This is a genomic window from Pseudomonas sp. GW821-FHT09E12, assembly GCF_059416085.1.
This window is the reverse complement of the sequence record NZ_JBWKOM010000006.1, coordinates 1-57,671: the sequence shown is the minus strand read 5'-3', so window position 1 is coordinate 57,671 and position 57,671 is coordinate 1. Positions and strand designations below refer to the sequence as shown.

Here is a 57,671-nt window from a genome sequence, read left to right as displayed (position 1 = left end):
CCACCTGTGGCCCAAGCAGCTGGAAAAGGCGGGTGTGTCCAAGGCCAACCTGAGTATCAGCGACGCGGCCCTGCGCGCGGTGATCGATGGTTACGCCCGCGAGGCCGGCGTGCGCCAGCTGGAGAAACAGCTGGGCAAACTGGTGCGCAAGGCCGTGGTGCGGCTGCTGGAAGAACCGGACGCGGTGATCAAGCTCGGCCCGAAAGATCTGGAGGCGTCCCTGGGCATGCCGGTGTTCCGCAACGAGCAGGTGCTCAGCGGCACCGGGGTGATCACGGGCCTGGCCTGGACCAGCATGGGCGGCGCCACGCTGCCGATCGAAGCCACGCGGATTCATACCCTCAACCGTGGCTTCAAGCTCACCGGGCAGTTGGGCGATGTGATGAAGGAGTCGGCGGAAATCGCCTACAGCTACGTCACCTCGCACCTCAAGCAATTCGGTGGCGATGCCAAATTCTTCGACGAGGCATTCGTCCACCTGCACGTGCCGGAAGGCGCCACGCCGAAGGATGGCCCGAGCGCCGGGGTGACCATGGCCAGCGCCCTGCTGTCCCTGGCACGCAACCAGCCGCCGAAAAAGGGCGTGGCCATGACCGGCGAGCTGACCCTGACCGGGCATGTCCTGCCCATCGGCGGGGTGCGCGAGAAGGTCATCGCGGCGCGCCGGCAGAAGCTCTACGAGCTGATCCTGCCGGAAGCCAACCGCGGCCACTTCGAAGAGCTGCCGGACTACCTCAAGGAAGGCATCACCGTGCACTTTGCCAAGCGTTTCGCCGATGTGGCGAAAGTGCTGTTCTAACCCTGGACCTGTAGGAGCGAGGCTTGCCCGCGATGAAGGTAACGCGTAGTACCTGACGCACCGCGTCATCGTTCATCGCGAGCAAGCTTCGCTCCTACAACAGCCCTGCTCCACCACATATTCCTCAATCTTCGGTTATGCTCGCCCTTTGTCATGACCGGAGCTTTCTGACCCATGTCACCGATTCGCCTGTTGCTGCCCCTCAGCCTCGCCCTGCTCGCCGCCTGCGCCAGCCAACCCAAGCACAACGTCACGGTCGAGAACCAGAGCGAATGCCCAGTGCAACTGAGCAATGGGCAAAACCTGATCCTGACCCTGCCGAGCAACCCGACCACGGGTTATCGCTGGGCGATCCAGGACTCGGCCGGCGGCGTGCTGCGCAAAATCAGCCCCGAGGTCTACAGCAACCCCGAAGACAGTGGCTTGGTGGGCAGCGCCGGCCAGTCCACCTGGCGTTTCCAGGCCTTCGCCGCCGGCACCGGGCGCCTGCTGCTGACCTATCAACAGCCCTGGGCCCCGGAAGTCGCGCCGGTGAAAGCCTTCGACTGCGCCATTTCGGTCAAATGACATGGGCTGGCTGATCCTGGCGCTGATGGGCGCGGTGACCTTCCTCTACGGCCTGAGCATTCACGCCACCCTGCTGTGCCTGCTGGTCAAGCCGCTGCCGGTGCTGGCCCTGCTCGGCTGGCTGCACGATGCGCCCCCCAGCGACTATCGCCGCTGGATCAGCCTCGGCCTGTTGTTCTCCCTGCTCGGCGACGTGCTGCTGGCCTGGCCCGCCGACCTGTTCGTGTTCGGCCTCGGCGCCTTCCTGGTCGCGCACCTGGCCTATCTCAAGGCCTATACCAGCGATTGCCGGCGCCTGGCGCCCTTGCCCCTGCTGCTGGCCCTGGTCGTCGGCGCGGCGTTGCTGGGCATCCTGATCAGCCATGGCCTCGGCCCGTTGCTGGTGCCGGTGATCGTCTATGGCCTGGCCATCAGCGCCATGCTCTGGCGCGCCCTGGCTCGCCTGGGCAGCGACGTGCCCAAGCGCTCGGCGCAACTGGCCGCCGCCGGCGCCGTGGCCTTTGTGTTCTCCGACAGCGTGATCGGCATCAGCCGTTTTGTGGTGGCCTTCGATGCCGCGCCCTACCTGATCATCCTCAGTTACTGGCTGGGGCAATGGGGGATCGCGGCGTCGGCCTTCCGCCAGAAGCCCCGCTGAGCCTGTAGCCGCTGCCGAGCCCGCGAGGCTGCGATCGGTCTGGGCGGCATTCCGACAAAGCGGCCGTAAAACCGGCCACCGCGGTCCTTCAGATAAACTCCATGCGCAGGCTTGGCGAGGACTACGTCCTCGTGCGCAGCCTCGCGGGCTCGGCAGTGGCTACAGGGCCACCGGCGGGGAATCCACCGGGCGGCGCCTTGTGTCGCCCTTGAGGCCCTGAAGGCCCTTCGGGCCTTATCGCAGCCTGCGGCAGCGGCTACAATGCCGCCCCTCTTTCTATCTCCACCGCTGGAACCGCCGTGAGCAAAGAACCCGACCGCCTTTTCGCCCAGCCCCTGGCCCAGGTGCCCGACTTCGCCTTCAACGAGGACGTGGTGCGGGTGTTCCCGGACATGATCAAGCGCTCGGTGCCGGGTTACCCGACCATTGTCGAGAACCTTGGCGTGCTCGCCGCCCAGTTCACCCAGCCCAATAGCGTGCTCTACGACCTGGGCTCGTCCCTCGGCGCCGTGACCCAAGCCCTGCGCCGCCATGTGCGCACCGACGGCTGCCGGGTGATCGCCATAGACAATTCAGCGGCCATGGTCGAGCGCTGCCGCGAGTACCTCAACGGCCAGGACTCGATGTTCCAGGAGCTGTTGCCGGTCGAAGTGATCGAAGGCGACATCCTCGCCCTGGAGTTCCAGCCGGCCTCGGTGGTGGCGCTGAACTTCACCCTGCAATTCATCGCCCCCGAACAGCGCCTGGCCCTGCTCGGGCGCATTCGCCAGGCGCTGCTGCCCGGCGGCGCGCTGATTCTCTCGGAGAAACTGCGCTTCAACGACCCCGAGGAGCATGCGCTGCTCACCGACCTGCACATCGCCTTCAAGCGCGCCAACGGCTACAGCGAACTGGAAATCGCCCAGAAGCGCAGCGCCATCGAAAACGTCATGAAGCCCGACAGCCTCGAAGAACACCGCGAACGCCTGCTGGCCGCCGGGTTCTCGAAAGTCGTGCCGTGGTTCCAGTGTCTTAACTTTGCCTCGTTGATTGCCTTGCCATGATTGATCTGTCCCCCCTCGCCCGCCGTCTGGCCGGTACGCCGCTGGCCGACTGGGCCAACACCCTGCAAGCGCAACTCGACACCAAGATGGAAAAGGGCCACGGCGACCTGGAGCGCTGGCAGAGCGCGCTGGACGCGCTGCCGAAGATCCAGCCGAGCACGGTCGACCTGCTCAACGGCCTGACCCTGGATACCGATTGCGACGACGCCACCCGCGCCCAGATGCGCAGCGCGCTGATGGGCCTGTCGCCCTGGCGCAAGGGCCCGTTCGACCTGTTCGGCGTGCATGTGGACACCGAATGGCGCTCGGACTGGAAATGGTCGCGGCTCGCGAAGCACCTGGACCTGCAAGGCAAACGCATCCTCGATGTCGGCTGCGGCAACGGCTACTATATGTGGCGCATGCTCGGCGCCGGTGCCCACAGCGTGATCGGCGTCGATCCGAACTGGCTGTTCTTCTGCCAGTTCCAGGCGGTGCAGCGTTACCTGTCGGAGCCCGCGGTGTGGCACCTGCCGTTCCCGTTCGAAGATCTGCCACCCAACCTGGAAGGCTTCGACACGGTGTTTTCCATGGGCGTGTTCTACCACCGCCGCTCGCCGATCGAGCATTTGCTGGCGCTCAAGGACTGCCTGGTCAAGGGCGGCGAACTGGTGCTGGAAACCCTGGTGGTGGAAGGCGACCGGCATCAGGTGCTGGTGCCGGAAGACCGCTACGCGCAGATGCGTAACGTGTGGTTCCTGCCGTCGGTGCCGGCCCTGGAACTGTGGCTGCGCCGTGCCGGCTTCAGCGATGTGCGTTGCGTGGATGTGAGCGTGACCAGCATCGAGGAGCAGCGCGGCACCGAGTGGATGAAGTACCAGTCGCTGAGCGATTTCCTCGACCCCAACGACCACAGCAAGACCATCGAAGGCCTGCCGGCGCCGATGCGCGCGGTGATTGTCGCCAGGAAATAAATGCCCCGCGCCGTGTAGGAGCGAGGCTTGCCCGCGATAGCGATTTCAAGCGTCACGCCAGGTTCGAGGTATGCATGGCCCGGGCTGGCGTCATCGCGAGCAAGCTTCGCTCCTACAGAGGCAGGGACTCAGTTGCGACTGGCCCGGCGTGCCTTGAAAAACTCGCTCAACACCGCGCCGCATTCCTCGGCCAGCACCCCGCCCTCGACCAATACCCGGTGGTTGAGAAAGCCCTGGCTGAAGAACTGCCCCTGGCTCTGTACGATGCCCGCCTTGGGCTCCAGCGCGCCGTATACCACTCGGGCGATGCGCGAATGCACGATCAGCCCGGCGCACATGCTGCACGGCTCCAGGGTCACGTAGAGGGTGCTGCCGGGCAGGCGATAGTTGTCGACCGCCTGGGCCGCGGCGCGGATCGCGACCATTTCCGCGTGGGCGCTGGGATCGCTGCCGCTGATCGGGCAGTTGAAACCTCGGCCGATGATTTCCCCGTCCTGCACCAGCACCGCGCCCACCGGCACCTCGCCCAGGGCCGCGCCCTGGGCGGCCAGGGCCAGGGCTTCACGCATGAAGTCCTGGTCGCGGCTGCGATCGATGATCCGGGCGGGGCGAATCTGCCGCATCAGGCCACCTCGATGGCGGCCATCAGGCCGGTTTCCATGTGGTCGATCACATGGCAATGGAACATCCATACCCCCGGGTTATCCGCCACCAGCGCCACCCGGGCACGCTCGTTCTTGCCCAGCAGGTAGGTGTCGGTGAAGTACGGGGTGATCTTCTTGCGGTTCGAGGCAATGACCTTGAAGCTCATGCCGTGCAAGTGGATCGGGTGCTGGTACTGAGTCATGTTCTTCAATTCGAAAATGTAGCTCTGGCCCTTCTTGAGCGTGGCGATCGGGCGGTCGGCGCAGGTCTTGTCGGTGATGTCCCAAGCCTTGCCGTTGATCTGCCAGAGGCTCGGTGGCTTGCCATTGTCCACGTTCACCGAGACCGAGCCAACCCACTCGAAGTTGAAGTTGAGCTTCTCGGCGTTATCCAGGTCCGGCTCGGCGATCGGGTTGGCCGGCAACGCCGGCGGCCACTCGGTCGGCGCATCGCTGTTGGCCACCGAACGCAAGGTGCCCAGGCGCACCGGGCCGTTGCGCAGCGACAATTCTTCACCGGCCGGCGGCGCCTTGATCGCCAGGCAGATGCGCATGCCCGGCCCCAGCCAGTATTCCTTGCCCAGCGGCCGCGGCTCGATGGGGTTGCCGTCCAGGGCGTAGATTTGCGCTTCGACACCCGGAATGTTGATGCGGTAGGTCAGGGTGTTGTCGAGGTTGAGCAGGCGCACGCGGGTGATCTGCCCGGCCGGGATTTCCACCACTGCCTGGGACACGCCATTGATGGTCGACAGGCGCCCCGCCGTACCGCCACGCGCCGCCTCGCGGGGAATGCTGAAAGGCACGAAGGCGCCTGCTTCATCCACATGCCAGCTTTTCAGGCTCAGGGTGCGTTCGTACTTGAAGCCGGTGGGTTCGCGCTCTTCGATGATCAGCGGGCCAACCAGGCCGCGACCCAGTTCTTCGCTGCTGTTGACGTGGGGGTGGTACCAGTAGCTGCCGGCATCCGGTACGCGGAACTTGTAGTCGAAGTATTCGCCCGGCATCACCGGCAATTGCGAGACGTAAGGCACGCCGTCCATTTCCAGCGGCAGGCGGATGCCATGCCAGTGGATGGTGGTGGCCACCGGCAGGTGGTTGATGAAGCGCACCCGCAGCCACTCGCCCTGGCGCACCCTCAGCTCGGTGCCCGGCGCGGACGGGCCGAAGGCCCAGGCTTCGGTCTTGTGGCCCGGCACCAGTTCCACGTCCAGCGGCGCGGCGATCAGTTGATAATCGTGGCCCGCCTCGGCGTCGGCCATCTTGCCCAGCCAGTAACGCGCCGCGCCGCCGGCGCCCACGCCAACCACGGCAAGACCGGCCAGACCACCGAGTATCTGTCGACGGGTAAAGGACATGGACTCAACTACCTCACGTATCCGCGGCGGGCCGGGGCCCGCAAAAGGCGAATACGATACACCCGCAGTTGAGAAACAGTAAGGCCGGCGCGGCGACCGGCCGCAGGCGTAACCGCCCCTGTAGCCGCTGCCGAGCTTGCGAGGCTGCGTACGGGCGCGAAGCGCCCGCCAAGGCATCCAACGTGGTGGCTCAGGTGCAACGCATTGCCTGGGTTGCGGACGCTTCGCATCCGTACGCAGCCTCGCTCGCTCGGCAGCGGCTACGTCGGAGACAAGCCAACGAGCAGATGCACCACGCCGCCGACCAGCGCCATCACCCCGGGCACGCCGGCGCTACGCAAGGCTGTGGCATCGAGCAAAGTCGGGTCATGCAATTCCACCCGCACCCGGGTCAGGGCCACGCGCTGCCGGGTCTTGAGGTTGTTGGCGCCGCCCAGCGCCGCAATCACGGCCTCGTCCAGGGCGGCGTCGTCCTTGACCGGGGCCGGCGCTTTCGGTTGGTCGGGCACCAGGTCCGGGGTCAGGGCCTTCCAGAACGCCCGCTGCAATTTCTCGAACATGTTCAGTTCTCCAGAACCGGTGAAGGGGCCAGCGTCGATTGCCGATGCTGGTGCAAGGCGTCACGCACCTGCTCGGCGCTTTCCAGGCCGAGAATGCGCCCGGCGAGGGCCTGGCACTGGCTCAACTCGACCTCGCGCACGCCGGCCTTGATCGCCGGAATCAGCGGCACGCTGACCGACAGCTCATCCACGCCCAGCCCCAGCAACAGCGGCACCGCCAGGGTTTCCGAAGCCAGCGCCCCGCACACGCCGACCCACTTGCCATGGGCATGGGCGGCCTTGACCGTGGAGGCGATCAGGCGCAGCACCGCCGGGTGGAAACTGTCGGCCTGGCTGGCCAGGCGCGGATGATCGCGGTCCATGGCCAGGGTGTACTGGGTCAGGTCGTTGGTGCCGATGGAGAAGAAGTCCACCTCCGGCGCGAACAGGTCGGCCAGCAGCGCCGCCGACGGCACTTCGATCATGATCCCCAGCTTTGGCAACTCCTTGAACCCCAGGGCCAGGGCTTCGTCCTCCAGCATCTGCCGTGCCTGCCGCAACTCCGCCAGCTGGGTGACCATCGGCAGCATGATGTGCAGGCGGGCCAGCCCGGCGCTGGCGAGGATCGCCCGGAACTGTTCGCGCAACAGCTGCGGGCGCTCCAGGCACAGGCGGATCCCGCGCATGCCGAGGAAGGGGTTGGCTTCAGGCTCCATCGGCACATAGGCCAGCGGTTTGTCGCCGCCGACATCCAGGGTCCGCACCACCAGATTGCGCTCCGGCCCCAGGGCCCGGGCGATGGCGCTGTAGGTCGCGGCCTGCTCCTCGTGGCTCGGGGCGACGCCGCGGTCCTGGTAAAGAAATTCCGAACGCAACAGGCCGACGCCCTCCCCGCCCAGGTCCATGGCCTGCTCGGCCTCGGCCAGCGAGGCGACGTTGGCCGTCACCTCGAAGTGATGGCCGTCGCGGGTCACCGCGGCCTGGGCCGACTGCTCCAGCTCCTGGCGCTGGCGCTGCTGTTGCTGCTGACGTCGTGCCTGCAACTGCGCGATCACCGCCGGCGCAGGCTCCAGGTGCAATTCGCCCTGGTCGGCATCCAGCAGCACCGGTGTGCCGCTGGCCAACGCCAGCACCTGTACCGGCAGGCCGCAGATCGCCGGCAACCCCAGGGCCCGGGCCAGAATCGCCACATGACTGGTGGCCCCGCCGCCGACCGTGGCGAAACCCAGCACCTTGCGGGTATCGAGGCCGGCGGTCTGGGACGGGGTGAGCTGCTCGGCAATCAGGATCGCCTGCTCCGGCAGGGCCCAGGCGCTGTCCTGTACACCCAGCAGCAACTTGAGCACCCGCTGGCCGACATCCATCAGGTCCAGGGCGCGCTCGGCCAGCAACGGACTGCCTGCCCCCTTGAACAGCTCGGCGGTGGCTTCGGTGGCGCGGTTCCAGGCGAATGCCGCGCTTTTGCCGTCGCTGATCAGGGCCTGGGCCTGCTCCAGCAGGCTCGGGTCTTCCAGCAGTTCCTGGTGAGCCTTGAAGATCTCGCCCTGGGCTGCACTAGCGGCCTTGTCCCGCAGGACTTGCAGGGCCGCGTTGGCCTGCGCCAGCGCCCGTTCCAGCTGCCCGCGCTGCGCGGCCTGATCGCTGGCGAACTCGACGACCTCAAGCTTCTGCTCGGCCACCTGCACCACTTGCCCGAAGGCCGAGCCCGTCGAGGCGCAGACGCCCCGCAGCAACTTGCCCGCTGGCGTCGCAACCGCCGCCACAGGTTCGGCGGCGATCACCGCGGTCACCGCCTCGCCACAACCACTCGCCAGCAACTCGGCTAGGGTCTTGATCGCCCTCTCGGCATCCTCACCCGCCGCGCTGACTTGCAGGGCATCGCCCTGCGCGGTCTGCAACGCCATGATCGCCACCAGGGACTTGGCGTTGGCGCTGGCCTGCTGCTTGTGCAGGCAGATGCTCGCCTTGAAGCCCTTGGCCGCCTGGGCGAACACCGCCGCCGGGCGCGCATGCAGGCCATTGGGATTGGGCAGCGTCACCGGTTTGGAAAACCGCGCCTCGCCCTCTTCCTCGGGCTCCGCGCTTGGCGCAGGCGCGCCCAGGCTCAGCTGCAACAACGGCTGGCCGCTGTCCACCAACGCGCGGTCCGCGGTCAGCCAGGTGAACGGCTCGCCGCTGACCACCAGCATCAGCGTCAGCAGGCTGCGGGCATGCACGGCGATGTAGTCGGCATCGAACTCGATCAGCGGTTGCCCAGCCTCGACCCGCTGGCCCTCCTCCACCAGGCGGCTGAAGCCCTTGCCCGCCAGGTTCACCGTGTCCAGGCCGATGTGCATCAGCACCTGCACCCCGTTGTCGTCGGTGATGCTCACCGCATGGCCACTGTCCTGCACATTGCTGACCACACCGGCCAGCGGCGCGCGCAAGGTCTGCGAGGTCGGGTCGATGCACAGGCCGTCACCGATGACCCGGCTGCTGAACACCGGGTCCGGCACTTGCTCCAGGGGCATCAGCAGCCCGGACAGCGGCGCGAGCAGTTGCAATTGTTGGGTTGTAGCCATGACTTCACCTGCTGTTTGTTCTTGTAAGTGCCGATGGAGCGCGAGCCCCGACAGCATCGCTTATTTCCACCAGTACTCGACTTGCAATCCGACGTTCGCGCCATGCCTGGCGGTGCCGAAGGCGCCGGTATCGGACAGTGCCGACCCCGCCGCCAGCTCGTTGGCCGCGCGCTTGGCGGCCTGGTTCCAACTGGCATAGGTGTAGTACAGACGCACCTCGGGGCGCGCCCAGAATTCCGGGCCCTTGGGCGACCAGGTCGGGGCGAAGGTGAACTTGCTGAGCTTGCGCGTACCGCCGGGGGCCTCGACCTGATCGTGGCCCAGCTCGGTGACCAGCTTGAACTGCTCGCTGATCGCATAGGCCGGGCGGATGCCCAGGGAGATCCAGTTCTGGTCGTTGCCGTCGGGGCGGGTGTCTTTCTGATAGATCGCCTCGACCTGCCCGCCAAACCGCGGGGTCAATTGCCAGTCGAAGAACTCCACCAGGCGGTAGCTCTTGTTGCTGTCGTCCAGTTGCACATTGCCGGTGTAACCCAGCCCGGTGCCCGGGCCTTCGCCGTACTGCAACGCCAGCTTGTTCTTGCCGCCGAGGAAGTCCTTTTGCACATGCTGGGCGGTGATCGCCCAGCCCCGATGGGCGTCGCGACTGTCGGGCTTGTCGATGTAGCTCAGGCCCAGTTCCAGCTCGCCGCCGGGGTTGGTCTTGAAACCGGCGACGTTGAAGTCGTGCCGGTTGATGTAGTCCTTCTGGTACAGGTTGTCCTTGCGCGAGAAGGCATAGCTGTATTTCAGGTCGCCGATCAGCACGTCCTCGATACCGCCGCCAGTGGCGCTCTGGTTCCAGTAGTAGAAGTCGGAGATATGGATGTCGTTGCGCTTGTAGTAACGCCGGCCGGCCCACAGCGAGCCGCCATTGAGGCTGGGCATGTTCGACCATTGGGCATACATCTGCGGCATGCGCGCCGAGCCGTTGTCGCCCTGGAAGGTCAGGCTGCGGTCGTACTGGTTATACAGCGACGCCATGGCATCGACACTGAGCACCGAGCCGTCGTCCAGGGTGTACAGGTCCTGGCGCAGCTCCAGCTCGGCGTACTGTTCGCATTCGTTGCCCAGGCGGTATTTGGACTGGGCGCCGGGCAGCTGGAAACAGGATTGCGAGCTGCTGTTGACCGAGGTCCCGAGGCCGCTACGCAAGTAACCGGCGAACTCCAGGGCCTGGGCCGGGAACGGCAAGGCCAGGCAGACGCAAGAGGCTGCGAGACCGCGATTTATTGTTGTTTTCATAAGCCACCCCATTATTTTTATTCTGTGTGTGTGCCCCGCAGGCGCCGCCCTACCGGCGAGCGAAAGCTCGCGGTGTACCGGGCACGCCGCGCTCATGCGGGGAAGGTTGTCAGCGGTCGATCAGGTGCAGGACAAAGGACTCGTAAGGCCGCAGGAACAGCTGGCGACTGCGGGTTTGATGGTCTGCGTAGTTACTGATGACCAGGCGCTGCTCCATGCGCTCGGCCATCACTCCCTCCGGCAACTGCACTTCGCAGGCGCTGCCGTAGAAATTGTTCACCACCAGCAGGCGCTCGCCCTGACCCTCGCGCAGATAGGCCCAGACCTGCGGGTGCTCGGCCAGCAGCTGGCGATATTCGCCGTCCTGGATCAGCGGCTCGCGACGGCGCAGGGCAATCAGCTGGCGATAGTGGTGCAACACCGAATCCGGGTCTTCGAGCTGCTGCTCGACATTGATTTGCGCGGCATTGGCCGGCACGCCGATCCAGGGCTCGACGCTGCTGAAACCGGCATGGGCCTCGGTATTCCATTGCATCGGCGTGCGCCCGTTGTCCCGGGACTTCTGCATGATCGCCGCCATGTTGTCCGCCTCGCTGTCGCCGGCTTCGCGCTTGAGGCGGTAGATGTTCAGGGTCTCGACATCGCGGTATTGGTCGATGTGGGTAAAGCCGGGGTTGGTCATGCCCAGCTCTTCGCCCTGGTACACGAACGGCGTGCCCTGGAGGAAGTGCAGCGCAGTGGCGAGCATCTTCGCCGAGACCACCCGGTACTCGCCGTCGTCGCCGAAACGCGACACCACCCGTGGCTGGTCGTGGTTACACCAGAACAGCGCATTCCAGCCGCCACCGGCCTGCATGCCGCTCTGCCACTCGGAGAGAATGCGCTTGAGCTGGAGGAAGTCGAAATCGGCGCGGATCCACTTCTGCAGGTTCGGGTAGTCGACCTTCAGGTGGTGGAAGTTGAAGGTCATCGACAGCTCTTTCGACTCGGGCTGCGAGTAACGAATGCAGTGCTCGAGGCTGGTGGAAGACATCTCGCCGACGTTGATCAGGTCAAAGCCCTCGAAGACCTCGCGATGCATCTGCTGCAGGTACGGGTGCACGTTCGGGCCGTCGGTATAGAAGCGTCGACCGTCGCTGGCATCTTCCGGGAAATCCGCCGGTTTGGAGATCAGGTTGATCACGTCCAGGCGGAAGCCGCCCACGCCCTTGTCGCGCCAGAAACGCATCATCTTGAACACTTCGGCGCGCACCTGGGGGTTGTCCCAGTTGAGGTCCGCCTGGGTATGGTCGAACAGGTGCAGGTAGTACTGGCCGGTCTGCGCTTCGTATTCCCAGGCGGAACCGCCGAACTTGGACTCCCAGTTGTTCGGCTGGTCACGCCAGATGTAGAAGTCGCGATACGGGTTGTCGAGGCTGCTGCGCGCCTGCTGGAACCACTCATGCTCGATGGAGGTGTGGTTGACCACGATGTCCAGCATCAGCTTGATGCCGCGCTTGCCGGCCTCGGCGATCAGCAACTCGCAATCGGCCATGGTCCCGTAGCTCGGATCGATGGTGTAGTAGTCGCTGATGTCGTAGCCGTTGTCGCGCTGGGGCGAGCGCAGGAACGGGGTGAGCCACAGGCAATCGACACCCAGCCAGTGCAGGTAGTCGAGCTTGTCGACCACCCCCAGCAGGTCGCCGGTGGCCTGACCGCTGTGGCTGTAGAAACTCTTCGGGTAGATCTGGTAGATCACCGAACGCTGCCAGTCTTGCATGGCGGGCTCCTTCAATGGGTTGGGTACAGGCCTTGAGGGCCTCATCGCGAGCAAGCTCGCTCCTACAGAGGAATATGCGGTCATGTAGGAGCGAGCTTGCTCGCGATGCGATTTATCAAGCGACGCGATACCCCGGCCGGATGATCTTCATGCTCAAGCCGCAGGTCAGCACGAATGGCACCACCAGGGCGACGACCATGCCGACCACGAACATCGGGATGTACTGGGGAATGATCGAGATGAATCCCGGCAGCCCACCGACGCCGATGGCCGAGGCCTGGACCTTGTTCAGCGAGAGGAAAATGCAGCCCAGCGCCGAGCCGATCAGCGCGGCGTAGAACGGGAACTTGTAGCGCAGGTTGACCCCGAACATGGCCGGCTCGGTGATGCCAAAATAGGCGGAGATCGCCGAGGTCGAGGCCATGCTGCGGTCCCGCGCGTTGCGGCTCATGCTGAACACCGCCAGCGCCGCACTGCCCTGGGCCAGGTTGGACATGACGATCATCGGCCAGATGAAGGTGCCGCCCTGGGTCGAGATCAGTTGCAGGTCCACGGCGAGGAACATGTGGTGCATGCCGGTGATCACCAGCGGCGCGTAGAGCAGGCCGAAAATCGCCCCGCCGACCATTGGCGCCAGTTCGAACAGGGTGACCACGCCTTCGGTGATCAGGATTCCCAGGTGCCGGGTCACCGGGCCGATCACCGCCAGTGCCAGCACGCCGGTGACCACGATGGTGGTGATGGGCACGACCAGCAAGGTGATCGCATTCGGCACCCGCGCCCGCAGCCATTTCTCGATGACGCTCATGACATAGGCCGCGAGCAGGATCGGCAGGATCTGCCCCTGATAGCCGACCTTCTCGATCTGGAACAGGCCGAAGATGTCGAAGTACGGCAGGCTCTGGCCCTCCAGCCCGGCCACGGCCTTGCCGTAGTTCCAGGCATTGAGCAGGTCGGGGTGCACCAGCATCAGGCCCAGCACGATGCCGAGAATTTCGCTGCCGCCAAAGCGCTTGGCCGCCGACCAGCCCACCAATGCCGGCAGGAATACGAAGGAGGTGTTGGCCATCAGGTTGATCAGGCTCCACACGCCATCCAGGGTCGGATAGGCCTCGAGCAGGGTCCGGCCTTCGATGAACATGCCCTTGGCGCCGATCAGGTTGTTCACCCCCATCAGCAGGCCGGCAATGATCAGCGCCGGCAGGATCGGCATGAAGACATCGGAAAACACTCGCACCAGACGCTGCATGGCGTTGGTCTTGTCGGCACCCTTCTGCTTGACGTCGGCGATGGTGGAAGCGGCCAGCCCGGTGAGTTGGCGCAACGCGGCATAGACCTTTTCGACCTCGCCGGGGCCAATGACCACCTGGAACAGGCCACCGGTGAAAAACGAGCCCTTGACCAGATCGATCTGGTTCAGCGTCGCGCTATCCACCCGGCTCGGGTCCTTGAGCGCCAGGCGCAGGCGGGTGACGCAATGCGCGGCTTGTTCGAGGTTGTCGGCGCCACCGAGGCTGTGCAGCAACTCGCTGGCGATCGTGGAGTAATCGTGGCTCATGCTTGTTCTTCCGCTTTGGTTTTTTGTTATTGGCAGCACGCCGAAGCGAAAAATACTCGTCTGTACGAGTTAAAGCAACAACTCGTACAGACGAGTTTGCCGGCATCGCTCCGAAACCCGGGTCGCAGGGAGTTTCTGCTGCGCAAAAACGGCTCTAGATCCACACTCTCCGGCAGAGCGCGCCATGCGCGACAGAAAATTCTTAAACTGCTGTAAGGTGTTTCATTGCCATTTCGACACCCGCAGTCAGGCGTTCGACCCACTCGCCTCAAATAGACAAATCCGCTCACGGCCCTTAAGGTTCCCGCCTTGAGCGCAGACGGCACAGAGCCATCCCATGAGTAAATACAACCAGATCTACAGCGATCTGCTTGCCAGCATCACCACCGAGCGCTTGGAACGCGGCGCTCGTCTGCCTTCCGAAACCGAGTTGATGGACAGCTACCAGGCCAGCCGCGGCACTGTGCGAAAGGCCATCGAGCAGCTGCAGGAGCGCGGCTTCGCCCAGAAGATCCATGGCAAGGGCACTTTTGTGCTGTCGCCGCACCCGATCGAGTTCCAGCTGGGCGGCATTGTCAGCTTCCAGGAAACCTATCCGCGCCTGGGCAACGACGTCAGTACCGAGGTGGTGGAGTTCACTCAGTTCCCCCTCGAAGGCGCGTTGCGCGAACACCTGCAGGCCGAGGAAGGCAGCCTGATTACCCGCATCAAGCGGGTGCGGCGTATCGATGGCAAACGGGTGATTCTCGACATCAACCACTTCGTCGCCGAGTTGATCCCGGGGCTGGACCGGCAGATTGCCGAGCACTCGATCTACGCCTACATCGAACAGACCCTGCAATTGCAGATCAGCTACGCCCAGCGGACCATCGAGGCCACCCCGCGCACCCGGGATGACCAGCAGCACCTGGACCTGGAGGGCCAGAGCCACGTGATAGTGGTCAGCAACCAGACCTTCCTGCAGGACGGCCGGCAGTTCGAGTACACCGAATCACGCCATACCCTGGACAAGTTCTACTTCTCGGACGTCGCCCGACGCTGACCACCGCGGCAGGCCCGCTCAACCCAGCAGCGCCACCAGTTCGGCGCTCGGGGTGCCGACCCGCCGGGCCTCCTTGGCGACGTTCACGGATTGCGCGACCCGCGCCACCTCTATCACCGGATGCTGCAACTGGTAACCGCCCCGGGCCTCCAGCCAGCTCAGCACTTCCGCCAGATGCCAGAGCGAGGCACTGCCCTCGTGGATCGCCAGGGGGAAACTGCCGGCATGGTTGAGCATCAACTTGCGCATGTTCTGCCGGGAGACCCCGACGATGTCGGCAATCTCGCTCAGGCCGACGAAATCCGGGCTCGCCTCTACCAGCCGCGCATCCGGAATGATCCGCTTGATATCGCCCAGGGCACTGAGCAGCGCCGCCTCACCGCTTTCGGCCTCGCGGCTGAACTCCAGTGCCAGGCGCCCCGCCAGCCCGGTACCGACCAGCGCATCGGTACAGCCCCCCGCGCCAAGGCGCTCCACCAGCACGTCCGGGTCGCAGTCGTGGGCGGGCAGCAGGTAGTTGAGGGTAAACAGGTATTCCATGGTCATGACTCCCGACGAGGTTGCGGGACTTTCCCGCCGCGCAGCTGATTCAGCGTGCAGTTGTCGATTACCCGGCACAGTGCCCGGGCATGCTGGAGGGGATTTTTCGGCGTGCTCCACACACTGGTGATGCAGAACTCGCCGCAACGACACACCTCGCTGTTGTAAGGGCAGTAGATCTTGCCCCAGGCATGACTACCGCCGACTTCGACGCGCCAGCCCTGCCATTCGGCGTAACGCAGCGCCATTTCAATGTCTTTCTTGGGATGAGGTGTGCGAGCCATCCATGGCCTCCAGTCTCGTCAACAATGAATTGGTTGTCAACTGACAACCACAAATATTCTGAACACCTGCGCCGGAGTCGCCAGAGGCCGCCGCTGGGAGAGTTCGATGAATGTCTATCAAGGGTACACAGGCCAGGCGGGCGACGATGGGCCCATGTCTTTCCTGGTATTGCGGGAGGGCTGGAAAACGGGCTTTTTAAAGACCCTGAAACACAAATGGCGATCGACACCCGAAGGTCTCGATCGCCATTGCTGTTGCCTGAACGATCAGCTGCCGATCACTCGGCCGGGATCATTCCCACTCGATGGTGGCTGGCGGCTTGCTCGACACGTCGTAGGTGACGCGGGAGATGCCTTCGATCTCGTTGATGATCCGGCCGCTGACGGTTTCCAGCAGCTCGTAAGGCAGGTGCGCCCAACGCGCGGTCATGAAGTCGATGGTTTCCACGGCACGCAGGGCCACGACCCAGGCGTAACGACGGCCGTCACCGACCACGCCCACCGATTTCACCGGCTGGAACACCACGAACGCCTGGCTGACCTTGTGGTACCAGTCGGCCTTGCGCAGCTCTTCGATGAAGATGTGGTCGGCGCGACGCAGCAGGTCGGCGTATTCCTTCTTCACTTCGCCAAGGATGCGCACGCCCAGGCCCGGGCCCGGGAACGGGTGACGGTAGACCATGTCGTACGGCAGGCCCAGCTCCAGGCCCAGACGACGGACTTCGTCCTTGAACAATTCGCGCAGTGGCTCGACCAGCTTGAGGTTCATTTCTTCCGGCAGGCCGCCCACGTTGTGGTGCGACTTGATCACGTGGGCCTTGCCGCTCTTGGCGCCAGCCGACTCGATCACGTCCGGGTAGATGGTGCCCTGGGCCAGGAACTTGATGTTGTCCAGCTTGCAGGATTCGGCATCGAACACGTCGATGAAGGTACGGCCGATGATCTTGCGCTTCTTCTCCGGGTCGGCTTCGCCGGCCAGGTTGTTGAGGAACTGCTCCTCGGCGTTGGCGCGGATCACCTTGACGCCCATGTTCTCGGCGAACATGGCCATCACTTGCTCGCCTTCGTGCAGGCGCAGCAGGCCGTTGTCGACGAAAACGCAGGTCAGCTGGTCGCCGATGGCCTTGTGCAGCAGGGCCGCGACCACCGAGGAGTCGACGCCGCCGGACAGGCCCAGCAGCACGTTGTCGGTGCCGACCTGGGCACGCACCTGGGCGATGGCGTCTTCAGCGATTTTCGATGGGGTCCACAGGGCTTCGCAGCCGCAGATGTCGAGGATGAAGCGCGACAGGATGCGACCGCCCTGCTTGGTGTGGGTCACCTCCGGGTGGAACTGCACGCCGTAGTAACGCAGGTCGTCGTTGAACATGCCGGCGATCGGGCAGCTCGGGGTGCTGGCCAGGATGTGGAAGTCTTGCGGCATCTTGGTGACCTTGTCACCGTGGCTCATCCATACGTCGAGGCCGAACAGGCCGTCAGCGTCGACGTGGTCTTCGATGCCGTCCAGCAGGCGGCTCTTGCCGACCACATCGACGCGGGCATAACCGAATTCACGCAGTTCGGAACCCTCGACCTTGCCGCCCATTTGCTCGGCCATGGTCTGCATGCCGTAGCAGATACCGAAGACCGGCACGCCCAGGTCGAACACCGCTTGCGGGCAACGCGGGCTGTTGGCTTCGTGCACGGACTCGGGGCCGCCGGCGAGAATGACGCCTTTGGGAGCGAATTCGCGAATCGCTTCGTCATCCATGTCGAACGGATGCAGTTCGCAGTACACGCCGATTTCACGCACGCGACGGGCGATCAATTGGGTGTACTGAGAACCGAAATCGAGGATCAGGATGCGGTGGGCGTGAATGTCGAGGGCCATGATTCAGTCTCGTCTAGGTAATTCGAAAACAGTCGTGATTCAGAAACGACTCGGGGCTGAATAAAACAGCCCCGGTCATTTAACGTTTTGCTTGAAGCATCAACCTACGCGGTAGTTTGGCGCTTCCTTGGTGATCTGCACGTCATGGACGTGGGATTCAGCCATGCCGGCGCCAGTGATGCGTACGAACTCTGGCTTGGTGCGCATTTCTTCGATGTTGGCGCTACCGGTGTAGCCCATGGAAGAACGCAGGCCACCCATCAGCTGATGGATGATGGCGGTCAGGGTGCCCTTGTAGGGAACACGGCCTTCGATGCCTTCCGGAACCAGCTTCTCGGCACCCGCAGAGGAGTCCTGGAAGTAACGGTCGGAAGAGCCCTGGGCCTGGGACATGGCACCCAGCGAACCCATGCCGCGGTAAGCCTTGTAGGAGCGCCCCTGGAACAGTTCGATTTCGCCTGGCGCCTCTTCGGTACCGGCGAACATCGAGCCCATCATCACGCAGGAAGCACCGGCGACGATGGCCTTGGACAGGTCACCGGAGAAGCGGATGCCGCCGTCGGCGATCAATGGAACGCCGGTGCCTTCAAGGGCCGCGGCGACATTGGCGATGGCGCTGATTTGCGGTACGCCGACACCGGCGACGATACGGGTGGTGCAGATCGAGCCAGGGCCGATACCGACCTTGACCGCGTCGGCGCCCGCTGCGGCCAGGGCCTTGGCTGCTGCACCGGTGGCGATGTTGCCGCCGATTACCTGCACTTGCGGGTAGTTTTCCTTGACCCAGCGAACGCGGTCGATCACACCTTTGGAGTGACCGTGGGCAGTGTCGACCACCACCACGTCCACGCCGGCGTTGACCAGGGCGGCAACGCGGTCACCGGTGTCTTTACCGGTACCGACGGCAGCACCTACGCGCAGACGACCTTGATCGTCCTTGCTGGCCAGCGGGTAAGCCTTGGCTTTTTCGATGTCGTTGACGGTCATCATGCCTTTGAGGGCGAACTTGTCGTCGACGATCAGCACGCGCTCGATGCGGTGCTTGTGCAGCAGCTCGCGCACGTCGTTCTTGTCGGCGCCTTCCTTGACCGTGACCAGGCGCTCTTTAGGCGTCATCACTTCACGGACACTGGCGTCCAGGCGGTTTTCGAAACGCACGTCACGGGAAGTGACGATGCCGACCAGGTCGCCATCGTGCAGTACCGGAACGCCGGAAATATTGTGCATGCGGGTCAGTTCGAACAGGTCGCGCACCGTGGCGTCAGCCTCGATGGTGATCGGGTCTTTGACGACGCCGGCTTCGAACTTCTTGACCTTGCGGACTTCGGCAGCTTGCTGCTCGATGGTCATGTTCTTGTGGATGATGCCGATGCCACCTTCCTGAGCCATGGCGATTGCCAGACGGGCTTCAGTGACGGTGTCCATTGCGGCGGAAACCAGTGGAATATTCAGCTCGATGCCACGGGTAAGACGGGTCTTGAGACTGACTTCGTTAGGAAGCACCTCGGAATAACCAGGCACTAGGAGAATGTCGTCGAAGGTCAGAGCTTCTTGGCTGATACGCAGCATCGCGGGGGCTCCCGAGCGGGAAAATGGAAGCGCGCCATTATACTCAGACACCTACCCGGGCTCAATGTAAAAGTCTGTCTATTATCAACGGGGTGATGGATGGGGAATTTGCCAGAACACAGCATCTGTTTCGCGAGCAGACATGGCACCTGCCGATGATGAATTCACCACCCGGAACCGGCTGCCGAAATCGCCTTACAACTCCACCTTCACCCAGCTCACCGGCTGATCCAGCCATTCGGCGAACTCGTCGAGAAAACTCTGCTTGAACCCGGCTTCGGCCCAGTTGTTGAAGATGAAACCGAGGTTGGAAAACCCGCACTCCTGCAAGAACAGAAAACCGTTGATGTCATCTTCATGCCCGCACTCGGGGCAGGTGAAGTTATCGGTGCGCCCGGGCATCCAGTCCTCCAGGCTCTCGAACAGCGCCTCCCCCACTTCCTGGCGGCATTCGGCGCAACCCGCTTCCTCGAGAAACCCCTTGGCCGGGGTATAGATGCAGCGCTTGGTAATGATTTCCAGGCCGTTGACCGGTTCACCGAAGGGCAAGGCCTCCGGGTGCAGCACCACATCCCGCGCGCCTGGGGCGATCGCATGCGCCATGCGATTGCCGGTACGGCCACAGGTGCTCAAGGCTTCCTCGACGATGTTCTTGCGCACCAACCAACGCACGATCGCCCGGGCGCGGGGTTCGTGAACCGGCATGGTGGAGATTTTCGGGACGATGATGCTTTGCGAGTTCATGGATGGGGCCTGAAGCGTCTGAAGGGAAGTCTGCGTCGCCTGCTCGAACAGTACCGCCAGCAAACCGACACCTACCAATAAGTGTAGAAGTCAGCGTGCCTGGCAAATCCGAGGGCCCGCAGCTTAATCCCTGAACCCCACAGGTCAAGTGCTCAGGTAACGACCGATCAGGGCCATGCCGCTGGCCAGCACCAGCCAGGTCACCAGCCGGACGAACGCCTCGCGGGACAATCTCATGGTCAGCCGCCGGCCAATCCACAGGCCCAGGGCCATGGCCGGCAACAAGCACAGCGCCAGCACCAATAAAGGCAGTTGCGCATAAACGCCGGCAATGGCGAACAGGCTCAGGCGCACCACCGTGCTGCAACTGATCAATGCACTCTGGGTGGCCCGCGCCGCATCCTTGGGCAGGCGGCTGTTCAGATAGATCGCATATAAAAAGCCGCCGCTGCCGAACAACGCGCCGAACGTTCCACCCACGGTCCCCATGGGAATCGCCCAGCCCGCCGCCAGCGCCTTGGGCCTTGCCTTGACCCAAAGGCTGTACGCGGCATAAGCGCTGATAAACAGCCCCATCAACAGCAGCAACACATCGGACTTGAGGTTGAGCAGGAAGATCACCCCCAGGGTGCAGCCCAGCGCCATGCACGGCAGCAGGCGCAGCAGCTCGGAGCGATCGACATCCCGCCGCGACGGCAGAAGATTGCCGAAGGCCGCGACAAAATCCAGCAGCACCAGCAGTGGGACTATCTTCGACAGCGGCATGAACAGGATCAGCACCGGCCCCGCCACCAGCGCCGTGCCGAACCCGGCGATGCCAAACACGATATAGGCCAGGGCGATCCCCAGACCGATCGCCAACCAGCCACTCGTCCCCCACGACCACTGCCCCAACAACTCGACCATGCTCATCGATTCGCCTTCCTTCTTTAATCAAGGAATGACTTTAGCCAGCCACAAGCCTTGCGACTAATATCATCAAAGCCATCCACCCATCTCAAAAAGGCATGACGCGTGATTTCAACCCGCCAACTGCGCTACTTCGTGGAAATCGCCAACAGCGGCAGTTTCAGCGCCGCCGCCGAACGCCTGTTCATTGCCCAGTCCGCCCTCAGCCGGCAGATCAGGGAACTGGAAACCCACCTCAAGACCCCGCTGTTCGAGCGCACCGCGCGCCTGCCCAGGCTGACGGCGGCGGGCGAGGCGTTCTACCCGCGCGCCCGCAGCCTGCTCGATGAGCTGAACAAGGCCAGCGAACTGGCGACCCAGGTCGGCCATGGGCAACTGGGAACATTGCGCCTGAGCCACTCCAGCACCGTGTCCATGAGCGGCCGCCTGCTGCGGGCCATCAGCGGTTACCTGGAGCAGTGCCCGGGGGCCTCGATGGACATCGCCACCCTGTCTTCCGAAGCGCAGTTGGAAGAAGTCGCCGAAGGCCGGCTGGATATCGGCCTGCTGCGACTGCCGGTACTGCGCCAGCGCGAGGGCGTGCGGATCACGCCACTGTTCAGCGAACGCCTGCTGCTGGCCGTGCCGCCGGGCCACCCTCTGGCAGCAGATCCTCCCAAGCAGGGCGTGGATCTGGCGCAACTGCGCGACGAAGCCTTTATCTCCATTCCCCATCCGCAGCGTGGCGGCCTGAGTTACCTGTCGGCCGAGCTGTGCATGCGCCAGGGCTTTTTCCCCAAGGCGGCACGGGTACTGTCGCGCAAGACCACGCAGCTGCAACTGATCCAGGCTGGATTCGGCATCGCCCTGCTGCCCGAGTCGATGCGTGACATCGCGCCCGCCAGCCTGCACTTCCTGCCCTTGGCGGACCCGGCCTGCCAGAGCACGGTCGCCCTCGCCTGTCGGCAAGATCCGACACCCTTGGTCAAGCAGTTCATCGAACACTTCCACAACGCTCTCACGCCTTAACCGCCAAAGGCGTATTCGAGGCCGGCAAAGGCATCGTCTCCTTTTGTTTCGATCCATGGAGATTGTTTGCCGAATGCCTTTAAACTGCGCCCCATGATTAAAGATCCCTTTGCAAGACTCGGCCTGGACCGCGAAGTCCTGACCGTCAGCCAGCTCAACGGCCGTGCGCGGGTGTTGCTGGAAGACGTGTTCAGCAACATCTGGGTCGAAGGCGAAATTTCCAACCTCGCCCGCCCGGCGTCCGGCCATGTGTATTTCACCCTCAAGGACAGCGGTGCCCAGGTGCGCTGCGCGCTGTTTCGGCAAAATGCCGCGCGGGTGCGTCAGGCGCTGAAGGACGGCCTGGCGGTCAAGGTGCGCGGCAAGGTCTCGCTGTTCGAAGGCCGCGGCGACTACCAGCTGATCCTCGATACGGTCGAACCGGCCGGCGACGGCGCCCTGCGCCTGGCCTTCGATGCGCTGAAAGAAAAGCTCAGCGCCGAAGGCCTGTTCAGCAGCGAACGCAAAGTGCCGCTGCCCGCCCATCCGCAGCGCATCGGCATTATCAGTTCGCCGACCGGCGCGGTGATTCGCGACATCATCAGCGTGTTCCGGCGCCGAGCGCCACAGGTGGCCCTGACCCTGATCCCTACCGCCGTACAAGGCCGCGAGGCGACCGCGCAGATCGTCCGCGCCCTGAAAATGGCCGATGCCCGGGGCTTCGACGCGCTGATCCTGGCCCGTGGCGGCGGCTCCCTGGAAGACCTCTGGTGCTTCAACGAAGAAGCCGTGGCCCGGGCGGTGGATGCCTGTGTCACGCCGATCGTCAGCGCCGTGGGTCATGAAACCGACGTATCGATCAGCGACTTCGTCGCCGACGTGCGCGCACCAACGCCCTCGGCGGCCGCCGAACTGCTCGCGCCGGACTCCAGCGACCTGCAACACCGCGTCGAAAGCCTGCATCGACGCCTGGTGATGCGCATGCGCGACCGGTTGCTGCGTGATCGCCTGCGCCTGGAAGGCATGGCCCGGCGCCTGCGTCACCCAGGTGAGCGCCTGCGCCAGCAAGCGCAGCGCCTGGACGACCTGGACATGCGTATGCGCCGGGCGTTCGAGCGCAGCCTCAATACCCGCCGCGAGCGCCTGATTCGCCTGGAAACCCGGCTCGCCGGCCAACACCCCGGGCGTCAACTGGCGCTGCTGCGGCAACGCCTCGACAGCCTGGCCGAACGCCTGCCACGGGCCATGCGCGAAGGTCTGAAATCCCGTCGCCTGCAACTGCAAAGCCAGATGCAGACCCTGCATGTGGTCAGCCCGCTGGCCACCCTGGGCCGTGGCTACAGCATCCTGCTGGACGAACGCGGCCAGGCCATTCGCAGCGCCGCACAGACCCAGCCGGGCCAGCGCCTCAAAGCCCGGCTTGGCGAAGGCGAACTGCAGGTCCGGGTCGAGGATAATCACCTGACGCCTGTCACCCTTTCTTTACTGGATTGATCCATGCCGCGTTTTCTTAGCTCCTTGTTGTTGCTGTGCCTGACCTTCAACGCCTACGCCGATAGCTACATCACGCGCCTGCTGAACAAACCGGTGCCCGGCGGCGTGGCGGTGATCGACCTGGGCAGCGCCGCCCAGGCGCCCAAGGCCAGCTACCAGGGAAAACCGCTGCTGGTAGTCAAGGAACAGAACAACTGGCTGGCGATTGTCGGCATCCCCCTGACCGTCAAACCCGGTACCCAGCAGATCAGTGCTGGCGGTCGCAGCCTGAACTTCAGTGTGGGCAGCAAGAAATACCCGGAACAGCACATCACGCTGAAGAACAAACGCCAGGTCAACCCCGATCCGGCCGACCTCAAGCGCATCGACGTCGAGTTGGCCGAACAGGTCCGCGCTTACCGCAGTTTCAGCCCCAACACCCCGAGCAACCTGCTGCTGGACAAGCCGGTGAGCGGCCCGCTGTCGAGCAAGTTCGGCGTCCGCCGCTTCTTCAACGGTGAGGAGCGCAATCCACACGCCGGGCTGGACTTCGCGGTACCTGCGGGGACTCCGATCAAGACGCCGGCGGCCGGCAAGGTGATCCTGATCGGCAATTACTTTTTCAACGGCAATACCGTATTCGTCGACCACGGCCAGGGCTTTATCAGCATGTTCTGCCATATGTCGAAGATCGACGTGAAGGTCGGCCAGCAACTGGCCCGCGGCGGGGTGGTCGGGAAAGTCGGCTCCACCGGGCGCGCCACCGGGCCGCACATGCACTGGAACGTCAGCCTGAACGACGCCCGGGTCGATCCGGCGATCTTTATCGGGGCCTTCCAGCCCTGAGCCGTGGCTCCCGCAGGGATTGCGCAGGTTCAAAACTCTGCGCAATAAGATCGAGCCAGCCTTAAGCTCGACAGAATAAAATCTCGCGAAAAACCATTTTTAAGAGATTTATCTCAATTTTTTTCGACTGCTTGCCATCTTTCACCCCAGTGGTTAGGGTTGAAGGCATGAAAACCTCTCACACCCTCATTCAGCGCCGTCAACACCGAAGCCTCTGCCTCGTCAGCGCACGACTGCCAGGTTGAGTCGCGGTACCTCGTCCCCTGCTTCAAACAACACACCCATTGATTCACCGGCAGGCCGCCTCTTCTCGGCCCGGACAATAAGGATTTCCCCATGAGCATGCTCAAAGACCCTTCCTCGAAGTACCGCGCGTTCCCGACCATCAACTTGCCGGACCGCACCTGGCCGTCGAAGACCATCACCCGCGCGCCGATCTGGTGCAGCTCCGACCTGCGTGATGGCAACCAGTCGTTGATCGAGCCAATGGATGCGGTGAAGAAGCTGCGCTTCTGGAAAACCCTGGTCGCCGTCGGCGTGAAAGAAATCGAGGCCTCCTTCCCGGCCGCGTCGCAGACCGACTTCGACTTCGTGCGTACCCTGATCGAAGGCGGCCACATCCCGGACGACACCACCATCCAGGTACTGACCCAGGCCCGTGAAGACCTGATCGCCCGGACCTTCGAATCGTTGCGCGGGGCGAAGAAAGCCATCGTCCACCTGTACAACGCCACCAGCCCGTCGTTCCGCCGCATTGTCTTCAACCAGGACAAGGAAGGCGTGAAAGAGATCGCGGTGAACGCCGCCAAGCTGTTCGTCAAATATGCCGCCCAGCAGCCGGAAACCCAATGGCAGTTCGAATACTCGCCAGAGACCTTCAGCGCCACTGAGCTGGAGTTCGCCAAGGAAGTCTGCGACGCAGTGATCGAGGTCTGGAACCCGACGCCAGCCAACAAGGTGATCCTCAACCTGCCGGCCACCGTCGAAGTCGCCACGCCGAACATCTATGCCGACCAGATCGAATGGTTCGGTCGCCACATCAACCGTCGTGACAGCGTGATCATCAGCCTGCACACCCACAACGACCGTGGTACCGGCGTAGCCGCCACCGAGCTGGGCCTGATGGCCGGCGCCGACCGCGTCGAAGGCTGCCTGTTCGGCAACGGCGAACGCACCGGCAACGTCGACCTGGTCACCGTAGCCCTGAACCTCTACACCCAGGGCATCGATCCGGAACTGGATTTCTCCGATATCGACGGCGTGCGCAAAGTGGTCGAAGAATGCAACCAGATCCCGGTTCACCCGCGTCATCCGTATGTCGGCGACCTGGTTCACACCGCCTTCTCCGGCTCGCACCAGGACGCTATCCGCAAGGGCTTCGCCCAGCAGAAATCCGATGCGCTGTGGGAAGTGCCGTACTTGCCGATCGACCCGGCCGACATCGGTCGCAGCTACGAGGCGGTGATTCGCGTCAACAGCCAGTCGGGCAAAGGCGGTATCGCCTACCTGCTGGAACAGGAATACGGCATCAGCTTGCCACGCCGCATGCAGATCGAGTTCAGCCAGGTGGTACAGCGTGAAACCGATCGCCTGGGTCTGGAGATGACCGCCCAGCAGATCCACGCGCTGCTCCACAGCGAATACTTGCAGGCCAACACCCCGTACGCGCTGGTCAGCCATCGCCTGCAGGAAGAAAACGGCCACAGCGCCGTGGAAGTGGAAGTGTCCGGCAAGGGCCAGGGCGAGACCAATCTGCACTGGCGCGGCAAGGGCAATGGCGCCCTGGAAGCCCTGGTGGCCGGCTTGCCGGTTCCGGTGGAAATCATGGACTACAACGAGCATGCCATCGGCGCGGGCACCAACGCCAAGGCTGCCGCCTATATCGAACTGCGCGTGAACGGCGAACGCGCGGTGCACGGTGTGGGTATCGATGAAAACATCACCACCGCCAGCTTCAAGGCCCTGTTCAGCGCGCTGAACCGCTCCCTGAGCCAGCTGGACGCCAAAGCCGCCTGACGGTTTTACGGCGACAAAAAAGCCCCGGATGATCCGGGGCTTTTTTTGGCTGTGTATTTATTGCCCCGCTCAGGCGGTGGTATTGATCCGCGCCGTCAGCGCCTGGAGCAAGGCCGCCTGCAACACTTGCAGATTGTTGGCGGTGATCGCGATCTGCGCCTGCACCTCCAGGGCCTGTTGCGCCTTCTGCTCCTCGCTCGCCTGGCCCTTCTGCACCCCGGACAATTGCGACTGCTGCTCGGACAGGGTCTTTTCCGTCTGGTCGATCTGCTTCTGCAACTGCGCGACGATATCAGCGGTGGATGAGCTGAAGTCGGCCTTGGCACCGTACTCCTGCATGTCGACACTCACCGAGTCGCTGTCATCGACAGCGCCCTTGTCCTGCACCTCGAGCGGGCTGGCCTGCTGCTCGGCGATGTTAAGCTTTTGCGGCGCGGCCCCCAGCGGGAATGGATTGATGCTCGCGGCACCGATAGTGGTCATGACAAATCTCCCTGAAAATCCTCTTACCCCTTAACGGCCCACCCCGACAGATCTTTAAGCCTGGGTGAACTCGAAGGTATCCGCATCGAGGTAGGCTGGAAAGCGCGCGCGATAGGCCGCCAGATCCGCGGCATTCAGGCAGACCTGGAATACTCCGTCGGCCTCACCGGCGCTGAGCAGGGTCTCGCCCTGGAAATCCAGCACCTGGCTATCCCCGGTGTAGGCAAACCCCTTGCCGTCGGTGCCGACCCGATTGACCGCCGCCACATAACACAGGTTTTCGATGGCCCTGGCCGGCAACAAACGGTTCCAGTGCTGACGCCGCGCCCCCGGCCAGTTGGCCGTGTACAGCAGCAAGTCGGTATCCCGGGCATCGCGGCTCCACACCGGAAAGCGCAGGTCGTAGCAGATCAGCGGCCTGACCCGCCAACCCTTGAGTTCGAATTGCACCTGACGCTCGCCTGGCGTGTAGTGATCGTGCTCGCCCGCCATGCGGAACAGATGGCGTTTATCGTAATGCCAGACCTCACCGTCAGGGCGAGCCCACAGCAGGCGGTTGCGGTGGCTGCCGTCGGCGGCCTGGATAATCACGCTGCCAGTGATGACCGCATCGAGCCTGGCGGCCTGGCTGCGCAGCCACTTGCTGGTCGGACCGTTTTCCGCCTCGGCGAGGGCTTCGGACTCCATGGAAAATCCGGTGGTGAACATTTCCGGCAAGATAATCAGATCAGCGCCCCGGGCCTGTTCGAGCAACAGCTCGAAGTGCTCGAGATTGGCCTGGCGGTCGTGCCAGACCAGAGAGGTCTGGATCAGCGCCACATTCAGATTGGGCAAAGCACTCAGATCACGCATAGCTTCTCCGCTGCCTGACGCAGCGTCTCCTCACGTTTGGCAAAGCATAGCCTTACCAGACGCTGTCCTTGTGGTGGCTCGCGGTAGAACACCGACACCGGAATGGTCGCGACACCGTGCTCGCGGGTCATCCAGATCGCCATCTCGACGTCATTCAGGTCCGGGCGGATCTGCGAGTAGTCCACCAGTTGGAAGTAAGTACCGGCCACCCGGGTAAAGCTGAATCGCGAAGGTGCCAGCAGGTCGCAGAACAGGTCGCGCTTGGCCTGATAGAAACCGGGTAGCTCTTCGACATGTTCCGGGTGTTCGGCCATGTAGTCCGCCAGAGCGTACTGCAAAGGGGTCACGCCGCAGAAGCTGACATATTGATGCACCTTGCGCAGCTCCGCGCTCAGGGCCGGCGGAGCGACCACGTAGCCGGTTTTCCAACCGGTCACGTGATAGGTCTTGCCAAAGGAACTGACCACAAATGCCCGTTGGTACAGCTCCTCATGGGCCAGCACGCTGACGTGGGGGATGCCGTCGAATACCAGATGCTCGTACACCTCGTCGCTGACCAGGTAGATATCCCGATCGCGAATCAGCGCCGCCAACTGGTCCAGTTCGGCACGGCTGATCAGCGCACCGCTGGGGTTGTGCGGGGCATTGAGAATGATCATCCGCGTACGCGGGCTAAGGGCTTCGCCAAGCTTCTGCCAGTCGATGGCGAAATCGTTCAGGCCAAGCTGTACATGCACGCTGCGGCCGCCGGCCAGCTCCACCGAAGGCTCATAGCTGTCGTAGCAAGGATCGAAGACGATCACTTCATCACCGGGCTGGATCACTGCCTGGATGGCGCAGAAGATCGCCTGGGTGGCGCCCGGAGTGATGGTTACCTCGGTATCGGCATTCACCTGCACGCCATAACTACGGGCGATCTTGGCCGCCACTTGCTGGCGCAAGGCCGGCAGGCCGGTCATCGGTGCGTATTGGTTGTGGCCGCTGGCGATATGCCGGGCGACGGCATCGCGCAGGGCCTGCGGGCCATCGAAATCGGGAAAACCCTGGGACAGGTTCAGCGCGCCGGTTTCCACGGCGAGCTGCGACATTTGCGTGAAGATGGTGGTGCCGACATTCGGCAGCTTACTGGTGATCATGGGTGATTCCCTGCTGAACACCCGGCTCTACGGCGGCTCGGGGAGGTCCCGAGAATAGCCCAAACCACAGGCATGAAAAAGGGCGCCAAAGGCGCCCTTTTTCCAAGGCAAATCCTGCAGGAGCCGGCTTGCCGGCGAAGCATTGAAGCGGGTCCGGGGCTTCGCCGGCAAGCCGGCTCCTACCAGGTGACTCAGCGCTTGTCTTTGCGCTTCTTCTCGGCCTTTTTGTGGTGTGTCATCAAACGACGCTTCTTGTTGACCTGACGGTCGGTGAGCGTGTTCTTGTTGCCTTCGTACGGGTTTTCGCCGCCCTTGAATTCGATGCGGATCGGCGTACCGACCAGCTTCAGAACACGCCGGTAGGTGTTTTCCAGGTAGCGCACATAGGACTTCGGCACCTTCTCCACCTGATTACCGTGGATCACGATCAGCGGCGGGTTGGCGCCACCCAGGTGGGCATAACGCAGCTTGATGCGACGGTTGTTGACCATCGGTGGCGCGTGCTCGCTCACGGCGTCTTCGAGGATCTGCGTCAGGCGGCTGGTCGGCCAGCGGGTTACCGCGGACTTGAAGGAGTTCTGCACCGACTGGTAGAGGTTGCCCACGCCAGTGCCGTGCAACGCCGAAATGAAGTGGATGTCGGCGAAGTCGACGAAGAACAGCCGGCGCTCCAGCTCGGTCTTCACATAGTCACGCTCGCGCGGGTCCATGCCATCCCATTTGTTCAGGGCGATGACCAGGGCCCGGCCTGCTTCCAGGGCAAAGCCCAGCAGGTTCAGGTCGTGGTCCACCACGCCTTCGCGGGCGTCCATGACGAAGATCACCACGTTGGCATCCTTGATCGCCTGCAGGGTCTTGACCACCGAGAATTTTTCAACTTCCTCGTGGATCTTGCCGCGCTTGCGCACACCGGCGGTGTCGATCAGCGTGTACTTCTCTTCGTTACGCTCGAAGGGAATGTAGATACTGTCCCGGGTGGTGCCCGGCTGGTCGTAGACGATGACCCGGTCTTCGCCGAGCATGCGGTTGACCAGGGTGGACTTGCCCACGTTCGGCCGACCAATGATGGCGATCTTGATCCCGTCTTTTTCGCTCGGGCCCGGAATGCGCTTGGCTTCCTCGCCTTCGGCTACGACTTCTTCCTCCCCCTCTTCCGGCTCGTCTGCGTCGTCTTTCGGGAACTCGCGCAGGGCGATTTCCAGCATCTGCGTGATACCACGACCGTGAGCACCGGCGATCGGGATCGCGTCGCCCATGCCCAGTGGGGCGAACTCGGCACGCGCCATGTCAGGGTCGATATTGTCGACCTTGTTGGCGATCACGTAAGAGGTCTTGTTACGTTTGCGCAGGTGCTCGCCGATCATCTGGTCGGCCGCGGTGAAACCGGCCTTGGCATCTACCAGGAACAGGACGACATCGGCTTCTTCGATGGCCAGCAGCGACTGCTCGGCCATCTTTTCGTCCATGCCATGCTCGTCACCGGAGATACCGCCGGTGTCGATCAGAATGTAGGTACGCCCTTGCCACTTGGCCTCACCGTATTGGCGATCACGGGTCAGACCGGACAGGTCGCCGACAATGGCGTCGCGAGTCCGAGTCAGGCGGTTGAACAAGGTGGACTTGCCGACGTTCGGTCGGCCCACCAGGGCGATTACGGGAACCATGCGGCTCTCCACTGCGTTAATTCAGAAAATACAAAAGCCGCTGCGAGGCAGCGGCTGGTGCTCGGGGCAGCACGTGACGTGCTGCGAACCTTGCCGGGGCAAGGCCGCTTGGGGATCAACCCCAAGCATAGTCAAACCATTACTTGATGGTCAGGGCTTCCAGTTTGCCGCTGTTGCCATACACATAAATCATGTTGCCCACTACCAGCGGACGCGCACGCAGACCATCGCTGTCGATACGCTCACGGCCAACGAAGCGACCGTCAACCTGGCTCAGCAGGTGCAGGTAACCTTCCAGGTCACCGAGCGCCACATAGCTGGAGAAGACTTCCGGGGCCGACAGTTGACGGCGGGCCAGCGAGTCGTTGCTCCACAGCGCAGTGGTGGAACGCTCGTCGATGCTTTCGACGGTGCCAGAGGACAGGCTCACATAGACGCTGCCGAAACCTTGAGCGACACCCGCATAGCTGGAAGCATCGCGCTGCCAGAGCGGACGACCGCTTTCCAGGTCCAGCGCCGCTACGCGACCCTGGTAGCTGGCGACATACAGGGTGCCGCCGGACAACAGCAGGCCACCGTCGATGTCGACCACGCGATCCAGCTCGGAACGACCTTGCGGAATAGCCACGCGCTGTTCCCACACCGGCACGCCGTTGCGGATATCCAGGGCCACCACTTTACCGGTCGACAGACCGGCGACCGCCAGGCGGTTGGTGGTGATTGGCGCACTGGTGCCACGCAGGGTCAGTACCGCCGGGGTGCTGTCGTAAACCCACATCTGGTTGCCGGTGGCGGCATCGAGGCCAATCACACGGTCATCCTGGGTCTGGACCACCACCACATCGCCATTGGTGGACGGCGGAGCCAGTACTTCACTGGTCACCCGCGCGCGCCACTTCTCTTCGCCGCTCGAAGCGTCCAGAGCGACCACTTCGCCCTTGAGGGTACCGATCATGACCAGGCCGTAACCCACGCCAACGGCACCGGACACAGGCAACTCCAGGTCCTGTTTCCATTTGACGTCGCCGTTCATGCGATCCAGTGCCTCTACCACGCCAGTGACGTCGGCGGCGTAGATGGTGCTGCCGTCGATCGCCGGAACCAGCATGTTGTAGGTTTCGCCCTGGCCGTCACCGACCGAACGGCTCCACTGTTTCTGCAGGACCACTTCTTCTTTGAAGTCGACCAGTTCGGCAGGTGGCAATTCTTTCTTGCTGTTGCTGCTGCAACCCGCGGCCAGAACGGCCAGAGCCAGCAATGCTGCATGTTTCCAACGGATCACGTCACGCATCCCCTTTGGCCAGGTCGTCCAGCTTGATTTGTAGGCCACCGACCGCCGCTTCATCGGACAGCGCGGCCTTGGCTTTTTCATACGCAGCATGGGCTTCGTCGGTACGGCCCAATTGGACCAGCAGGTCGCCCTTGAGCTCTTCGCGAGTGGCCAGGAATGCCTTGTCGGCATCGCCTTCGAGCAGCTTCAGCGCTTCGTCAGCCTTGTTCTGCGCGGCCAGGACCTGGGCCAGGCGCTGACGGGCGATTTCGCCCAGCGTCGGGTTGGCCGGCTTGTCGGCGATGGCTTTGAGTTCGGTCGCTGCGTCGTCCAGCTTGCCGGTGTCGACCGCCACCTTGGCGACGAACAGGCTGCCGTATTGCGCGTAGGCAGTACCGCCGAACTCACTGTTGAGCTTGCCGGCCAGGTCTGCAACACGGGCTGCATCCGGCTTGCCGTCAGGCGTCAGCGTGGTCTCCAGCAATTGCTGATAGAGCATCGAGGCGCCTTGCGATTGATTGTTCTGATACTTGTGCCAGGCCTGCCAGCCGAACACGATGACCAGCGCCAACAGGCCGCCGGTGACCAGAGGCTTGCCGTTGCGCTGCCACCAGTCCTTCAAATCCGCCAGCTGTTCATCTTCGGTACTCGACACCCCAATACTCCTTATTCGCTAAATCGGCTGTTTGACAGCTTCAACCCTGCACGACGCAGGTGGCCAGGTGTGCAGCGAGCGCATCCCAGGCAATGCTTTGTTGTTCGCCCTGGCCACGCAGGGGTTTGAAACCTACCACTTGCTGGGCCAGTTCGTCGTCACCGAGGATCAATGCGTACAACGCACCGCTCTTGTCGGCCTTCTTGAACTGGCTTTTGAAGCTGCCGGCACCGGCGTTGATCTGCAGGCGCAGGTTGGGCAACTGGTCACGAACCCGTTCACTCAACGCCAGAGCAGCCAGTTCGGCGGCTTCCCCGAAGGCGCAGAGGTAAACGTCGACCTGGCGCGAGATCTCTTCCGGGATCTGCTCCAGAGTTTCCAGCAGCAGTACCAGACGCTCGATACCCATGGCGAAACCGACACCCGGGGTAGGCTTGCCGCCCATCTGCTCGACCAGGCCGTCGTAGCGGCCGCCGGCACAGACGGTACCCTGGGCACCGAGCTTGTCGGTGACCCATTCGAAAACGGTCTTGCTGTAGTAATCCAGCCCGCGCACCAGCTTCGGGTTGATCACATAAGGGATACCGGCGGCATCCAGACGGGCCTTGAGCCCCTCGAAGTGCACGCGGGACTCTTCGTCCAGGTAGTCGGCCAGCTTCGGCGCGTCCACCAGTACGGCTTGAGTGTCCGGGTTCTTGGTGTCGAGCACGCGCAGCGGGTTGGTTTTCAGGCGGCGCTGGCTGTCTTCGTCGAGCTTGTTCATGCGTGCCGAGAGGAACGTCACCAGCGCATCGCGATAACGCGCACGGGCTTCGGCGGTTCCCAGGCTGTTCAGCTCGAGCTTGACCGCGTCACGGATACCCAGTTCGCCCCACAGGCGCCAGGTCAGCACGATCAGTTCGGCGTCGATGTCCGGACCGTCGAGGTTGAAGACTTCGCAACCGATCTGGTGGAACTGGCGATAACGGCCTTTCTGCGGACGCTCATGACGGAACATCGGGCCGATGTACCAGAGTTTCTGCACCTGGCCACCGCCAGTGATGCCATGCTCGAGCACAGCGCGCACGCACGCCGCGGTGCCTTCCGGACGCAGGGTCAGGGAGTCGCCGTTACGGTCGTCGAAGGTGTACATCTCTTTTTCGACGATGTCGGTCACTTCACCGATGGAGCGCTTGAACAGCTCGGTGAACTCGACGATCGGCATACGGATCTGCTTGTAACCGTAGTTATCCAGCAACCGCGCAACGGTGCCCTCGAAATAGCGCCACAGGGGCGTCTGCTCGGGCAGGATGTCGTTCATGCCACGAATGGCTTGCAGAGACTTGCTCACAAAAAATCCTTAATTCGTTCGATTAGCCGCGCGCGATCAGCGCTGCGTCGGCTTCGACCTTTTCGGCCGCTTTCTCGCGGATCAGCTTTTCCAGTTGATCCACAAGATTGTCATTCGTCAGTTTCTGCGACGGCTTGCCGTCGATGTAAATCAGGTTCGGCGTCCCGCCGGTCAGGCCGATATGCGCCTCTTTGGCTTCGCCCGGACCGTTGACCACACAACCGATGACCGCCACGTCAAGCGGTACCAGCAGATCCTCGAGACGCCCTTCCAGTTCGTTCATGGTCTTGACCACATCGAAATTCTGCCGCGAGCAGCTAGGGCAGGCGATGAAGTTGATGCCACGGGAACGCAGATGCAGGGACTTGAGAATGTCGTAGCCGACTTTCACTTCTTCGACCGGGTCGGCCGCCAACGAGATGCGAATAGTATCGCCAATCCCTTCGGCCAGCAGCATACCGAGGCCCACGGCGGATTTCACCGTGCCTGAACGCAAACCGCCGGCTTCGGTGATACCCAGGTGCAGCGGCTGGATAATTTCCTTGGCCAACAGGCGATAGGCTTCGACGGCCATGAACACGTCGGAAGCTTTCACACTGACCTTGAAATCCTTGAAGTTCAGGCGCTCAAGGTGCTCGACGTGGCGCAGGGCAGACTCCACCAGCGCCGCCGGGGTCGGCTCGCCATATTTCTTCTGCAGGTCCTTTTCCAGGGAACCGGCGTTGACGCCGATACGGATCGGGATCCCGCGATCACGGGCCGCATCCACCACCGCACGCACGCGGTCTTCACGACCGATGTTGCCGGGGTTGATCCGCAAGCAATCGACGCCCAGTTCGGCCACGCGCAAGGCGATCTTGTAGTCGAAGTGGATGTCGGCAACCAGCGGCACCTTGACCTGCTGCTTGATACGGCCGAAAGCTTCGGCCGCGTCCATATCCGGTACGGAAACCCGCACGATATCGACACCGGCGGCTTCCAGACGGTTGATCTGGGCCACAGTGGCCGCCACATCGTTGGTGTCGCTGTTGGTCATGCTCTGCACGGCAATGGGGGCATCGCCACCCACGGGTACCGAGCCGACCCAGATCTTGCGGGACTCGCGACGTTTGATTGGAGATTCGCCGTGCATGACTTATTGACCTAACTTCAGGCGAGCAGTCTCGCCACTGGTGAACGGAGCCACATCGACCGCTTGTCCGTTGTAGCTGACCTGCGCACCACGGGCATAACCCAGGCGCACGGCAAATGGCGGCTTGCCGGAAACATCGGCGGTCTCGCCCTTGCGCTTCAGGCCACTCAACAACACTTTACCGCTGCCGTCGGTGATCTGGGTCCAGCAATCGGCTGTGAACTGGATCTGTACCTGACCCGCGCCGGCTACAGGCGCGGCGGCGGGCGCAGTTGGAACTGCCGGGGCAGCCGGAATAGTCGCTGCTGCGACCACGGGCGCTACAGGGGCAGGCGCGGCCGAAGCGCTCGGCGCTGGTGCCGCCGGTGCCACGACCACTGGAGCAGGAGCAACCGGGACCGCAGGTGCGGCAGCCGGAGCACTTGGCGCAGGAGCCGCGGCATCCGCAGCGGTCTGGCCTGGAGCCGGGGTTTCAGGCAGGGCCAGGGCGGTTTCGCCCTCGGTCTGGCCTTCCACGACCGCCTGGTCTTCCGGCTCGTCGATCGGATGAATCTGCGTGGTGCCGTCGGCCCCTTCGACTTCGACGTGTTCCTGATTGAGGCCAACCAGCTCCTTGGTGCGCACGGACGTTTGATCCTGCCACCAGATAAAGCCACCACCGATCACCGCGATCAGCAGCAACAGGCTGACGATGCGCAAAATGGTGTGGGAAACCCGTACTGGCTCTTCGATACGGCCGAGGCTGTGCACATTGCTGCCCTGGGAATCGGTGCCCGTGTATTGGTCGAAGGCCTGGACCAGAACGGCCTGGTCCATCCCCAGCAACTTGGCATAGGCACGGATATAACCGCGGGCGAAGGTATGCCCCGGCAGTTTGTCGAAAGCGCCGGCTTCCAGGTTGCTCAACGAGCTTGCGGTCAGATTGAGCTTGAGGGCCACTTCAGCCAGCGACCAACCATTGCTTTCGCGGGCCTGACGCAGGGTCTCACCGGGGTTGACGCGAGTCGCTGCTAGAACTTCGGGATGCGCCGCTTTCATCATTGCTCCGACAGGTATTGCTGATATTCCGGCGTACCGGGATAGAGTCGTTTTAATTGCAGGCCGTAACTGGCGGCCTTGTCGCGATCTTCAAACACCGTTGCCAGCCGAACGCCGAGCAATAGACTACGTGCATTTTGCTCGCTCAGCAGGCTAAAACGATCGTAATAGTCGCGTGCGGGCACATAATGCCTGTCTTCGAAGGACAACTCAGCCATTTCCAGCAATGCGCGAGGCTGCTGGCGGTTCAGGCGCAGGGCTTTTTCCAGCTGTTGCCGGGCCAGGTCACGCTCACCCAGCATCGCGGCGGTCATGCCAAGGTTCTCGAACACTCGGGATCGCTCGGGGTACAGGGTATCAGCAGCCGCCTGTTCAAAGCGCTGATAAGCATCTTTGTAACGTTTTTCTTCAAAGAGAAAGCTGCCGTAGTTGTTCAGGATACGGGCATCGGAGGGACGCGCAGCCAGGGCCTTGCGGTAATGCTGGTCAGCCAGCTCGGGTTCCATTTCGGCCTGGAACACCAAGGCCAGAGCGGCATTGGCGTCAGCATCGGACTCGTCCAGCTCCAGGGCCTTTTTCAGCGGCACTTTCGCCCGTTCGGTCATGCCTTGTTGCAGATACCCCAGGCCCAGCTGAACATAGGCCTCACGCGCCTCGTCCCGCCCCTTGCTTGTCTTCATCGGGTTGAAATCCCCCGAAAGAACACAGCCAGCCGACAGGCTGACAAAAAGCAGAAGCAGCGCGACGCGCAAGGTCATGGAGATCCTCTCTCAGGTACGATTCGCAGCGCTTTGCGGCATATCGGCGTCGGCGCTCAACTCGCGCACGGCGATATAACGTTCGCTACGACGGGTGCGATCCAGCACCTGCCCGACCAGTTGTCCACAGGCCGCATCGATGTCTTCGCCGCGCGTGGTGCGCACGGTGACGTTGAAGCCTGCGTGATGCAGTTGATCCTGGAACCGGCGAATGGCGTTGTTGCTCGGCCGCTCGTAACCGGAGTGCGGGAACGGGTTGAACGGGATCAGGTTGATCTTGCAAGGAATGTCCTTGAGCAACGCGATCATCTCGACAGCGTGTTCAACCTTATCATTGACGTCCTTGAGCAGCGTGTACTCAATCGTCAGCACACGTTTCTCGCCCAGCGACGACATGTAGCGCTGGCAGGACTCGAGCAGCATCTTCAGCGGGTACTTCTTGTTGATCGGTACCAGCTGGTTGCGCAGCGCATCGTTCGGTGCGTGCAGGGACAACGCCAGGGAGACATCGATGTGCTTGGCCAGCTCATCGATCATCGGTACCACGCCGGAGGTCGACAGGGTCACGCGGCGCTTGGAAATGCCGTAGCCCAGGTCGTCCATCATCAGGTGCATGGCCGAGATGACGTTGTCGAAGTTCAGCAGCGGCTCACCCATGCCCATCATCACCACGTTGGTGATGGCACGGTCGACGGTCGCCGGGACGCTGCCAAAGGATTTGTTGGCAATCCACACCTGGCCGATGACTTCGGCGGCGGTGAGGTTGCTATTGAAGCCTTGCTTGCCGGTGGAGCAGAAACTGCAGTCCAGGGCACAGCCTGCCTGGGACGAAACGCACAAGGTGCCGCGTTTGCCCTGGGGAATGTAAACGGTCTCGACGCAGCTGCCGGACGCCACGCGCACCACCCACTTGCGGGTGCCATCGCTGGAGATGTCCTCGCTGACCACTTCCGGACCACGAATTTCGGCAACGGCCTTGAGCTTTTCGCGCAAGGCCTTGCCGACGTTCGTCATGGCGTCGAAATCATCGACGCCAAAGTGGTGAATCCATTTCATTACCTGACCGGCACGGAAACGCTTCTCCCCGATTGAGTCGAAGAATTTTTCCATTTCCGGTTGAGTCAGACCCAACAGGTTAGTTTTGCCAGTCGATGTAGTCATGGTTTCACCTTCACTCACGGGCCTTTGGCTTAGCGAGTGGTCACTTCGGTGGAAGCGAAGAAGTAAGCGATTTCGCGTGCAGCAGCGGCTTCGGAGTCCGAACCGTGAACGGCGTTGGCGTCGATGGATTCAGCGAAGTCAGCGCGGATGGTGCCGGCAGCAGCTTCTTTAGGGTTGGTAGCGCCCATCAGCTCACGGTTCAGAGCGATAGCGTTTTCGCCTTCCAGAACCTGAACGACAACCGGACCGGAAGTCATGAAAGCAACCAGCTCGCCGAAGAAGCCACGAGCGCTGTGCTCAGCGTAGAAGCCTTCAGCTTCGGCTTTCGACAGTTGCTTCATTTTCGAAGCTACAACGCGCAGGCCAGCTTTTTCGAAACGGGTAACGATCTCGCCGATGACGTTTTTTGCAACAGCGTCAGGCTTGATGATGGAGAAAGTACGTTGAACAGCCATGGTGTAACTCCAGAAACGGTGATTAAAGCGAAAAATTAAACCCGCGAATTATACGCGGGTTTATAGGGATTGCCTAACTGCGTACGGGACAGACTCAGTCTGCTTCTTCGATCCAGGCGGCCTGAATGGCTTCAAGAACCTTCTCGCCACCGCGAGCCGGATCGTCGCTGAATTCCGGCAGCGCCAGAACCCATTGGTGCAGATCGACAAAGTTTACGTACCGCGGATCCACATCCGGCTTGGATTCAGCCAGCTGGATCGCGATTTCCAGCACATCAACCCATTTCAGACTCATGATGATTCCTTGAATCAGTGCGGCGCTTCGGCTGCATGGTTGAGCGAGTATTTCGGAATTTCGACGGTCAGGTCTTCCTCGCCGACGATCGCCTGGCAGGATAGACGCGATTGCGCCTCCAGGCCCCAGGCTTTGTCCAGCAAGTCTTCTTCCAGCTCGTCGGCTTCGTTCAGCGAGTCGAAGCCCTCGCGAATGATGCAATGGCAGGTGGTGCAGGCGCAGACGCCGCCGCAGGCGCTCTCGATCTCGATGTGGTTGTCATGCGCCACTTCGAGAATCGAGGTACCCGGGGCAGCCTCTACAACCAGGCCATCCGGGCAAAACACGGCGTGTGGCAGAAAAATGATCTGCGGCATCAGTTATTCCTCGATTTCATTCAGATTGCGCCCCGCCAGAGCGGCTTTCACCGTCGAGTCCAGGCGGCGGGCAGCAAAAGCATCGGTCACTTGCGACAGACGCTTGGTCTGCTGCTCGATGGCGTAACCATCGGTGCCACGCATCAATTCACTCAATTCCTGCATTTGCAGCTCGATGACCATGCGCTCTTCGGCATCCAGCAGACGCTCGCCGTCCGCCTCCAGAGCGCCCTGCACCGCCTCGATCAGGCGCTGGGCATCGACCTGCTGCTCACGCAGCACGCGGGCGACCTTGTCGTCGCTGGCGTACTGGAAGGAATCCTTGAGCATCCTGGCGATTTCGCCATCGGTCAGACCGTAGGAGGGCTTGACCTGAATGCTGGCTTCGACGCCCGAGCCCAGCTCGCGAGCGGACACGCTCAGCAGACCGTCGGCATCGACCTGGAAGGTCACGCGGATCTTCGCTGCCCCGGCGACCATGGCCGGAATGCCACGCAGTTCGAAACGCGCCAGGGAACGGCAGTCGCTGATCAGCTCGCGCTCGCCCTGCAGCACATGAATCATCATGGCCGACTGGCCATCTTTGTAAGTGGTAAAGTCCTGGGCCCGGGCAACGGGGATGGTGGTGTTGCGCGGAATCACCTTCTCCATCAACCCCCCCATGGTTTCCAGCCCCAGGGACAGCGGAATCACATCAAGCAGCAGCAGTTCGCCACCATCGCGCTTGTTACCGGCCAGGGTATCGGCCTGGATCGCGGCACCAATGGCCACCACCTGGTCCGGGTCGATCTCGGTCAGCGGCTGGCGACCGAACATTTCGGCGACCGCCTCGCGAACCCGTGGAACGCGGGTCGAACCACCGACCATGACCACTGCCTGGACATCTTCCAGCTCGACATTGGAATCACGCACGGCGCGACGGCAGGCCTTGAGGCTGCGCGCCACCATTGGTTCGATCAGGGCATCGAAGGCTTCGCGGGTCAGCGGTGCCGACCAGGCGCCATAGGTCACGTCGACCGACGGGGCATTGGTGAGCGCTTCCTTGGCGGCACAGGCGATTTGCAGCAGATTACGCTGCTTGCCCGGATCGAGATCGGCGGACAGGCCGGCATTCTCAATGATCCAGCCGGCGATCGCATGATCGAAATCGTCACCGCCCAGGGCGCTGTCGCCACCGGTGGCCAGCACCTCGAAGACACCGCCGGTCAGGCGCAGAATGGAAATATCGAAAGTCCCGCCACCCAAGTCATAAATGGCCACCACGCCTTCCGCGTGCTGATCCAGACCATAGGCCACGGCCGCCGCGGTCGGCTCGTTGAGCAGACGCAACACATTGAGACCGGCCAGCTTGGCCGCATCCTTGGTCGCTTGACGCTGCGCATCGTCGAAATAGGCCGGAACGGTAATCACCGCCCCCACCAGCTCACCGCCCAGGGTCGACTCGGCACGCTGGCGCAGGACCTTGAGGATGTCGGCGGAGACTTCCACCGGGCTTTTCGGGCCCTGGATGGTGTCGATGAACGGCATGTGCGACTCACCGTCGACGAAGCGGTACGGCAGTTGCTCGCCCAATTGCTTGACGTCGGACAGACCACGACCCATCAAGCGCTTGACCGACAACACAGTGTTCAGGGGATCGGCAGACGCCGCCAGCCTGGCGGACTCGCCCACCTCGACATGGTCGGCGTGATAGCGCACGGCAGACGGCAGGATGACCTGCCCGTTGGCGTCGGCCAGCGGCTCGGAAAGACCACTGCGCAAGGCAGCGACCAGCGAATTGGTAGTACCCAAGTCGATCCCCACAGCCAGGCGACGCTGGTGCGGTTGAGGACTTTGGCCGGGTTCAGCGATCTGCAGTAGGGCCATGTTTATCTGGACTTATCTGTATATCAGGCGTGCGACCGGAGCGGCACTGGGTTAATCGTCGAGGCGCTCTTCTAACTGGCGCACTTCGTAGGTGAGCTTGTCGAGGAACTGCATGCGCCGCATCAGGCGCTCGGCCTGTTCGCGTTGCGCAGCATCATCCCAACAGGCTGCGAAGCTTTCGTTCAATTCATCCTGGGCCACTTTCAGGCGGCGCTTGAAAGCTGCAATACCGGCCAGATCGGCCTCGTCCTGCAGATCCTCGAGCTCTTCGCGCCACTGCATCTGCTGCAGAAGGAACTCCGGATCGTGCACCGTGACCTCCAGCGGCAGCTCATGGCCGCCCATCGCGAGCAGGTATCGCGCGCGCTTGGGAGGACTCTTGAGAGTCTGGTAGGCCTCGTTGAGGCTGGCGGATTGTTCCAGCGCCAGCCGCTGCTCACGCTCGGAAGCGTCAGCGAAGCGGTCCGGATGAACGGCACGCGCCAACTCACGGTAGCGCGTGGCCAGCTGCTCGAGATCCAGGCGGAAGCTCGGTTGCAGCTCAAATAAAGCGAAATGACAAGGAGTACCCACGAGCCGCCTCAGATGTTGAAGCTTTCGCCGCAGCCACATTCACCGCGCACGTTGGGGTTGTTGAACTTGAAGCCCTCGTTCAACCCTTCCTTGACGAAGTCCAGTTCGGTGCCATCCAGGTAGGTCAGGCTTTTCGGATCGATGATCACTTTCTCGCCATGACTCTCGAACACCTGATCGTCTTCACCGATCTCGTCGACGAACTCCAGGACATAGGCAAGGCCGGAACAGCCCGTGGTGCGAACACCCAGACGAATCCCATCACCTTTGCCGCGCCCGTTGAGGGAGCGCCGCACGTGTTGAGCAGCCGCTTCTGTCATGCTGATAGCCATCGTGACTCCTTACTTGTCGCTCAATCTGTGAAAGCTGATCCGCGAAAATCAGATCAGGCCTTTCTTCTGCTTGTAGTCGCGAACGGCGGCCTTGATGGCGTCTTCGGCGAGTACCGAGCAGTGGATTTTCACTGGCGGCAGGGCCAGCTCTTCAGCCAGCTGAGTGTTCTTGATGGTCTCTGCTTCATCCAGAGTCTTGCCTTTCATCCACTCGGTAGCCAGGGAGCTGGAGGCGATAGCCGAACCGCAACCATAGGTCTTGAACTTGGCGTCTTCGATGATGCCTTGTTCGTTGACCTTGATCTGCAGGCGCATCACGTCGCCGCACGCCGGAGCGCCGACCATGCCGGTGCCGACATCAGGATCTTCCGCGTTCATCTTGCCGACGTTGCGCGGGTTCTCGTAGTGGTCGATGACCTTTTCGCTGTAAGCCATGATTCTTAATCCTCACTCATCAGGGCCGCTCTTGAGCCCCTGTAGTTACGCCTGCGTCAGTCGCCGCGTCGCTACAGGAGCTGTACCTGGCGGCTTCTATATTTAGTGTGCCGCCCACTCGATCTTCGAGATATCGACGCCGTCTTTGTACATGTCCCACAGCGGCGACAGAGCGCGCAGCTTGGTCACGGCCTCGCAGACTTTCTGCGCGGCATAATCGATTTCTTCTTCGGTGGTGAAGCGGCCGAAGGTGAAGCGGATCGAGCTGTGTGCCAGTTCGTCGTTGCGGCCCAGGGCGCGCAGTACGTACGAAGGCTCCAGCGAAGCCGAGGTGCAGGCCGAACCGGAGGAAACCGCCAGGTCCTTGAGCGCCATGATCAGCGACTCGCCTTCGACGTAGTTGAAGCTCAGGTTCAGGTTGTGCGGTACGCGGGAGGTCATGCTGCCGTTGATGTACAGTTCCTCCAGGTGCTCAACCTGCTTGTAGAAGCGGTCGCTCAACGCCTTGATGCGCAGGTTTTCGGCAGCCATGTCTTCCTTGGCTACACGGAAGGCTTCGCCCATGCCAACGATCTGGTGGGTGGCCAGGGTGCCGGAACGCATGCCGCGCTCGTGACCGCCGCCGTGCATGGTCGCTTCGAGGCGAACCCGCGGCTTGCGGCTGACGTACAGCGCACCGATACCCTTAGGACCGTAGGTCTTGTGGGCGGAGAAGGACATCAGGTCGACTTTCAGCGCCTGCAGGTCGATGTCGACCTTGCCGGTGGACTGAGCCGCGTCGACGTGGAACAGAATGCCTTTGGAACGAGTCAGTTCGCCAATGGCGGCGATGTCGTTGATGGTGCCGATTTCGTTGTTCACGTGCATGATCGAAACCAGGATGGTGTCGTCGCGCAGGGCGGCTTCAACCATGGCCGGAGTGATCAGGCCGTCTTCGCCCGGCTCGATGTAGGTGACTTCGAAGCCTTCACGCTCGAGTTGGCGCATGGTGTCCAGGACAGCCTTGTGCTCGATCTTCGAGGTGATCAGGTGTTTGCCCTTGGTGTGGTAGAAATGCGCGACCCCCTTGATTGCCAGGTTGTCGGACTCGGTGGCACCGGAGGTCCAGACAATTTCACGCGGGTCGGCATTGACCAGGTCAGCCACTTGGCGACGGGCATTTTCCACCGACTCTTCGGCTTTCCAGCCGAACACGTGGGAGCGGGACGCCGGGTTACCGAAGTTTCCGTCGACCAGCAGGCATTCACTCATCTTTTGCGCGACACGCGGATCAACCGGGGTGGTCGCTGAGTAATCAAGGTAAATCGGCAATTTCATGGACTCTCTCCTAAATCAGGCTGGCTGGCGTGCCGCTAGCTCTTTGGCTGTCATTCGACGGCGGACGCTTCAATCTTGTCCAGGTGCTGCGCCTTGCCATTACAGCGGCGCTGATCCTGACGCTGGGCTACTTCTTGCACCTCACGGCGAGTCACAAGGTCAGCCAAGCTGATACCGCTCAGAAATTCGTGAATCTGCAGGCTCAGATCGCACCACAGGTGGTGGGTCAGACAGGTGTCGCCGGAATGGCAATCGCCCTGGCCCTGGCATTTGGTTGCATCGACCGACTCGTTCACCGCATCGATCACCTGGGCCACCTGAATGCCTTGCATGTCACGCGACAGCTGGTAGCCACCGCCTGGACCACGCACGCTGGACACCAGATTGCTGCGGCGCAGCTTGGCGAAGAGCTGTTCGAGATAGGACAGGGAGATGCCTTGGCGCTCAGAGATATCGGCCAGGGACACCGGCCCATGTTGCGCGTGCAACGCCAAGTCAAGCATGGCTGTTACCGCGTATCGGCCTTTTGTAGTCAGTCGCATGGACAAGTACCACGGAGTGTTTCGGGATGGGAGCGAGTATGCAATTCCCGAGTAATTAAGTCAACTATAAGACCTACTACTTTAGTCAGGTTTACCCGCAAAAGAGCGCGCGAATCATAGCAAAGTCTGCAGGGTAATGGCACGCCCTGGATTTGCTCGGTGACTAATGGGTCGCCAACACCCTTTTGGGCGCTGCACGAGCCGGCTCACTTCGACAAAGCAAGCCAGCTCGCGATCAACGCCAAAGCGCCAGAAAGGCTCAGCCGACCTGGCTGTCACCCTTGTCCTTGACGCCCGCAAAATCCTCATCGCGCAGCGCCGGCAGATCCTTGGCACAGTAGTTACTGCCCAGATCCTTCAAGGCCCCGCACATCCCCTCCAGACGCCCATCGACGGCCTGCAGGTGATCGAGCAACTGGCCAATGGCCCGCGCCACCGGGTCCGGCATGTCCTCGCTGACCCCATAGGCGTCAAAACCGAGCTTCTCGGCCATGGCCTTGCGCTTGGCTTCCTGCTCGTCATCGGACTTGACGATGATGCGCCCGGGAATACCCACCACCGTGGCGCCCGCCGGCACCGCCTTGGTCACCACCGCATTGGAGCCGACCTTGGCGCCCGCCCCTACAGTGAACGGCCCCAGCACCTTGGCGCCCGCCCCCACTACCACACCGTCTTCCAGGGTTGGATGACGCTTGCCCTTGTTCCAACTGGTGCCGCCCAGGGTCACGCCCTGATAGAGGGTGACGTCGTCACCGATCTCGGCGGTCTCGCCAATGACGATGCCCATGCCGTGGTCGATAAAGAAACGGCGACCGACCTTGGCCCCCGGATGAATCTCGATCCCGGTCAACCAGCGCCCGAAGTTCGACACCAGGCGCGCCAGCCACTTCCAACCCATGCCCCACAACGCGCCGGACAGGCGATGAATCCAGATGGCGTGCATGCCCGGGTAGCAGGTCAGGACCTCGAACGCGTTACGCGCCGCCGGGTCACGATGGAAAACACTCTGGATATCTTCACGCAAACGCTCAAACATCATCATTCTTCCGCTTAAGGAGCTCGCCACGGGCCGCTTTCTGGGTCTCCGTGAGGATGCCACGCAAAATATTCATTTCCGCCCGGCTCACCGAGCTGCGTCCGTACAACCGGCGCAGGCGCGCCATCAAGTGCCGTGGCTTTTCCGGATCGAGGAAGTCGATGGCCACCAGCGTCTGCTCCAGATGCTCGTAGAACCGCTCCAGTTCATCCATGGTCGCCAGCTCATCACTGCGCGGCGACGCCACTTCATCCTTCTCGACCTTGCTCGGCTGGCCTTCGGCCGCCAGCCAGGACATACGCACTTCATAAGCCAGTACCTGCACCGCCGTCGCCAGGTTCAGCGAGCTGAACTCCGGGTCCGAAGGGATATGCACGTGAAAATGACATCGCTGCAATTCGTCATTGGTCAGGCCGGAATCCTCACGACCGAAGACCAAGGCAATTTCGGCACCCTGCCCTGCCTCCTGCACCACCTTGACCCCGGACTCCCGGGGATCGAGCAACGGCCAGGGAATACGCCGGTCACGGGCGCTGGTGCCAAACACCAGGGTGCAGCCGGCCAGGGCATCTTCCAGGGTGGCGACGACCTGAGCGTTTTCCAGAATGTCGGTAGCGCCGGAGGCGCGCGCATCGGCCTCATGGGACGGGAAAATCCGCGGCTCGACCAGCACCAGCCGCGACAGCCCCATGTTCTTCATGGCACGCGCAGCACCACCGATGTTCCCGGGATGACTGGTATTGACCAGGACGACACGAATGTTCTGCAGCAAGGGAGGCGCTCTCGGACACGGGAAAGGGGAGCAAATCTTACAGAACAGCCAGCGCTCCCGCCTCAAAAATAACTGCTTCTGGATCGCACCTTATAGAAGCCGACCAGCTCCAGACGAACCGCCACTCGTCAAAATGTGCACGTATTTACGGACACGGGCGGCAGTTCAAGGCAAGCGGAGCGAATGTCGACCTTCATCTGCAAAAGTTTTCTGCTAGAATGCTCGGCTTTCTTTAACAACCTTAGGTGACCTATCCATGCAGCCAATGCTGAATATCGCGCTGCGCGCCGCCCGCAGCGCCAGTGAACTGATTTTCCGCTCCATCGAGCGCCTGGATACCATCAAGGTCGACGAAAAAGACGCCAAAGACTACGTATCCGAAGTTGATCGCGCTGCCGAGCAGAAGATCATCGACGCATTGCGCAAAGCCTACCCGACTCACGGCATTCTCGGCGAAGAAACCGGTCTGCACGCTGGCAGCGGCGAAGGCGAAGACTACCTGTGGATCATCGACCCGCTGGACGGCACCACCAACTTCCTGCGCGGCATTCCTCATTTCGCTGTCAGCATCGCCTGCAAATACCGCGGTCGCCTGGAACACGCCGTGGTTCTGGACCCGGTGCGCCAGGAAGAATTCACCGCCAGCCGTGGTCGCGGCGCCCAACTGAACGGTCGTCGCCTGCGCGTTAGCGGCCGCACCAGCCTGGACGGCGCCCTGCTGGGTACCGGCTTCCCGTTCCGTGACGACCAGATGGACAACCTCGACAACTACCTGGGCATGTTCCGCGCCCTGGTCGGCCAGACCGCCGGCATCCGCCGTGCCGGTGCTGCCAGCCTGGACCTGGCCTACGTGGCTGCCGGTCGTTTCGACGCCTTCTGGGAGTCGGGCCTGTCCGAGTGGGACATGGCTGCGGGCGCCCTGCTGATCCAAGAAGCCGGCGGCCTGGTGAGCGACTTCACCGGCGGTCACGACTTCCTGGAAAAAGGCCACGTGGTTGCCGGCAACACCAAATGCTTCAAGGCGGTCCTCACCGCTATCCAGCCGCACCTGCCGGCTTCGCTGAAGCGCTAAACGCCAGCGACAAAAAAGCACCCCTCGGGGTGCTTTTTTTATGCCTGGGATTTGTCGGAAACCACTCTTTCCGTAGGAGCGAGGCTTGCCCGCTATCTGGGCGCTGCGCTGTATCAGCCTCATTCGGGGTTGAAGCTATCGCGGGCAAGCCTCGCTCCTACAGAAGCAAACCCAAGCCACAGGCAATAAAAAAGCACCCCGCAGGGTGCTTTTTTTGATTGACGCCGAAAGGCTTATTGCACCGGCTGGTTCTGGCCCAGGATCAACTGACCTTCCTTGTTGACCGGAATCTGGCTACCTGGATCACGATCCATACGCACCTGACCCTGCTTGCCGTTCAGCTCATACTTCACGTCATAACCCACGACCTTTTCACTGATGTCGTTGACCGTGTTGCAGCGAGTCTGAGTGGTGGTGTAGGTGTCACGCTCCTGCATGCCTTCCTGCACCTTGTTACCCGCGTAACCACCGCCGACCGCACCGGCGACCGTGGCGATCTTCTTGCCTGTACCGCCGCCGATCTGGTTACCCAGAAGGCCACCGGCCAGCGCACCGACCACCGTACCGGCGATCTGATGTTGATCCTTCACCGGAGCCTGACGGGTCACGGTGACGTCCTTGCACACTTCACGCGGTGTTTTGATCTGTTGTTTGACCGGCTGAACTGCCAGCACCTGCGCATACTCAGGGCCACTATTGACCAGCTTGTAGGTGGCAACAGCCCCCCCAGCAGTCACAGCGACGGCACCTAATACCGCACCAACTAGCATCGACTTGTTCACGTGAACCTCCTGACCATCACAAGCGGGACAAGCCCGCGCTTCTCCCAGCCTTGGAGCATAAAAAAAGGCGCGAGTTCAATACTCGCGCCTTTTCGACTACTTGGCGGGAAGGGAAAACCGTTATGGACGGTCGTCGACTTCCTTCTCGGTATTGGCCGGAGGAATCAAATCCTCGCTGCTCAGGTTCAGCCAGATCAGCACCACGTTGGCGATGTAGATCGACGAGTAGGTACCTGCCAGGACACCGACGAACAAGGCGATGGAGAAGCCCCACAGGTTGTCGCCACCGAAGAACAGCAGTGCCGCGATCGCCAGCAGAGTGGAGATCGAGGTCGCCATGGTGCGCAACAGGGTCTGAGTGGTCGAGATGTTGATGTTCTCGATCAGGCTGGCCTTGCGCAGCACACGGAAGTTCTCACGCACCCGGTCGAACACCACGATGGTGTCGTTGAGCGAGTAGCCGATGATCGCCAGTACCGCCGCCAGCACCGTCAGGTCGAAGGTGATCTGGAAGAACGACAGGATACCCACGGTCACCACCACGTCGTGGATCAGGGAGACGATGGCGCCGACCGCGAACTTCCACTGAAAGCGGAAGGCCAGGTAGATCAGGATGCCGCCCAGCGCCATCAGCATGCCGAGGCCGCCCTGGTCGCGCAGCTCTTCACCCACTTGCGGGCCGACGAACTCGACGCGCTTGACCTGCGCCGGGTTGTCGCCGCCGGTCTTCTGCAGCGCCTCCGCCACCTGGTGGCCCAGTTGCGGGTCTTCACCCGGCATCCGCACCAGCAGATCGGTGGTCGCACCGAAGCTTTGCACGATCGCTTCGTGATAGCCGGACTCGCTCAGTTGAGCACGAACCTTCATCACATCCGCCGGACGCTCGTAGGTCAGCTCGATGAGCGTACCGCCGGTAAAGTCCAGGCCATAGTTCAACCCCTTGTGGAACCAGCTGAACAGCGCCAGAACGGTCAGGAGCAAAGTGACGCCGAACGCAACGTTCCGCACGCCCATGAAGTTGATAGTACGTAACATGGCAGCCCCTTAAATCCACAACTTCTTGAAGTCACGACCGCCGAAGATCAGGTTGACCATCGCGCGGGTCAGCCAGATGGCCGTGAACATCGAGGTAAAGATCCCGAGGGACATGGTCACCGCAAAGCCTTTGACCGGGCCGGTGCCCATGGCAAAGAGAATCCCGCCGACCAGCAATGTGGTCAGGTTGGAGTCGAGAATCGCGGTGAATGCCCGGCCGAAGCCTTCGTTGATTGCCCGCTGCACGGTCATGCCGGCGGCGATCTCTTCACGTATCCGCGAGAAGATCAGTACGTTGGCGTCCACCGCCATACCCATCGTCAGCACGATACCGGCGATACCCGGCAGGGTCAGCGTAGCCCCCAGCAAGGACATCAGGGCCAGCAGCAGCACCATGTTCAGCGCCAGCGCCACGGTGGCGATGATGCCGAAGAAACGGTAGATGGCGATGATGAACAGCGACACGAACAGCATGCCCCACAGCGACGCATCGATACCCTTGGTGATGTTGTCGGCACCCAGGCTCGGGCCAATGGTGCGCTCTTCGGCGAAGTACATCGGCGCGGCCAGGCCACCGGCACGCAGCAGCAGCGCCAGCTCGGAGGACTCGCCCTGGCCGTTCAGGCCGGTGATGCGGAACTGGCTACCCAGCGGCGACTGAATGGTCGCCAGGCTGATGATCTTCTTCTCTTCCTTGAAGCTCTGCACCGCGACGTCTTTCTCGACACCGTCGACCACTTGCTTGGTGTAAGTGGTGGTCGGCTTCTGCTCGATGAAGATCACCGCCATGCTGCGACCGACGTTGCTGCGGGTCGAACGGCTCATCAGCTCGCCGCCGTGACCATCGAGCTTGATGTTCACCTGTGGACGACCATGCTCGTCGAAGCCCGCCTGGGCGTCGGTCACCTGGTCACCGGTGATGATCAGGCCACGCTCGATCAGCGCAGGAGGACGATTGCCTTCACGGAACTCGAAAGACTCGGAAGTGGCTTTCGAAGCGCCCGGCTCAGCGGCCAGACGGAACTCAAGGTTGGCCGTCTTGCCCAGGATACGCTTGGCTTCAGCGGTGTCCTGCACGCCCGGCAGCTCAACCACGATACGGTTGGCACCCTGGCGCTGAACCAGAGGCTCGGCAACACCCAGCTCGTTGACGCGGTTACGCACCGTGGTCAAGTTCTGCTTGATGGAGTATTCACGGATTTCCGCCAGCTTGGCCGGGGTCATCGCCAGACGCAGCACCGCCTGACCATTGAGGTCGGCCGGAACAATGTCGAAATCGTTGAAGTTCTTGCGGATCAGCGCACGGGCCTGTTCACGGGTCGCTTCGTCGCTGAAGCCCAGTTGAATGGCACCGCCCAGCTGCGGCAGGCTGCGATAGCGCAGACGCTCTTTACGCAGCAGGCTCTTCACATCGCCTTCGTAGACTTTCAGGCGGGCGTCGAGGGCTTTTTCCATGTCCACTTCCAGCAGGAAGTGCACACCACCGGACAAGTCCAGGCCCAGCTTCATCGGATGCGCGCCGAGGTTGCGCAGCCATTGTGGGGTGGTTTGTGCCAGGTTCAATGCAACGACGTAGTCGTCACCCAGGGCCTTGCGCACGACGTCCTTGGCTGGAAGCTGGTCTTCCTGCTTGGTCAGACGCAACAGCCCGCCCTTGCCCTTGGCCGCGATGGTCGCTGCCTTGACGTTGATCCCGGCGTCGGTGAGCGCTTTGCTCGCACGATCCAGATCCGCCTGAGTGACCTGCAACGCGGTGCTCGCGCCGCTGACCTGAATGGCCGGATCATCAGGGTATAGATTGGGAGCGGAATAAATAAAACCGATCGCCAGCACCGCCAGGATCAGTACGTATTTCCACAGAGGGTATTTGTTCAGCATCACGCCGCCCGTTTATGAAGCGGGGCGCCTTGCGCGCCCCGTCGATTGGTAAAAGTTGAAACTTAGATCGCCTTCAGCGTGCCTTTTGGCAGCGTGGCAGCGATAGCGCCTTTCTGAAACTTCATCTCGATAGTGTCGGAAACTTCCAGCACTACGAAGTCGTCGGTCACTTTGGTGATCTTGCCGGCGATACCGCCAGTAGTCACAACTTCGTCACCTTTCTGCAGGCTGCCCAGCAGGTTCTTTTGCTCTTTGGCGCGCTTGGCCTGCGGACGCCAGATCATCAGGTAGAAGATGACCAGGAAACCGACCAGGAAAATCCACTCAAAGCCAGTGCCGGCGGGGCCAGCAGCAGGTGCAGCAGCATCAGCCATTGCAGTCGAGATAAAAAAGCTCATGTAACACTCCGGATAATTGCAAAAGTGGGTCTAAACGTCTTTAGAACTTATTCTAAAGGCGGCACGGGCAACCCGCGTTTGGCATAGAAGGAATCGACAAAGGCGGCCAATGTACCCTGTTGAATAGCCTCGCGCAAACCAGCCATAAGCCGTTGGTAATGACGCAAATTATGGATGGTATTGAGCATGCTCCCCAGCATTTCGCCGCACTTGTCCAGATGATGCAGATAAGCACGGGAGAAGTTCTGGCAGGTGTAGCAATCGCAAGTCGGATCCAGCGGCGAATCATCATGGCGATGGAACGCGTTGCGGATCTTCAGCACGCCAGTGTCAATGAACAGGTGCCCATTGCGGGCATTACGGGTTGGCATCACGCAATCGAACATGTCCACACCGCGGCGCACACCCTCAACCAGATCTTCCGGCTTGCCAACACCCATAAGGTAACGAGGTTTGTCTGCTGGCATCTGGCCTGGCAGGTAGTCCAGTACCTTGATCATCTCGTGCTTGGGCTCGCCCACCGACAGGCCGCCAATGGCCAGGCCATCGAAGCCGATCTTGTCCAGGCCTTCCAGGGAGCGCATGCGCAGGTCCTGGTGCATGCCACCCTGGACGATGCCGAACAGCGCCGCCGTATTGTCGCCATGGGCGTTCTTCGAGCGCTGGGCCCAGCGCAGCGACAGCTCCATGGACACCCGTGCGACGTCTTCGTCGGCCGGGTACGGGGTGCATTCGTCGAAGATCATCACGATGTCCGAGCCCAGGTCGCGCTGGACCTGCATCGACTCTTCCGGGCCCATGAAGACTTTGGCGCCGTCGACCGGCGAGGCGAAGGTCACGCCCTCCTCCTTGATCTTGCGCATGGCGCCCAGGCTGAACACCTGGAAACCGCCGGAGTCGGTGAGGATCGGGCCTTTCCACTGCATGAAATCATGCAGGTCGCCGTGCTTCTTGATCACTTCGGTGCCCGGGCGCAGCCACAGGTGGAAGGTGTTGCCCAGGATGATTTCGGCGCCGGTGGCGACGATATCCCGCGGCAGCATGCCCTTGACCGTGCCGTAGGTGCCCACGGGCATGAAGGCCGGGGTTTCCACGGTGCCGCGGGGGAAGGTCAGACGACCGCGACGAGCCTTGCCATCGGTGGCGAGCAGCTCGAAAGACATACGACAGGTGCGACTCATGCTTGATCCTCAGGGCCGCGTGGCGCGGGATTGCGGGTGATGAACATCGCATCACCGTAGCTGAAAAAGCGGTATCCATGCTCGACGGCAGCCTTGTAGGCGGCCATGGCTTCGGGATAACCGGCGAACGCCGAAACCAGCATCAACAGCGTGGATTCGGGCAAATGGAAGTTGGTGACCAGAGCATCGACCACATGGAACGGCCGGCCCGGGTAGATAAAGATGTCGGTATCGCCGCTGAACGGCTTGAGCACGCCATCGCGCGCCGCGCTTTCCAGGGAACGCACGCTGGTGGTCCCCACCGCCACCACCCGACCGCCGCGCGCACGGCAGGCAGCCACCGCATCCACCACGTCCTGGCTGACTTCCAGCCATTCGTTGTGCATATGGTGATCTTCGATGCGCTCCACCCGCACCGGCTGGAAGGTCCCGGCGCCGACATGCAGGGTCACGAACGCGGTCTCGACGCCCTTGGCGGCAATCGCCTCCAGCAGCGGCTGGTCGAAGTGCAGCCCCGCGGTCGGCGCGGCCACCGCGCCCAGGCGCTCGGAATACACGGTCTGATAACGCTCGCGGTCCGAGTCTTCGTCCGGGCGGTCTATATAAGGAGGCAACGGCATATGGCCGACGCGCTCCAGCAGCGGCAACACTTCCTCGGCAAACCCCAGCTCGAACAGGGTGTCGTGGCGGGCCAGCATCTCGGCCTCGCCACCGCCGTCGATGAGGATCTTCGAACCCGGTTTCGGCGACTTGCTGGAGCGCACATGGGCCAGCACACGGTGGCTGTCGAGCACCCGCTCCACGAGGATTTCCAGCTTGCCGCCGGAGACCTTCTGGCCAAACAGGCGCGCCGGAATCACCCGGGTATTGTTGAACACCATCAAGTCGCCCGGGCGCAAATGCTCAAGCAAATCAGTGAATTGACGGTGGGCCAGGGCGCCAGTGAGCCCATCCAGGGTCAACAGGCGACTCGCGCGACGCTCGGCCAGGGGGTGGCGGGCGATCAGCGAATCAGGGAGCTCGAAGGTAAAGTCAGCAACACGCATGATGGGGTTCGTCTAGCAGGGCCGGAAAGTTTAGCGGAAATAGCCAAAATTGACCATGAAACCTGATTGACCAACGGTAGGCACGTCTCTATACTTCGCCGCCATTGAGCCCTGATGGCGGAATTGGTAGACGCGGCGGATTCAAAATCCGTTTTCGAGAGAAGTGGGAGTTCGAGTCTCCCTCGGGGCACCAACACAATGAAGAAAGGCCTTGATTATCAAGGTCTTTTTTTTCGTCTGGCGTAAATATGGCGTAACGGTCGCGGCTGCTTACATCGATAGTAGGTAAGTTCGGGCGATTCAACACAACGACAATGGCAGGAGCGGGATCATGGCTGGATCGAGAAGGAACGAGATCATCATCGCCCTCATTGGCTTAATTGGAATCGCTGTTTCGAACTGGGACAAGATCTTCCCGACCACAGCGAACAACCCTGTGCCCAGCGACGATATTAACGTCCAGGCGAGATACTACGTAGAGACCACGGGCTTCCGATCGGGCCTGGAAGCAATCGAAAAATCGAGAGCTGAGCGCTACCGACGTGAGTTCAAGCTGTCCTCCGAAACGGTGGACTGCATGATCGATATGGGCATCCCCACCACTCAACTGGTCGAAATTGCTACGAACGTTCTGAAGGCACACTTCACTGTCGACGAACTGAAAGAACTTAACCGCATCGAATCAACTCCTGTCATGCGCAGAGTTGCAGAAAAGCAACCCGCGATTGCATTAGACCTCGTCAAGGGAATCGAGGACGCCGCCGAGAGAGCGCGTCGACGGAATTTGGCGATCGCAGGTGGCGAACGTAAGGTCGCCCAACGAGATACGGCTTGCCCAGCGCAGTAGATCTGGTTGCGAGTACCGAACGCTACAAAGCTCTGGAATGGGTGGCTGCGCATAGGCCGTAACTCTCAAATGTGCAGCGCGTGAATCTGCGTGCGGCACACACCCTACGCGACGAAAAATAATTCCCCTGCCCTATGCTCAAAAGCGCGTAAGAAGTGTAAGTGAGAGATGTAGATTCTCTGAATCCCTTATAGATAGAGGGATAGAGGTCTCTCTATTACTGTAAGTGAACTGTCGGAAGGCTGTTTTTACCTAACAGTTGGCACCTGTAAGTAGAAATTCTCCCAAGCCCCTGATCTACAAGGCTTTCAGCGCAGTCAAAATTCCCCATACAGTTTCCTACACTCACACTGTAAGCGGCGATCCCCAATGAATCCGGGGTGTGGAGCCGTTTTCTGACACACCCAACACCACTTACACGTTTGGAAGGGACTACCCAGGAAAGTGTTTTTGGTGATCGACCAGGCTTGGCAGTGATCCGCTCCTGAACTTCGGCGCTGTGTGTGAGACTTTGAAACGCATCAAATAGCCCGCAACCCTTGATCTGTGCGGGCTGCAGCGAAATTCTGCGTCCCGCGAAGTCAGCCAGGTTTCACGTGTAAAAGACCTACGCCCGCCGTTAAAACCTGCTGAAACCCGAGTTTTCAAAGTCTTCGACCAATCAAACCGGGCACTTCAGCGACCCTCCCCCCGCTGCCGCTCCCTGCACCTCTGTGCAAGCGCGCTGCATTTCTCTTCAAAACTTTGCACATTGTGAAACGCCCGCCTTGCTGCGAAGCCCCACGGCCCGCCTGGGCTGCAGGATCATTTTCACTACATCCCGATTTGCACAAAAAAAGGACGTAAAGCCCGTCGGCGGGAGGGGGATAAGTGCTTTTTTTGCGAAAATTTTTTAGGCGACACGTATTTCTTTGCTCTGCATGCATTCTGGCAAAAGGCCATGTGTAAGCTACATTTCCAAGGACATCTCCCGAAAAAGCTGAGGAATTTTATGATTGGTTCGATTTGGAACAAATGGGACTTACATCTTCACTCTCCGCTGACCAATCTCAGCAACAACTTCGGAAGTGCAACCCTCAGCGACTACGCGAAAGCTATCAAAGCCGCTAACTTGTCGGTAGTCGGCGTGACGAACTACTTCTACTTCAAAGAAAATGAACTAGAACGAATCAGAGCAGCCCTACTAGAGGAAAACTCCACGGCCACTGTATTCGGGAATGTTGAATTTAGAATCACGCAATCAAACAAAGATGGTGAATGGATCAACTTGCACGTGATATTCGCAGAGCATCTGACCACACTACAAATCAACGAACACCTGTCCAAATACAAAGTCCAAAACACAACAACTAACGGGAAGGTTATTTGGTGCTCTGAGCAATCTATTAGAACATCTGGTTTAGATGCCGGACAAATCGTCATCGACCCTCAAAACTTAATAAACCATTTGACCAGTGCCTTAGAGCCCGGAAGGGATTTTTTTATTGCAATGTGCCCAAATGGTTATGGTGGCTTTCAGCCAAACAGAACAGACGGAAGATCCTTAGCAGTAGCATTGGAAATAGAAAAATTAGGACATGTTATTTTCGGCCGACCTAGAGATCGAGATTTTTTTCTGGACACGAATCGCACAGTCGATGCGTTGGCCAAGCCTGTTTTTAATTGCTCAGACGCACATGCACTCGAGCATATTGGCAGTAAATACACTTGGGTCAAAGCAAAACCAAACTTCCAAGGACTGCGTCAAACGGTATTCGAACCATCGGATAGAGTTCAGCAAACAGATGACTTTACCGAGCGAAACTTTATCAAGCCATACTTCAGCAAAATATCTATTTATGGGAAAATTTTCAATGACAGCGAGCTTTGCTTCAAGCGCCAAGACATACCGCTAAATCCGAACATGGTTGCCATAATCGGTGGGCGCGGGACAGGAAAAAGTTTGTTTTTAGACGCAATGTTTTCCAAGCTGGGCAACTGTCAAGGCACTGAGCGAGTGAGAGGAGTTGCCGTGGAGGAACTCACTATTACTATAAATCAAGGAGGTGCTCAGGGCGGGGAAATCGAGTTCAACGATTTGGCTGACGGCTCTTATTCCTACCTACACGTCTCTCAAGGTAAAATTCATGATTTCAGTAAAAATCCATCTACTTTGAGCGATGAGATAAAGCGGATGCTTGGCATCCGCTTTCATACATACGACCCTGTTGCCACTCAAGAGCTTACTGAAATATTAGGAGCATATCGGGCGTTCGTAGAATTTTGGAACGCCACAGACGCTAACAGTGTGCCAATCAATAAGCCAAATTACCAGAAAGCGCTAATTGAGAAAAATACGCAGTTAATATCAACACTTACGAATCCCCAAAACAACGCGCTTATAGAAAGATACCAGCAAAATTCAAGTACGATTAATGAGAAAAACGCTTTTATCAGCCGGTCAAAAGAAATCAAATCTGAAATTGAAAGAAGCGTCTTGCTGATAAACACAAGAGTCGCTGAATATAACAATTATCGAGACTCTATAATTAAATCTCCATTTGCAACAATTAACGATATCCTGCAAGTTTTGACATCCAACATAACCGCATCTGAGACAAGCCTTATAGATCTGAATAGAGATAACGACTCAATTCGCAAGGAATTTGCAGAGCAAGGTATAAACCAAGATATTTCTTCGCTTTTAAGTAAAATATCTGAGTACCAATACATTATTGACCAAGCAAAAAACAAGCTTGATGAGATCGAAACAAAAACTCAAGAATATCACTCTTATGTCGCGCGTCGAGGCGAGTTATCGGGACAATACAACTCGTATATTGAAAACATGCGAATTGATGTGGACGCAGCCTTTGGCAGACTTCAGCAAGCCAACCCCGACTGGAATGATGAGCAGAACAAACTAGTTCAAAGCATGCTTTCAGACATAAATATTATAGGTGAAACAGTTTTTAATATCGGATCCTTTTACTCAGGATTAGAACGTTGTATTAACAGAGGGAAATTTAGAGGATCAGCTGAAAAAACATCGCTCGAAAAACTCCAGCTCACTTTTGGGGTATCCAACAAAGAAGACTTTTTTCGATTACTCTCCGGGCATAAAATGATCACCGTTGATGAAACGCTTGTGAGCATTGAAGAGTTTTTTTGGAAAGACGAATACTTCAACCAAGGGGGCAGATATGAACTGATTAACTATCTATTCTCCCCTGAAAGCATAAAAAGCTTTTTATACGTTAATGCAGACTTCACCTATAAGGGGCGCCCGGTCAATAGACTTTCGGTGGGTCAAAGAGGTACATTCTATGTATGCTTAAAGCTTGCTACGGACCCGTTTGGCAGTCCCTTTATCTTTGATCAACCAGAAGACGACCTAGATAACGAGTTCATCGTAAATCAGCTAGTTCCGCTATTTAATATTATAAAAAAATACAGGCAAGTTATAATTGTTACGCACAATGCTAACTTGGTGGTTAACTCTGACGCGGAGCAAGTAATCGTTGCAAGCAATGACGGCGAATTAATCTCATATTATGCAGGAGCGCTTGAGGACGGCGATGTCAAAAGCGAGAAAGGCATCAGATCTAAAGTATGCTCAATTTTGGAAGGAGGACATAGAGCATTCGAAAAGCGCGAGCAGAAGTATGGAATCTAAATGGGTGAGCATGTGGATTAAAAAATCCACATGCTTCTTTCTGCACTTAGTAGGTGATTGCCTTCAATCTAATCAGGCGTTCCGAAACTTCTATGGATCGCAAAGTAAATTGCTCTACATCTGAAGGAGTTGGGGTGGATTTATCCGCATGTGTATGCTGTGCGAGCTGCCTATTCATCATTTTCAGAATATCCAGAACCTCACATACCATTTGGAATAGATTCACATCATCAGAACCAATCCAGTTTTTCGGCGCTTGCAGGTGAATCGCCCCGGGTTTCGTAGACACCTCTTTGCCTTAAACTGAGGCCAATCAGGAGGTGCCATGAGCAACCCGCGT

At 60.9% G+C, this 57,671-nt stretch carries 54 protein-coding genes and 1 tRNA gene (1 of these 55 running past the window's edge); 14 read left to right on the top strand and 41 right to left on the bottom strand.

All coding sequences use genetic code 11. From position 1 onward, the window contains the following. The 5 genes from lon to cmoB form a co-directional block, all read left to right on the top strand. Positions 1-799, top strand: the 3' end of a protein-coding gene (gene lon / locus AC07PQ_RS18510; RefSeq protein ID WP_087090077.1) for an endopeptidase La. 1,622 nt of this gene lie to the left of the window's left edge; the window shows 799 of its 2,421 coding nt (coding positions 1,623-2,421); the start codon falls outside the window, past its left edge; the stop codon is at positions 797-799. Positions 800-973: 174 nt separating this feature from the next. After that, positions 974-1,366, top strand: a complete 393-nt coding sequence (locus AC07PQ_RS18505) for a protease inhibitor I42 family protein (protein WP_007930776.1) — start codon at positions 974-976, stop codon at positions 1,364-1,366. A 1-nt stretch (position 1,367) separates the two neighbouring features. Continuing rightward, complete coding sequence (locus tag AC07PQ_RS18500; RefSeq protein WP_101338975.1) at positions 1,368-2,003, top strand: lysoplasmalogenase; 636 nt, start codon at positions 1,368-1,370, stop codon at positions 2,001-2,003. A 299-nt stretch (positions 2,004-2,302) separates the two neighbouring features. Continuing rightward, entirely contained in the window at positions 2,303-3,046 is a 744-nt protein-coding gene (gene cmoA / locus AC07PQ_RS18495; RefSeq protein WP_493186151.1) for a carboxy-S-adenosyl-L-methionine synthase CmoA, read from the top strand. Then, positions 3,043-3,999, top strand: coding sequence for a tRNA 5-methoxyuridine(34)/uridine 5-oxyacetic acid(34) synthase CmoB (cmoB, locus tag AC07PQ_RS18490; RefSeq protein WP_493186152.1), 957 nt, complete (start codon positions 3,043-3,045; stop codon positions 3,997-3,999). Before cmoA ends, cmoB begins: the two co-directional genes overlap by 4 nt. A gap of 128 nt (positions 4,000-4,127) precedes the next feature. Here cmoB and tadA read toward each other — a convergent pair whose 3' ends face one another. The 7 genes from tadA to treP all read right to left on the bottom strand — a co-directional run bounded on the left by tadA (position 4,128) and on the right by treP (position 13,699). Next, entirely contained in the window at positions 4,128-4,622 is a 495-nt protein-coding gene (gene tadA / locus AC07PQ_RS18485; protein WP_053262491.1) for a tRNA adenosine(34) deaminase TadA, read from the bottom strand. Beyond that, complete coding sequence (locus tag AC07PQ_RS18480; protein WP_007929587.1) at positions 4,622-5,998, bottom strand: multicopper oxidase family protein; 1,377 nt, start codon at positions 5,996-5,998, stop codon at positions 4,622-4,624. Before AC07PQ_RS18480 ends, tadA begins: the two co-directional genes overlap by 1 nt. A gap of 260 nt (positions 5,999-6,258) precedes the next feature. Then, entirely contained in the window at positions 6,259-6,558 is a 300-nt protein-coding gene (locus AC07PQ_RS18475; RefSeq protein WP_493186153.1) for a PTS sugar transporter subunit IIB, read from the bottom strand. A gap of 2 nt (positions 6,559-6,560) precedes the next feature. Then, entirely contained in the window at positions 6,561-9,098 is a 2,538-nt protein-coding gene (gene ptsP / locus AC07PQ_RS18470; protein WP_493186154.1) for a phosphoenolpyruvate--protein phosphotransferase, read from the bottom strand. A 60-nt stretch (positions 9,099-9,158) separates the two neighbouring features. After that, positions 9,159-10,382 carry a maltoporin gene (locus AC07PQ_RS18465; protein ID WP_493186155.1) on the bottom strand — a complete coding sequence of 408 codons (1,224 nt, stop codon included), beginning with the start codon at positions 10,380-10,382 and terminating at the stop codon, positions 9,159-9,161. Between the two features lie 109 nt (positions 10,383-10,491). Beyond that, positions 10,492-12,141: an alpha,alpha-phosphotrehalase gene (gene treC, locus AC07PQ_RS18460; RefSeq protein WP_493186156.1), complete on the bottom strand. Its 1,650-nt coding sequence runs from the start codon at positions 12,139-12,141 to the stop codon at positions 10,492-10,494. Positions 12,142-12,256: 115 nt separating this feature from the next. Continuing rightward, the gene (treP, locus tag AC07PQ_RS18455) at positions 12,257-13,699 is read right to left on the bottom strand and encodes a PTS system trehalose-specific EIIBC component (RefSeq protein WP_009045423.1); all 1,443 of its coding nucleotides are present in this window, start codon (positions 13,697-13,699) and stop codon (positions 12,257-12,259) included. Between the two features lie 337 nt (positions 13,700-14,036). Between treP and treR the strand changes: the two genes are divergently transcribed. After that, complete coding sequence (gene treR, locus AC07PQ_RS18450; RefSeq protein WP_007929570.1) at positions 14,037-14,741, top strand: trehalose operon repressor; 705 nt, start codon at positions 14,037-14,039, stop codon at positions 14,739-14,741. A gap of 18 nt (positions 14,742-14,759) precedes the next feature. On the opposite strand, the gene AC07PQ_RS18445 is transcribed toward treR, so the two are convergent. From AC07PQ_RS18445 to AC07PQ_RS18420, 6 genes are all read right to left on the bottom strand, one after another. Continuing rightward, complete coding sequence (locus AC07PQ_RS18445; RefSeq protein ID WP_007929565.1) at positions 14,760-15,281, bottom strand: helix-turn-helix transcriptional regulator; 522 nt, start codon at positions 15,279-15,281, stop codon at positions 14,760-14,762. A 2-nt stretch (positions 15,282-15,283) separates the two neighbouring features. Next, the gene (locus tag AC07PQ_RS18440) at positions 15,284-15,565 is read right to left on the bottom strand and encodes a hypothetical protein (RefSeq protein ID WP_007929564.1); all 282 of its coding nucleotides are present in this window, start codon (positions 15,563-15,565) and stop codon (positions 15,284-15,286) included. 292 nt (positions 15,566-15,857) lie between these two features. After that, a complete protein-coding gene (gene guaA, locus AC07PQ_RS18435) occupies positions 15,858-17,435 on the bottom strand; it encodes a glutamine-hydrolyzing GMP synthase (RefSeq protein WP_007929562.1) in 1,578 nt (525 codons plus the stop codon). Between the two features lie 99 nt (positions 17,436-17,534). Further along, positions 17,535-19,004, bottom strand: coding sequence for an IMP dehydrogenase (guaB, locus tag AC07PQ_RS18430; RefSeq protein ID WP_007929561.1), 1,470 nt, complete (start codon positions 19,002-19,004; stop codon positions 17,535-17,537). Between the two features lie 195 nt (positions 19,005-19,199). Then, entirely contained in the window at positions 19,200-19,748 is a 549-nt protein-coding gene (locus AC07PQ_RS18425) for a hypothetical protein (RefSeq protein ID WP_007929559.1), read from the bottom strand. Positions 19,749-19,892: 144 nt separating this feature from the next. Further along, entirely contained in the window at positions 19,893-20,660 is a 768-nt protein-coding gene (locus AC07PQ_RS18420) for a sulfite exporter TauE/SafE family protein (protein ID WP_007929557.1), read from the bottom strand. Positions 20,661-20,762: 102 nt separating this feature from the next. Between AC07PQ_RS18420 and AC07PQ_RS18415 the strand changes: the two genes are divergently transcribed. From AC07PQ_RS18415 to leuA, 4 genes are all read left to right on the top strand, one after another. Beyond that, positions 20,763-21,665: a LysR family transcriptional regulator gene (locus tag AC07PQ_RS18415; RefSeq protein WP_493186157.1), complete on the top strand. Its 903-nt coding sequence runs from the start codon at positions 20,763-20,765 to the stop codon at positions 21,663-21,665. A 93-nt stretch (positions 21,666-21,758) separates the two neighbouring features. Next, positions 21,759-23,138, top strand: coding sequence for an exodeoxyribonuclease VII large subunit (gene xseA / locus AC07PQ_RS18410; RefSeq protein WP_087090058.1), 1,380 nt, complete (start codon positions 21,759-21,761; stop codon positions 23,136-23,138). A 3-nt stretch (positions 23,139-23,141) separates the two neighbouring features. After that, positions 23,142-23,963 (top strand): peptidoglycan DD-metalloendopeptidase family protein, encoded by an 822-nt coding sequence (locus tag AC07PQ_RS18405; RefSeq protein ID WP_493186158.1) that lies wholly within the window; start codon positions 23,142-23,144, stop codon positions 23,961-23,963. A 336-nt stretch (positions 23,964-24,299) separates the two neighbouring features. After that, a complete protein-coding gene (leuA, locus tag AC07PQ_RS18400) occupies positions 24,300-25,979 on the top strand; it encodes a 2-isopropylmalate synthase (protein ID WP_007929549.1) in 1,680 nt (559 codons plus the stop codon). Between the two features lie 69 nt (positions 25,980-26,048). Here leuA and AC07PQ_RS18395 read toward each other — a convergent pair whose 3' ends face one another. From AC07PQ_RS18395 to trmJ, 22 genes are all read right to left on the bottom strand, one after another. Next, positions 26,049-26,462: a hypothetical protein gene (locus tag AC07PQ_RS18395; RefSeq protein ID WP_087090054.1), complete on the bottom strand. Its 414-nt coding sequence runs from the start codon at positions 26,460-26,462 to the stop codon at positions 26,049-26,051. A gap of 54 nt (positions 26,463-26,516) precedes the next feature. Then, positions 26,517-27,314, bottom strand: coding sequence for an amidohydrolase (locus tag AC07PQ_RS18390; RefSeq protein WP_007929544.1), 798 nt, complete (start codon positions 27,312-27,314; stop codon positions 26,517-26,519). Beyond that, positions 27,302-28,450, bottom strand: coding sequence for a pyridoxal phosphate-dependent aminotransferase (locus AC07PQ_RS18385; protein ID WP_493186159.1), 1,149 nt, complete (start codon positions 28,448-28,450; stop codon positions 27,302-27,304). Before AC07PQ_RS18385 ends, AC07PQ_RS18390 begins: the two co-directional genes overlap by 13 nt. A 191-nt stretch (positions 28,451-28,641) precedes the next feature. Further along, the gene (der, locus tag AC07PQ_RS18380) at positions 28,642-30,114 is read right to left on the bottom strand and encodes a ribosome biogenesis GTPase Der (protein ID WP_007929542.1); all 1,473 of its coding nucleotides are present in this window, start codon (positions 30,112-30,114) and stop codon (positions 28,642-28,644) included. A gap of 139 nt (positions 30,115-30,253) precedes the next feature. Beyond that, positions 30,254-31,405: an outer membrane protein assembly factor BamB gene (gene bamB, locus AC07PQ_RS18375; protein WP_493186160.1), complete on the bottom strand. Its 1,152-nt coding sequence runs from the start codon at positions 31,403-31,405 to the stop codon at positions 30,254-30,256. Further along, positions 31,398-32,039 (bottom strand): tetratricopeptide repeat protein, encoded by a 642-nt coding sequence (locus tag AC07PQ_RS18370; protein ID WP_007929540.1) that lies wholly within the window; start codon positions 32,037-32,039, stop codon positions 31,398-31,400. Before AC07PQ_RS18370 ends, bamB begins: the two co-directional genes overlap by 8 nt. 40 nt (positions 32,040-32,079) lie before the next feature. Next, positions 32,080-33,369, bottom strand: coding sequence for a histidine--tRNA ligase (gene hisS / locus AC07PQ_RS18365; RefSeq protein WP_493186161.1), 1,290 nt, complete (start codon positions 33,367-33,369; stop codon positions 32,080-32,082). Between the two features lie 22 nt (positions 33,370-33,391). After that, positions 33,392-34,501 (bottom strand): flavodoxin-dependent (E)-4-hydroxy-3-methylbut-2-enyl-diphosphate synthase, encoded by a 1,110-nt coding sequence (gene ispG / locus AC07PQ_RS18360; protein ID WP_007929536.1) that lies wholly within the window; start codon positions 34,499-34,501, stop codon positions 33,392-33,394. Between the two features lie 3 nt (positions 34,502-34,504). Further along, the gene (locus AC07PQ_RS18355) at positions 34,505-35,539 is read right to left on the bottom strand and encodes a RodZ domain-containing protein (protein WP_493186162.1); all 1,035 of its coding nucleotides are present in this window, start codon (positions 35,537-35,539) and stop codon (positions 34,505-34,507) included. Beyond that, positions 35,539-36,297 (bottom strand): type IV pilus biogenesis/stability protein PilW, encoded by a 759-nt coding sequence (pilW, locus tag AC07PQ_RS18350; protein WP_007929533.1) that lies wholly within the window; start codon positions 36,295-36,297, stop codon positions 35,539-35,541. The genes AC07PQ_RS18355 and pilW overlap by 1 nt, the downstream gene beginning before the upstream one ends. Positions 36,298-36,309: 12 nt before the next feature. Beyond that, positions 36,310-37,458, bottom strand: coding sequence for a dual-specificity RNA methyltransferase RlmN (gene rlmN / locus AC07PQ_RS18345; RefSeq protein ID WP_007929531.1), 1,149 nt, complete (start codon positions 37,456-37,458; stop codon positions 36,310-36,312). 29 nt (positions 37,459-37,487) lie between these two features. Further along, positions 37,488-37,913 (bottom strand): nucleoside-diphosphate kinase, encoded by a 426-nt coding sequence (ndk, locus tag AC07PQ_RS18340; protein WP_007929529.1) that lies wholly within the window; start codon positions 37,911-37,913, stop codon positions 37,488-37,490. A gap of 94 nt (positions 37,914-38,007) precedes the next feature. Beyond that, complete coding sequence (iscX, locus tag AC07PQ_RS18335; RefSeq protein ID WP_007929528.1) at positions 38,008-38,208, bottom strand: Fe-S cluster assembly protein IscX; 201 nt, start codon at positions 38,206-38,208, stop codon at positions 38,008-38,010. Between the two features lie 14 nt (positions 38,209-38,222). Further along, positions 38,223-38,564: an ISC system 2Fe-2S type ferredoxin gene (fdx, locus tag AC07PQ_RS18330; protein ID WP_007929527.1), complete on the bottom strand. Its 342-nt coding sequence runs from the start codon at positions 38,562-38,564 to the stop codon at positions 38,223-38,225. A gap of 3 nt (positions 38,565-38,567) precedes the next feature. After that, positions 38,568-40,430: a Fe-S protein assembly chaperone HscA gene (gene hscA / locus AC07PQ_RS18325; protein ID WP_124309461.1), complete on the bottom strand. Its 1,863-nt coding sequence runs from the start codon at positions 40,428-40,430 to the stop codon at positions 38,568-38,570. Positions 40,431-40,481: 51 nt separating this feature from the next. Next, positions 40,482-41,003, bottom strand: coding sequence for a co-chaperone HscB (gene hscB, locus AC07PQ_RS18320; protein ID WP_007929525.1), 522 nt, complete (start codon positions 41,001-41,003; stop codon positions 40,482-40,484). Positions 41,004-41,011: 8 nt separating this feature from the next. After that, positions 41,012-41,335 (bottom strand): iron-sulfur cluster assembly protein IscA, encoded by a 324-nt coding sequence (gene iscA / locus AC07PQ_RS18315; protein WP_007929524.1) that lies wholly within the window; start codon positions 41,333-41,335, stop codon positions 41,012-41,014. Between the two features lie 48 nt (positions 41,336-41,383). After that, entirely contained in the window at positions 41,384-41,770 is a 387-nt protein-coding gene (iscU, locus tag AC07PQ_RS18310; protein WP_007929523.1) for a Fe-S cluster assembly scaffold IscU, read from the bottom strand. A gap of 102 nt (positions 41,771-41,872) precedes the next feature. After that, a complete protein-coding gene (locus tag AC07PQ_RS18305; RefSeq protein WP_009045441.1) occupies positions 41,873-43,087 on the bottom strand; it encodes an IscS subfamily cysteine desulfurase in 1,215 nt (404 codons plus the stop codon). Between the two features lie 50 nt (positions 43,088-43,137). After that, entirely contained in the window at positions 43,138-43,629 is a 492-nt protein-coding gene (gene iscR / locus AC07PQ_RS18300; RefSeq protein WP_009045442.1) for a Fe-S cluster assembly transcriptional regulator IscR, read from the bottom strand. Positions 43,630-43,888: 259 nt separating this feature from the next. Next, on the bottom strand, positions 43,889-44,665 hold the full coding sequence (gene cysE, locus AC07PQ_RS18295; RefSeq protein WP_007929518.1) for a serine O-acetyltransferase: 777 nt from the start codon (positions 44,663-44,665) through the stop codon (positions 43,889-43,891). Then, on the bottom strand, positions 44,658-45,437 hold the full coding sequence (trmJ, locus tag AC07PQ_RS18290) for a tRNA (cytosine(32)/uridine(32)-2'-O)-methyltransferase TrmJ (protein WP_007929516.1): 780 nt from the start codon (positions 45,435-45,437) through the stop codon (positions 44,658-44,660). Before trmJ ends, cysE begins: the two co-directional genes overlap by 8 nt. A gap of 256 nt (positions 45,438-45,693) precedes the next feature. Between trmJ and suhB the strand changes: the two genes are divergently transcribed. Further along, positions 45,694-46,509, top strand: a complete 816-nt coding sequence (gene suhB / locus AC07PQ_RS18285; RefSeq protein WP_007929514.1) for a type III secretion system regulator SuhB — start codon at positions 45,694-45,696, stop codon at positions 46,507-46,509. Positions 46,510-46,742: 233 nt separating this feature from the next. Here suhB and AC07PQ_RS18280 read toward each other — a convergent pair whose 3' ends face one another. The 6 genes from AC07PQ_RS18280 to queA all read right to left on the bottom strand — a co-directional run bounded on the left by AC07PQ_RS18280 (position 46,743) and on the right by queA (position 52,829). Further along, entirely contained in the window at positions 46,743-47,291 is a 549-nt protein-coding gene (locus AC07PQ_RS18280) for a glycine zipper 2TM domain-containing protein (RefSeq protein ID WP_007929513.1), read from the bottom strand. 120 nt (positions 47,292-47,411) lie between these two features. After that, positions 47,412-48,326 carry a protein translocase subunit SecF gene (gene secF / locus AC07PQ_RS18275; RefSeq protein WP_007929512.1) on the bottom strand — a complete coding sequence of 305 codons (915 nt, stop codon included), beginning with the start codon at positions 48,324-48,326 and terminating at the stop codon, positions 47,412-47,414. Positions 48,327-48,335: 9 nt separating this feature from the next. Further along, positions 48,336-50,204: a protein translocase subunit SecD gene (gene secD, locus AC07PQ_RS18270; protein WP_007929511.1), complete on the bottom strand. Its 1,869-nt coding sequence runs from the start codon at positions 50,202-50,204 to the stop codon at positions 48,336-48,338. A 62-nt stretch (positions 50,205-50,266) separates the two neighbouring features. After that, positions 50,267-50,602 (bottom strand): preprotein translocase subunit YajC, encoded by a 336-nt coding sequence (yajC, locus tag AC07PQ_RS18265; protein WP_007929510.1) that lies wholly within the window; start codon positions 50,600-50,602, stop codon positions 50,267-50,269. 47 nt (positions 50,603-50,649) lie between these two features. Continuing rightward, on the bottom strand, positions 50,650-51,765 hold the full coding sequence (gene tgt / locus AC07PQ_RS18260) for a tRNA guanosine(34) transglycosylase Tgt (RefSeq protein WP_162096445.1): 1,116 nt from the start codon (positions 51,763-51,765) through the stop codon (positions 50,650-50,652). 14 nt (positions 51,766-51,779) lie between these two features. After that, positions 51,780-52,829, bottom strand: coding sequence for a tRNA preQ1(34) S-adenosylmethionine ribosyltransferase-isomerase QueA (gene queA / locus AC07PQ_RS18255; protein ID WP_493186163.1), 1,050 nt, complete (start codon positions 52,827-52,829; stop codon positions 51,780-51,782). A 108-nt stretch (positions 52,830-52,937) separates the two neighbouring features. On the opposite strand from queA, the gene AC07PQ_RS18250 reads away from it, so the two are divergent. From AC07PQ_RS18250 to AC07PQ_RS18240, 3 genes are all read left to right on the top strand, one after another. Continuing rightward, a tRNA-Leu gene (locus tag AC07PQ_RS18250) sits at positions 52,938-53,022 on the top strand. Positions 53,023-53,160: 138 nt separating this feature from the next. Next, positions 53,161-53,676: a DUF2059 domain-containing protein gene (locus AC07PQ_RS18245; RefSeq protein ID WP_493186164.1), complete on the top strand. Its 516-nt coding sequence runs from the start codon at positions 53,161-53,163 to the stop codon at positions 53,674-53,676. 991 nt (positions 53,677-54,667) lie between these two features. Further along, positions 54,668-57,331: a TrlF family AAA-like ATPase gene (locus AC07PQ_RS18240; RefSeq protein WP_493186165.1), complete on the top strand. Its 2,664-nt coding sequence runs from the start codon at positions 54,668-54,670 to the stop codon at positions 57,329-57,331. The last annotated feature ends 340 nt before the right edge of the window (positions 57,332-57,671 follow it).

Bases quoted from the DNA above. Each gene is read 5' to 3' on its own strand.
- AC07PQ_RS18505 (WP_007930776.1), top strand. From the start codon at position 974: ATGTCACCGATTCGCCTGTTGCTGCCCCTCAGCCTCGCCCTGCTCGCC.
- AC07PQ_RS18500 (WP_101338975.1), top strand. From the start codon at position 1,368: ATGGGCTGGCTGATCCTGGCGCTGATGGGCGCGGTGACCTTCCTCTAC.
- cmoB (WP_493186152.1), top strand. From the start codon at position 3,043: ATGATTGATCTGTCCCCCCTCGCCCGCCGTCTGGCCGGTACGCCGCTG.
- tadA (WP_053262491.1), bottom strand. From the start codon at position 4,622: ATGCGGCAGATTCGCCCCGCCCGGATCATCGATCGCAGCCGCGACCAG.
- AC07PQ_RS18480 (WP_007929587.1), bottom strand. From the start codon at position 5,998: ATGTCCTTTACCCGTCGACAGATACTCGGTGGTCTGGCCGGTCTTGCC.
- AC07PQ_RS18475 (WP_493186153.1), bottom strand. From the start codon at position 6,558: ATGTTCGAGAAATTGCAGCGGGCGTTCTGGAAGGCCCTGACCCCGGAC.
- ptsP (WP_493186154.1), bottom strand. From the start codon at position 9,098: ATGGCTACAACCCAACAATTGCAACTGCTCGCGCCGCTGTCCGGGCTG.
- AC07PQ_RS18465 (WP_493186155.1), bottom strand. From the start codon at position 10,382: ATGAAAACAACAATAAATCGCGGTCTCGCAGCCTCTTGCGTCTGCCTG.
- treC (WP_493186156.1), bottom strand. From the start codon at position 12,141: ATGCAAGACTGGCAGCGTTCGGTGATCTACCAGATCTACCCGAAGAGT.
- treP (WP_009045423.1), bottom strand. From the start codon at position 13,699: ATGAGCCACGATTACTCCACGATCGCCAGCGAGTTGCTGCACAGCCTC.
- treR (WP_007929570.1), top strand. From the start codon at position 14,037: ATGAGTAAATACAACCAGATCTACAGCGATCTGCTTGCCAGCATCACC.
- AC07PQ_RS18445 (WP_007929565.1), bottom strand. From the start codon at position 15,281: ATGGAATACCTGTTTACCCTCAACTACCTGCTGCCCGCCCACGACTGC.
- AC07PQ_RS18440 (WP_007929564.1), bottom strand. From the start codon at position 15,565: ATGGCTCGCACACCTCATCCCAAGAAAGACATTGAAATGGCGCTGCGT.
- guaA (WP_007929562.1), bottom strand. From the start codon at position 17,435: ATGGCCCTCGACATTCACGCCCACCGCATCCTGATCCTCGATTTCGGT.
- guaB (WP_007929561.1), bottom strand. From the start codon at position 19,004: ATGCTGCGTATCAGCCAAGAAGCTCTGACCTTCGACGACATTCTCCTA.
- AC07PQ_RS18425 (WP_007929559.1), bottom strand. From the start codon at position 19,748: ATGAACTCGCAAAGCATCATCGTCCCGAAAATCTCCACCATGCCGGTT.
- AC07PQ_RS18420 (WP_007929557.1), bottom strand. From the start codon at position 20,660: ATGAGCATGGTCGAGTTGTTGGGGCAGTGGTCGTGGGGGACGAGTGGC.
- xseA (WP_087090058.1), top strand. From the start codon at position 21,759: ATGATTAAAGATCCCTTTGCAAGACTCGGCCTGGACCGCGAAGTCCTG.
- AC07PQ_RS18405 (WP_493186158.1), top strand. From the start codon at position 23,142: ATGCCGCGTTTTCTTAGCTCCTTGTTGTTGCTGTGCCTGACCTTCAAC.
- leuA (WP_007929549.1), top strand. From the start codon at position 24,300: ATGAGCATGCTCAAAGACCCTTCCTCGAAGTACCGCGCGTTCCCGACC.
- AC07PQ_RS18395 (WP_087090054.1), bottom strand. From the start codon at position 26,462: ATGACCACTATCGGTGCCGCGAGCATCAATCCATTCCCGCTGGGGGCC.
- AC07PQ_RS18390 (WP_007929544.1), bottom strand. From the start codon at position 27,314: ATGCGTGATCTGAGTGCTTTGCCCAATCTGAATGTGGCGCTGATCCAG.
- AC07PQ_RS18385 (WP_493186159.1), bottom strand. From the start codon at position 28,450: ATGATCACCAGTAAGCTGCCGAATGTCGGCACCACCATCTTCACGCAA.
- der (WP_007929542.1), bottom strand. From the start codon at position 30,114: ATGGTTCCCGTAATCGCCCTGGTGGGCCGACCGAACGTCGGCAAGTCC.
- bamB (WP_493186160.1), bottom strand. From the start codon at position 31,405: ATGCGTGACGTGATCCGTTGGAAACATGCAGCATTGCTGGCTCTGGCC.
- ispG (WP_007929536.1), bottom strand. From the start codon at position 34,501: ATGCACGGCGAATCTCCAATCAAACGTCGCGAGTCCCGCAAGATCTGG.
- AC07PQ_RS18355 (WP_493186162.1), bottom strand. From the start codon at position 35,539: ATGAAAGCGGCGCATCCCGAAGTTCTAGCAGCGACTCGCGTCAACCCC.
- pilW (WP_007929533.1), bottom strand. From the start codon at position 36,297: ATGACCTTGCGCGTCGCGCTGCTTCTGCTTTTTGTCAGCCTGTCGGCT.
- rlmN (WP_007929531.1), bottom strand. From the start codon at position 37,458: ATGACTACATCGACTGGCAAAACTAACCTGTTGGGTCTGACTCAACCG.
- ndk (WP_007929529.1), bottom strand. From the start codon at position 37,913: ATGGCTGTTCAACGTACTTTCTCCATCATCAAGCCTGACGCTGTTGCA.
- iscX (WP_007929528.1), bottom strand. From the start codon at position 38,208: ATGAGTCTGAAATGGGTTGATGTGCTGGAAATCGCGATCCAGCTGGCT.
- fdx (WP_007929527.1), bottom strand. From the start codon at position 38,564: ATGCCGCAGATCATTTTTCTGCCACACGCCGTGTTTTGCCCGGATGGC.
- hscA (WP_124309461.1), bottom strand. From the start codon at position 40,430: ATGGCCCTACTGCAGATCGCTGAACCCGGCCAAAGTCCTCAACCGCAC.
- iscA (WP_007929524.1), bottom strand. From the start codon at position 41,335: ATGGCTATCAGCATGACAGAAGCGGCTGCTCAACACGTGCGGCGCTCC.
- iscU (WP_007929523.1), bottom strand. From the start codon at position 41,770: ATGGCTTACAGCGAAAAGGTCATCGACCACTACGAGAACCCGCGCAAC.
- AC07PQ_RS18305 (WP_009045441.1), bottom strand. From the start codon at position 43,087: ATGAAATTGCCGATTTACCTTGATTACTCAGCGACCACCCCGGTTGAT.
- iscR (WP_009045442.1), bottom strand. From the start codon at position 43,629: ATGCGACTGACTACAAAAGGCCGATACGCGGTAACAGCCATGCTTGAC.
- cysE (WP_007929518.1), bottom strand. From the start codon at position 44,665: ATGTTTGAGCGTTTGCGTGAAGATATCCAGAGTGTTTTCCATCGTGAC.
- suhB (WP_007929514.1), top strand. From the start codon at position 45,694: ATGCAGCCAATGCTGAATATCGCGCTGCGCGCCGCCCGCAGCGCCAGT.
- secF (WP_007929512.1), bottom strand. From the start codon at position 48,326: ATGTTACGTACTATCAACTTCATGGGCGTGCGGAACGTTGCGTTCGGC.
- secD (WP_007929511.1), bottom strand. From the start codon at position 50,204: ATGCTGAACAAATACCCTCTGTGGAAATACGTACTGATCCTGGCGGTG.
- yajC (WP_007929510.1), bottom strand. From the start codon at position 50,602: ATGAGCTTTTTTATCTCGACTGCAATGGCTGATGCTGCTGCACCTGCT.
- tgt (WP_162096445.1), bottom strand. From the start codon at position 51,765: ATGTCTTTCGAGCTGCTCGCCACCGATGGCAAGGCTCGTCGCGGTCGT.
- queA (WP_493186163.1), bottom strand. From the start codon at position 52,829: ATGCGTGTTGCTGACTTTACCTTCGAGCTCCCTGATTCGCTGATCGCC.
- AC07PQ_RS18245 (WP_493186164.1), top strand. From the start codon at position 53,161: ATGGCTGGATCGAGAAGGAACGAGATCATCATCGCCCTCATTGGCTTA.
- AC07PQ_RS18240 (WP_493186165.1), top strand. From the start codon at position 54,668: ATGATTGGTTCGATTTGGAACAAATGGGACTTACATCTTCACTCTCCG.